Source organism: Aquabacter sp. (genome assembly GCF_965279295.1).
In the GTDB taxonomy this organism is placed as follows: Bacteria; Pseudomonadota; Alphaproteobacteria; order Rhizobiales; family Xanthobacteraceae; genus Aquabacter.
In genome coordinates this window covers 115,344-172,681 of sequence record NZ_CBDIHQ010000010.1, presented here as the reverse complement: position 1 = coordinate 172,681, position 57,338 = coordinate 115,344, and the positions used below count along the sequence as shown (strand labels likewise).

Genomic DNA, 57,338 nt, shown 5'->3' with positions numbered 1-57,338 from the left:
GCCATGGGGGATGCCGGCGGGCGGGGGGAGATGGCGTGCAATGTTCAGCACTTCGTGTCTCATCACTGCCGGCTCCTCGTTGAACTCTCAACGCAGACGCTAGCAGTGGTGAGCCGATCGGGAATGTCGTGCTGATCGCTTAAGGGGAAGCCCCTAAGGGGAAATACGTAGGACTCCGGCGCGGGCGGCGCGCACGGCATTCAGCAGCATGTCCTGCGAAAGCGGCTTCTCGATCAGGTCGAGGCCGGCGTCCATGGCGCGCATCGCGATCTTCGGATCGGGATGGCCCGTCACCAGAATGACGGGGGCAGTCACACTCAGCTCGCGCAGCCGGAGGAACACGTCGATGCCGTCCATCACCGGCATCTTGAAGTCGATGATGAGGCAGGCCGGCGGGTCGAGGGGCAGCGCCGCCAGAAGGTCCGGGCCATCCTGGTACGCCTGGACCACATAGCCCTCGCTCTCCAGCAGGAACCGAAGCGAGTTCAGGGCACCGGGGTCGTCGTCCACGATGATGATGGGCAAGGGCGGTCTCCACGCGAACCGCCTTCGGTCCACCCCTATCAAAGCACTGCGCGGCCGCCGCCGATTTGAGGCGGATCAATCCGCCGCGTTGATGGAACCTTGCGCCTTCAGGCGATCCCGGCACGCACCGCGCTGCGCACTAGATCGGAGAGGCTCGAGGCCTGGAGCTTGCTCATCACGTTTGCACGGTAGACCTCGACAGTGCGCGGCGAGATGTCGAGGGTGCGGGCGATCACCTTGTTGGCGTCTCCCGCCACCAGGCGCTCGAACACCTGCCGCTCGCGCTGGCTGAGGGTGGCGAGGCGGCGCGCGAACGCCTCCTGCGCCGCGCTGGTGCGTTCATTGTCCAGGGCCCGTGCGCCGGCGAGGCGCAGGGCGCTGATCAGCGCTTCATCGTCGAACGGCTTCTCGATGAAGTCCGCCGCCCCGAGTTTCATGGCCTCCACCGCCAGCGGCACGTCGCCATGGCCGGTCATGAGCACCACAGGAAGCCCGCGCCCGCTGGCCTTCACCCGGCGCAGCAATTCCATGCCGTCGATGACCGGCATGCGGATGTCGCTGAGGATGCAGCCCGAGGGCAGCGCGGGCAGGGCGGCGAGGAAGCTCTCGGCGCCGTCGTGCAGGCGGACGGAAAAGCCGGACGAGCCGAGGAGAAAGGCCAGCGATTCCCGCATGGCATCATCATCGTCCACCACGTGGATCAGTTCAGTGTCCGGCATTGCGCGGCTCGTCGCCCTCTCCTGCGGGAAGTGTCAGGCGGAAGCATGCCCCGCCGCCGGCACTGGGCTCAACCCACAGCTTGCCCCCATGGGCCTCGATGATGGTGCGGCTGATGGACAGCCCGACCCCCATTCCGGTCTCCTTTGTGGTCACAAACGGCTGGAACAGGCGGTCGGCGATCTCGACCGCGAGGCCCGGACCGGTGTCGGAAACAGCGATTTCCACCATGCTATCGGCGCTCGGCCGGGCCGAAATGGTGATTTCCCGGCGCTCGGACGCCTGCATGGCGTCCATGGCGTTGCGGATCAGGTTCACGAGGACCTGCTGCACCTGCACCCGGTCCGCAATGACCGTGGAGATGCGGGGATCGATGTCGAGGCGCGAGATGATGCCGGCTTCGCGCCCGCCGACCATCGCCAGGGCGCTGGCTTCATCGATCAACTGCGACACGCGCTCGATGCGCCGCTCGGTCTCCCCGCGCGACACGAAATTGCGCAGGCGGCGGATGATCTGTCCGGCCCGCACGGCCTGCTCGGAGGCCTTGTCCAACCCTTCCTTCACACGGGGCAGTGCCGCGATGTCTTCCTGGTCTAGCAGGCGGCGGCAGCCTTTCAGGTAGTTGTTGATGGCGGCCAGCGGCTGGTTCAGTTCGTGCGCCAGGGTCGAGGCCATCTCGCCCATGGCGGTGAGGCGCGAGACGTGGACCAGTTCGGACTGCAACACCTGAAGTCGCGCCTGGGTCTGCTGGCGTTCGGTGAGATCGGTGATGAAGCCGGTGAAGAACACCCGGTCGGCGGAGCGCATCTCGCCCACCGCCAGCTCCATTGGAAAGATCGAGCCGTCGCGCCGCTGCCCGTTGACGATGCGTCCCCTGCCGATGATGTTCTTCTGCCCGGTGCGATGATAATTCGCGAGGTATCCGTCATGGCGGCCGCGGTCCGGTTGCGACATGAGGATGCGGACGTTCTCGCCGATGGCCTCCTGCGCGGTATAGCCGAACAGGCGCTCGGCCGTAGCGCTGAACGAGCGCATGATCCCGGCGGCGTCGATCACCACCATAGCCTCCGGGACGGTGTCGAGGATCGAGCGCAGGTGCTCCTCACGGGTGCGCAGTTCCGCCTCGGCGCTTTTCTGGACGTCGATGCCGAACACCACGCCACGCATCCAGATCGCGCGCCCCTCGGCATCCGCGCGCACCTGGCCTTGGGAGCGCAGCCAGCCGATGGCGCCTCCGGGCTTCACGATACGAATTTCGATGGCATAGCGCCCGCCGCCGGCCAGGGCGTTGGTGACGGCGTTCTCCCGCGCCGCCCGATCGTCCGGATGCACGATGGCCTGGAGGCTGGGGAAATCCGTCACCGTGATCCCGTCGAGCCCGAACAGGCGGGCGCAGGTGGCGGACATGGTGACGCCGCCGGTTGCAAGATCCATCGACCAGATGCCGATGCCCGCATCGTCCAGCGTTTCGCGCAGATCGTGCTCGGCGCTAGGGGCGGTTCCATGGTCGAGGGGGTGCGGCATCGGGCGAAAGCGGGTTCCTGACACGCGGCGCATGCCGCAACCGTTCATGCCAAGCGCAAAGTTGCCCGTTTCGCAAGAGGCAGCGCCACAGATGCCGCCTCAAAAGGCGCTGGCAGACGATGTCGTAACCTGTAAAAGTCGCTTACGAAAATAATCTCGGGGGGAAATTTCTGTCGATGTCAAAAAAAACCGAAAGTGGCCCCGTGCCATCTCGTCGCGATCTTTTTTCCTCCGGCGCCGCTTTACTTGGCGCAAGCTTGCTGCCGAAGCTGGCCCAGGCTGAGAGTAGCACGCCGCCATCCCCGATAAAGGCACCGGATGCGCCTCCAGGCGGATACAATATTTTGTTCATCTTGGTTGACCAGGAACACTTCTTTGAAAGCTGGCCGTTCCCCGTTCCCGGCCGGGAGTGGATCAAGAAGAACGGCATCACCTTCAACAACCATCAGGGCGCGTCCTGCGTCTGCTCGCCCGCCCGTTCGACCCTCTACACGGGTATGCATATTCCGCACACGGGGATCTTCGACAACGCCAATTCCCTTTGGCAGGCAGACATGTCTACCGATGTAAAGACCATCGGCCACCGGATTGCGCAACTGGGATATCATGCCTCCTACCAGGGTAAATGGCATCTCAGCGTCAATCTGGACCAGGTGAGCGAGGCGATCGATGCTCCGTTTCTGGAATATCGAAAGATCATTCAGAGCTATGGTTTCGACGATTTCTTCGGCGTAGGTGACATCAATGACACCACTCTGGGCGGATACAATTACGACGACACCACTACGGCATTCGTGACCCGCTGGTTCCGGACCAAGGGCCAGGAACTCGCACAGCAGGGGAAGCCCTGGTACCTCGCCGTGAATTTCGTCAATCCCCACGACGTCATGTACATAAACTCGGATCTCCCGGGCCAGACCGTGCAGGGCAAGAACACCGCGATGCCCATCGCGCGCGCGCCCGGGAACGATCTGTACAAGGCGACCTGGGACAACGTGCCCCTGCCGAACACCCGCACCCAGGCCTGGAATGCCCCGGGCCGGCCGAAGGCGCAGCAGATCTACCAGGAGGTCATGGACACGCTTGTCGGCCAATGGCCGGACGAGGATCGCCGCTGGCGCCTGCTCCAGAACTATTATTTCAACTGCATCCGCGATTGCGACCTGCAAGTCTCGCGCGTGCTGGATTCGCTCAAGGCCAACGGCATGGACCAGAACACCATCATCGTGTTCACTGCCGACCATGGCGAATTGGGTGGCCACCACCAGATGCGCGGCAAGGGCAATTGCACCTACCGCCAGCAGAACCATCTGCCCTTGATGATCGTGCACCCGGCCTATCCCGGCGGCACGGAGTGCAACGCCGTGACCTCGCAGGTGGACCTGACGCCCACGCTCCTGGCGCTAAGCGGTGCCAGCCCCGAGACGCTGAAGAAGGTGGGTGAGGGTCTGGCTGGGCGGGATTTCTCACCGCTCATGACCAACCCCACGAAGGCTGCCACCGATACGCTGCGCCCGGCTTCGCTGTTCTGCTACGACATGCTGTCCTACCAGGATGCGAAATGGGCGGTGCATTTCGACGTCTATATGGACAACAAGAAAATTCCCCTCGCCGGCAAGCTGACCGAGCTTCAGAAGAACGACCCGAACTTCAATAACCGCTGCGATATCCGCAGCGCGTTCGATGGGCGCTATCGCTTTAGTCGCTATTTCGCACCGATCGCTTTCAATACGCCGACGACCTTCGAGGAATTGACGAAGAAGAACGATCTCGAGCTTTACGACCTTCAGAATGACCCGGACGAGACTAACAATCTCGCGATGGACACAAAGGCCAACGGCGACCTGATCATGTCCATGAACGCCAAGCTGAACGGCCGCATCGCTCAGGAAGTGGGTGTGGACGACGGCAGCTTCCTGCCGATCCGCAACGGCAAATGGTACTTCCCGCCGGCCAGCCAGCGCGGCTGATCTGTAGGATGGCCGGCTCGGAGCCGGCCATCGCTCCGTTCACGAACCTCAAGCCTTGATGTTCATGACCTTCATGGCGTTGAGACGCGCGACCTTTGCCCGGGTCTCATCGTCGAGGGGGGCATCGTCGAGGAATTTTCCCGCCACGGCGGAATCCTCATAGGGGTAATCGACCGAGAACAGCACCTGGTCGTGTCCGAGGGCCGACAGCGCGGCGATCAGGGGCACGTTGTCGAACTGGCCGGACGTGGTCACGAACATATTCCGCTTCAGATAGAAGGACGGCGCCTCCTTCAGCGGCCGCTTTCCCTCGATCAGCGCGGCGCGACTGTCGAAGCGCCACAGGTGGTAGGGCATGGTCTCGCCCATGTGCCCCAGGATGATCTTCAGCTTGGGAAATCGGTCGAACACGCCGGAAAACAGCAGGCGCAGGAAGTGGGAAGAGGTCTCGAAATTCCACTCCCATGTGGGTTTCAGCAGTTCCGGACATCCTTCCAGGACATAGGGCAGGACGAACGAATCCGTTGGATGGATATAAAGCGGCGCATCCAGCGCCTGGAGCCGCTCCCAGAAGGGGTCGTACTTGATATCGTCGAGATAGACGCCGTTGGTGTGGCCGTTCACCAGTGCACCGACAAAGCCAAGCTGGCTCACGCACCGCTCCAGTTCGGCGATGGCCGCCGGCACATCCTGCATCGGCAGGTGGGCGAAGCCGCGATACCGTGCCGGCTGCTTCTGGATTTCTCCCGCGAGGTCGTCGTTCGCCTCGCACGCGAGCTTTACCGCAAGGGCGGCATCCGGTTCGGCCTGGACGCCGGGACCTGAAATGGACAGCACGGCTATGTCCACACCGGCAGCATCCATTGCCGCAAGCCGCTGTTCACCGACATCATACATCGCCGCGGTCAGCTTATCCGCGCCTTCCGCTGATACGGCCGGCATCGCCGCGCGCATGTAGGTTTCCAGGCCGCGCGTTATAATGTGTTCTTCAAGCGCAATCTTGTGCATGGAGCCTCTCGAGATGCGGCCCGCGTGATGGAGGAGGCTCAGACCGCGTGAGAGGCCGGATGTTTCCGGCCGGCAATCAACCTACGCGGCAGGCACTCATAAGAGAAGAACTCTGCCGCATCCCGATAGGGCCGGCGAACCGTCCTGGGGGTGGGACCGACAAGCGTCTTCCGGCCATGCGTAAAGTCGCCTATGAACCTAGAGAGGCTGGGGGATCAATGGGATGCGGGCACTCGTCGGCCACAGCGGTTTTGTCGGCACGAATCTGAAACAGGCGACCACCTTCGACGCCCTGTTCAATTCGCGCACCATAGAGGGCATCCGCGGGCGCTCGTTCGACCTTGTGGTGTGTGCGGCAGCCCCTGCCACCATGTGGGCCGCAAACAATGATCCCGAAGGCGACCTGAAAATCATCGAGGGTCTGGTGGAAAATCTCGCCCAGGCCGAGATCGGCCGGCTGGTCCTCATCTCCACCATCGCGGTGCTGGACGACGCCGCGGCCGGCTATGACGAGACCAATGCCCGGTACGAGACCGTAAAGGCCTATGGCCGCAACCGGCGGCTGCTGGAAACAGCGGTACAGGCGCGGTTCGACAACGCTCATGTGATGCGCCTGCCGGCGCTGTTTGGCGAAGGCATCAAGAAGAATTTCGTTTTCGACCTCATCAACCCTGTCCCCTCCTTCCTCAAGCCGGACAAGCTGACGGCGCTTCTGCCCGCTATGCCGGGGCAGGCGGCCAGGTTGGCGGGCGAGTTCTTCGTCATGGACGCGGGGCTGGGCATGATGCGCTTCGAGCGTGAAGCGGCCCGTGCGGCGGGGGCAGGGGCAGTGCTGGAGGAGGCCTTCTCGGCAGCCGGCTTCATCGCCAGCGGCTTCACCAATAGCGAAAGCCAGTTTCAATATTATGGGCTGGACCGGCTGTGGGGCGACATCAAGCGTTGCATCGCCGCCGACCTCCCTGTTCTCAACGTGGCGTCCGCGCCCTTGCGCGCCGCCGACGTGCATATGGCACTGACCGGTAAGGCCTTCGTGAACGCCGGCCCGCCGCTCTATACCGAGGACATGCACTCGCTCCACGCGGCCGAATGGGGCCGGCCCGCGCCCTACCTTTATTCGGCTGAGGAGACGCTGGCATCTCTCAAGCTGTTCTACGACCGGGCGGTGGCATGATGCGGCTGGCCGTCTCCAACATCGCCTGGCCGGCGCAGCATACCGACCGCGCCTATGCCATATTGGCTGAAGCCGGGGTGCCCGGCCTCGAAGTCGCGCCGGGTCTTTTGTTCGCGGGCGAGCCGGACCCCATGGACCCGACACCCGCCGCGCTGGATGCGGCGCTCGACAAGACGACGCGGGCGGGGCTGACGCTGTGTTCCATGCAGTCGCTTCTTTTCGGTGTCGAGGGGGCGGCCCTGTTCGGCACGGAACACGAGCGCGCGGTCATTGCGGCGGCGCTCACGCGCGCCATCGTGCTGGCGGGCCGTCTCGGCATCCCCAACCTCGTGGTGGGCTCGCCGCGCAACCGCGTGGTCCCGCCCGGCATGGACCGCGATGCCGCCTTTGCGGATGCGGCGGAGACGTTCCGGCGTCTGGGGGAAACAGCCGCACAGCACGGCTGCGTGCTCGCCATGGAGCCCAACCCCGCCATCTACGGCACGAACTTTCTCAACACCCTGGCCGAGACCGACGCCTTCGTGAGACTGGTGGACCATCCCGCCGTCACGGTAAATTTCGACGTGGGCGCGCTGCATGTGAACGCGGAGTTTGACGATCTGCGCATGCTGCTGGATCTCTCCTTGCCGCGCGTGTCCCACGTCCACCTCAGCGAGCCGGCCCTCGCCGCCTTTCCGCGTGATGGGGAGAGTGCCGAAACGCTGTTCCGCACCTTGGATGCTGCGGGCTGGAACGGCTGGGTCTCCATCGAGATGCGGGCAGACCCGCAAGACCCGCTCGCGGTTCTCGCCAGCTCGATCGCCGGGACGAAAGCGGCGATGAATGCGGTGATCGGCAAAGAGGTCGGGGAGACAGGGAAATGACGTCGCATCTGCCCGTGCCGAGCCGCCCGCTGCGCGGCGATTTTCTTGTCTCCGTGGCGGTGGTCGGTCTTGCCTGGACCGAGGAGCAGATCGCATCCCTGCGCGCGCTGGCGCGGGAATTGGGGGAACGCTACCAGTTCTGGGAATTGGTGGTGGTGGCGCCCATCACCGAAGTGGTGGCGCCCGCTTTGCTCAAGGACCTTATGGGCATCGCCAATATCCGCGTGCTGCGGGTGGATGAGGTGGATAATTTTTACCGTCTGCGCCTTGCCGCTGCTTCCGAAGCCATCGGCGACGTGGTGCTGCTCACCTCCGGCGACGAACTGCCCCTGATGGATCTGCCGGCGCTGGCCGACAAGGTCTATGAAACCAACGAGGTCGTGGTCATGGCGCGCGAGCGGCAGGGCCTGCTCGTGGAAACGTTCCTGGGCGCACTCGGCTATCTCATCGGCTACCGAATCGACCCGCGCGACACGCTCACCGCCGGCTTCCCGCGCACCTGGCTCAGTCTGGTGCTGGCGAGGCCGGACGCCGACCTGCTGCTGCGGTTCGAGCGGCGCACCGGAGCCAACCAATTCCACCGCGAGCCGATGCCGGACCGCGCCCGCGTGCCGCGCGCTTTGCGTTCGATGGCGCGCCGCTTCCGCCTGCTGGCGGATCTGCTGGCGAGCGCCGCGCCGCGCGTGCTGCGTTCGGTCGCCGCGCTTTCGTTCGCGGTGGCGATCTTCGCTGCGGTCTACGGCGTCTATGCCATCGCGGTGTGGGTGCTGAAGGAGAATGTGGCCCCAGGCTGGCTCACCACCTCCATGCTTCAGGTGGTTATCGTCGGCTTCCTCGGCATCACGGTCTCGGCGATTTCCATCGGCATCGTGAAGTTGCTGGATCGGATCGAGGGAATCTTGCGCTATACCATCGTCGATGAGCTGAACAACGTAGACTTCTTCAGCGATGTCAAAGGCTTGAACGTCGAAACACACCGGGACGGCGCAGGGAAGGGGAACTGATGAGCGTTGCGATGGACCAGGAGATTGGCCGGCGCGGCTGGTCGGTCCCGACCTTCACGACCAATGTGCTCGGCCCCGTGCAGCGCCCCTATTGCCTGATCGTACCCGTCATCAACGAGGGCGAGCGCATCCGCAAGCAGCTGATCGAGACCCATGCCCTCGGCATGAGCGAAGCGCTTGACGTCATCATCGTCGATGGCGGGTCCACCGATGGCTCGCTGGAGGAAGGCTTCCTGCGCTCGGTGGAGGTGCGTGCGCTCCTCACCAAGACCGGGCCGGGCAAGCTCTCGGCGCAATTGCGCTGCGCTTATGCTTTCGCGCTGCTGGAAGGCTATTCCGGCATCATCACCATCGACGGCAACGGCAAGGATTCGATCGAGAGTCTGCCGAAATTCATCGCCGCTTTGGACGAGGGGATCGACTACGCCCAGGCCTCGCGTTTCATCAAGGGCGGGGAGGGGATCAATACGCCGCTGTCGCGCCTTGTCGCCATCCGCCTGCTGCACGCGCCCGCTTTGAGCCTCGCCGGCCGGCGCTGGTTCACCGACACCACGCAGGGATACCGGGCCTATTCGGCGCGCTATCTCCTGGATGAGCGCGTGCAGCCGTTCCGCGACATCTTCGTGCGCTACGAACTGCTCGCCTACCTCACCGCGCGCGCCGGCCAGCTCGGCTACCGCACCAAGGAGGTGCCGACCCGGCGGGCCTATCCCGCGGACGAGGCGATCCCCACCAAGATCGGCGGCGCACACGCGCACATGGATCTCATCAACGTGCTCTGGAAGACAATCCGGGGCGATTACAATCCACCGGGGCGCTAGAAATGGCGCGGCCTGACTATGATTTCGCGGTGATCGGTGGCGGCTTCTACGGCTGCTGCCTTGCGCTGCTGCTGCGGAGTATCAGCGACCGCGTGGTGGTGATCGAGGCGGGCGGCGGGCTGCTGGAACGCGCCTCGCGGGTCAATCAGGCGCGGGTCCACACCGGTTTCCACTATCCTCGCAGCTTCCTGACCGCTTTGCGTTCGATGGTGCTGCACCGGCGCTTCGCACTCGATTTTCCCAGCGCCGTGGTGGATGATTTCGAGATGCTCTACGCCATCGCGCGGCGCCGCTCGAAGGTGTCGGCCGGGCGTTTCCTGCGCATGTACGAGAATCTCGGCGCGCCCATCGTGCCCGCCGGCCGCGCCGAAGCCGCACTGTTTGCACCCGAACTGGTGGAAGCGGTGTTCAACGCCCGTGAATGGGCGTTCGACTATCGCGCCCTGCGCACGCAGCTTCTTGAGCAGATCGACCGCAACGCGCTGGAGATCCGCTTCGACACCTTCGTTGAGCGGCTGGAGCCGCGCGCGGACGAGGTAGGGGTCGAACTCTCGGGCGGCATGAGCTTCACCGCAGGCACGGTCTTCAACGTCACCTATGCCATGCTCAATTCTGTGCTCGCGGCGAGCGGGCTTTCGACGCTGAGCCTGAAGCAGGAGTTTGTGGAAATCGCCCTGGTGGAGCCGCCGCCGGAGCTGAGGGGCTTTGGCGCCACCGTCATGGACGGACCGTTTTTCTCGGTCATGCCCTATCCGTCCGAAAGCCTCTATTCGCTGACTCATGTGCGGTACACCCCGCATTTCTCTTGGCTCGATGCGAATGTGGATCGCTCGCCCTACCAGATGGCGCGGGAGCTGCCGCGCACCTCGCGCTGGCGCCACATGATGATGGATGCCCGCCGCTACATGCCTTGCTTGAGCGGGACCGAATGGCGCAAATCGCTGTTCGATGTGAAGACTGTTCTTCTGAAGAACGAGCGCAATGACGGGCGGCCGATCCTGTTCCACCGCGACCGGAACGCGCCCAACGTCATCTCCGTGCTGGGCGGCAAGATCGACAATATCTATGATCTGTTCGACGTGCTGCCGCTGGAGGATGAACGCTGGCGCGGCATCGACCTGTCCCGCCTGTTGCCCGGCGCAAGCACCGCGCTGATCGCGTGAGGGACGCTATGGGAGGGCGCCACTCAGCCTCTTTTCAACGGGAGCATGGCGCATGAGGCTTCCACGCGAACTGCGCTACCTCGCCGTCGTTGTGGCCGGATACGCGGTGGATTTCGGCGTCTCCTTCGCGACGTTCAAGCTGTTCAACATTTCGCTGGTGGTTGCGGCGTGCGTCGGCTTTTCGCTGGCGGTGGTGTTCAACTATCTCGCCCACGAATTCTGGACCTTTGCCGGCGAGCGGCGCACCGGATACGGCGCACGCTTCGCCAAATTCGTCGGGGTGGCCCTGTTCACCCTCGTGGTGCGCGCTGGCGTGATATGGCTGTTCACCGCCTGGGCGACCACGGACATGACCCGCGCCGGCCTGCTGGTGGGCGCCGCCGGCTTCTCCCTCGCGGTGAATTATGTCCTCACCCGCTTTGCGGTGTTCGGCGCAGCCGAGAGGACGAAATAGCCCGCCGCTTACGGTCGCGTCTGCGCGCGCGCCTCGGTCCTTCCCTTTATTGCCCGCTCTGAGATTTCACGCCGCTGCTGTGACGCAGGCGGCGTTTTTGCGCGTGGACTCTTTCGTTCGCGTACGACGCGAAGGCATCGTTTTGGGAAGTAGTCATTTTTCCAATTGTGTGTTTCGGCGCGTTTTGCGCTGACATAGCCTGCAGGCCTCATAGCTAGAGGGACGCGCGTGATTTGGTTTTCGCGTAGGTCCCCGCCGCGCATAACAAATACAACGAGGCTTCCATGCGCCTGGGTTATTTCACAATGCCGATGCACCCGATCGAACGCGATTGGGCGGTGACGCTGCAGGAAGATCGTCAAGCCATCATCCTTGCCGATAAGCTTGGTTTCTACGACGCGTTCGTCGGCGAACATCTCACCGACAAGCTGGAGAACGTCACCAGCAGCATGATCTTTCTCGCGAGCCTGATCTCCGATACCAAGAACATCAAGCTTGCGACCGGCACGTCCAATCTCTCGCAGATGCATCCGACGCTCATTGCCTCGCATGCCGCGATGCTGGATCATTTGGCGCTTGGCCGCTTCATTTTTGGCATCAGCGCAGGCGCGCTGCCCACCGACGCCGAGGCGCTCCAGACGCTGGATTTCGACCGCCAGAAGATGTTCGAGGACGCGATCGACGTCATCCTCGAAATCTGGCGCCGCGATCCCCCCTATGACATCGACCTTCCCGGCAATCGCTACAAGGTGTCCACGGGCAAGACCGGCAAGCTGGATCTTGGCGTTGGCTATCTCGCCAAGCCCTACCAGAAGCCGCGCCCGGAAATCGTCGGCACGGTGGTGGCGCCGTTCTCCAAGGGCGTGATCGCCATGGGCCAGCGCGATTTCCATCCGCTCTCGGCGAACTTCCTGCTGAGCAAGTGGGTTAAGACCCATTGGGCCGGCTACGTCCAGGGCAAGAAGGACGCCGGCATGGAGGCTTCGCCCTCCGAGTGGCGCGTGGCCCGCACCGTGTTCGTCTGCGACGACGACAAGGTTGCCGAGAGCTATGGCTGGACCGACTCCAACAGCCCGTACCGCGCCTATTACGACCAGATGCTGAAGAAGCTGGTGCGCGCCGGTCGCCAGGGCGTCTTCAAGGAAGAGCGGGAACAGGCGGACGAGACCATCACGCTCGACTATGTGCTGGATCGTTTGGTAATCCGCGGCACCGTGAACAGCGTCGTGGATCAGGTCCTGGCCATGCGCGAGGAAATCGGCGATTTCGGCGAGATCGTCTATGCCGGCATGGATTGGGTGGACCCGGCGCTTGCCAAGCGGTCCATGGAACTGATGGCCAACGAAGTGATGCCGCGCGTGAATGCGGCGACGCAGGAGCTGGCACTCGCCGGCTGACACACTCAGGTTTCGGTGTCCGCCGGCACGGCCGGCGGATTTGCTCGGTGCGCTATCGGCCGCTCCCGGAAATCGGGATGCGGCCGATAGCTTTTGGTGCCGGCATTCACACCGAAATATATGCGCCGCAACATGAACCCCGCATTGCGGGCAGTGCATCGGAGGCTTGCGGGCCGGGTGGCAAGGGGATTTGATCTCCCCGCGCGGTCCGATGCGGGGCGCGGCAGCCCGGAGTAAACACCTTGGATAAATTCCAGGCTTTCGTCATCTTCAATACGGTCGTTGACCATGGCGGCTTCTCGATCGCCGCGAAGAAGCTGGGCATGTCCGCTTCGGCGGTGACCAAGAATATAGGACGTCTTGAAGATGATCTCGGCGTCATGCTGTTCAACCGGACCACGCGCCAGATTGCCCTGACGGACTATGGCCGGGCCTTCCACAAGCACTGCGTCGAGATATTGACCGCGCTGGATGAAGCCGAGAGCAGCATCCGCCAACTCGGCACGGCTCCCAGCGGCAGGGTGCGGCTTGTGATGCCCTATTCCTTCGGACGTGTGACCTTCACGCCGGAACTGCCGCGTTTCGTCGAACGCTATCCAAGCATTTCGCTGGATATACACTTCAGCGACGAACCGGTCGACATGATAAAGGAGGGGTTTGATCTCGCCGTTCTTTCGCGGGAACTCGATGATTCACGGCTTGTCCGCCGTATTCTTCATGTCGGGCCGGTCATTGCCGTGGCTTCACCCACCTATATCGCGCGTTATGGTACACCCTCCGTGCCGCAAGACCTTGTCACACATCAATGTATCATCGGACCCTACGGGTCGGAGTGGACGTTCCGGCATCAGGATCAGCCGATTTCGGTGCGCATTGCCGGAAGTATTGCATTGCACAACGGTGATGCGGTGCGGGAAGCTGCGGTGGCAGGGCTGGGTATCGCGCAATCCACCTGGTGGTTATTCCGAAAAGAGCTTCAGCAAGGCACGCTGATACCTGTGCTTTCAGACTACGATCGAGAGGGCGTTCCCATCTCGGTTCTTTATCCCGCCAAGCGTCACATCTCCAGAAAGACGGCGGCAGTGCTCGATTTTCTTAAAGAGATTACTTCAATTTCCTTTCCCTATGGCACGTCGCGCTCCGCAGGCGCGTGAGGAATTCGGGCCGGATTTGCAGTTTGCGGAAAAAGTGAATTATCCGGAATGGACCCCTCCAGGCCGTCGCGAGGGTGTTCGGCGTTGGCAAATTTGGATAGATTTCGTTCGGTCGAATGAGCTGCTGAAGCTGAAGTTCAAAAGATAACGACCGGATTTGGGCGAGGAAATAATGGTGGACGAGCCTGAGGTTGTGTACGTCGTGTCCTGCGCGGGGCTCGCCCTTGCTGAATGCCGTCGGGCCTGACGTTATGGCATCCCCCACACATAATCTTCGCAGCGTGTCATCTGCACCCGGCCAGGCCGATGTTCCGGTGCAGTCTCGCACGGTCGATCTCAAGGTCAGCGGTCTCGGCAAGAAGTATGGCGAGTTCATCGCCATCGCCGATGTGTCGTTCTCTGTCGGGCATTCGCGCTCGCTTGCCCTGCTCGGCCCCAGCGGCTGCGGCAAGAGCACCATTCTGCGCTGCATCGCGGGCCTTGAAACGCCGGAGACCGGCCGCATCCAGATCGGCGACACGGTGGTGTTCGACGCGGCGGCGAAGATCAACCTTCAGCCTGAGTTGCGCGGGCTTGGCATCGTGTTCCAGTCCTATGCGGTGTGGCCGCACATGACCGTGGCCGAGAATGTCGGCTTTCCCCTCATGGTGCGGGGCCTGCCGCGCCATAAGATCGACCAGCGCGTCGGCGAAATACTAGACATCGTCGGCTTGGCCGACTGGCGCCATCGCTCGGCCACCGCCCTGAGCGGCGGCCAGCAGCAGCGCGTCGCGCTGGCCCGCGCCATCGTTCACGAGCCGGAGCTGGTGCTGTTCGACGAGCCGATGTCGAACCTCGACGCGCAGCGCCGCGAGGACATGCGCCTGGAGCTGAAGCTGCTCCAGGAAAAGGTCAAGTTCACCAGCATCTATGTCACGCATGACCAGTCCGAGGCGTTCTCGCTCGCGGACGAAATCATGATCATGGATCGGGGCGTGGTGCAGGTGTCGGGTGGTCCGGAAGACATCTTCCGCCGCCCCGCCACCCCGTTCGTCGCGCGCTTCTTCGGCTTCAATGTGCTGTCCGGCAAGGCGGTCGCCGTGATCCCGGTGCGTCCCGGCGTCAGCAACATCCAGGTGAACCTGCCGGGCGACATCCGCATATGGGGCGTCCACGAGGGCGAGCGGGCGCTCGGCATTGGCGACGACGTGGTGCTCTGCGTGCGCCGGGAGCATGTGCGCATCGACGAGCCGGCGGGCATCGAGGGCATGCAGAGCGTGCCGGGCCTTGTGAAGGCGCGGGCCTTCCTGGGTATGCAGCAGGAAACGCTGCTGCGGATGGGCGACATGGATCTCCGGGCGATTCACGCACCCACCGCGTCGCGCAGCGCCAACGTGACGGTGTCGTTCCTTGCCGCCGACTGCGCGGTCCTGCCGGATGACGGCCGCATAGGCCTGAGCAGCTAGGCCGCGCCGGCGCGCATTCAGTCAGTTGTAATCAAACATAAAAATGGGGAGTGAAATTATGAACCGTATCGCCACCGGCTTGAGCGTTCTCGCGCTCATGCTCACGCCGCTCATGTCTGGCGTTGCCGCCGCGCAGGACGCGCCTGTGTTCAAGACTGCCTCGGCGGAAGAGAAGGCGCGTCTCACGCCGCTCATCGCCCAGGCCGCCAAGGAAGGCCGTCTCGCCTATTGGGACACGGTCATGCAGCCGGAGACCAAGAACGCGCTGACCAAGGCCTTCGTCGCGCATTACGGCCTCCCGTCCTCCTTTGCCGTGGATTTCAGTGAAATCGCGCCGAGCAACATGATCACCCGCCTTGAGCAGGAGTTCAAATCCGGCCGCGCGACGGTGGATATCGCGGCCGTCGCCTCGCCCATCTGGGTGAGCGAGCAGGTGAAGGCCGGGAACATCATGAAGTATGAGTCCCCCGCCTACGCGCACTTCAAGACCGCGCTGGACGACGGCTTCGGCAAGAAGGACTACTTCCTCTTCAATGGCGCCTACACGTTCGTTCCCGTCTGGAATGGCGAGACCAACAAGTTCAGCGGCACCTCCTGGAACGACGTGCTGGCTGCGCTTCAGACCGGCCGCTTCAGCGTCGGCAACGGCGCGGCTTCCGACGCGACCATCATGACTTATATCGGCCTGCGTCAGGTGCTGGGTAAGCCCTATATGGAGCAGCTCGCGGCCAAGAAGCCGGCGTTCATTCCCAAGTCCGAAACCATCGCCTCGCGCGTGGTGACGGGTGAGGACACCATGGCCTTCATGGGCATGCCGACCCGCGTCTACCAGTTCAACCAGAAGGGCGCCTCGCTGAAGTTCCTGCTGCCGAAGGAGGGCATTGTCGTCCTGCCGCAGAACATCTTCATCATGAACGGCGCACCACACCCCGCCGCTGCGAAGCTGATGTTCGACTTCATCCTCTCCGACGAGGGGCAGAACATCATCGTCAGCCGCGAAGCGATGATCTCGGGCCGCGACGGCTTCAAGAGCCCGCTGCCGGAATTCGCCCCGGCGATCGACACCCTGAATGCCATCAAGATCAACTGGAACGACATGACCACCGAAGACATGCAGGCCGCCCGCAAGGAATGGATGACGCTGTTCAATCAGTGATCGGCGCCCGCCTTCAAAGTTAAGAAACAGGACCCTGCGCGGGTGAGGAGACGTGTATGTCTGTGGTCGCAAATGGTGACGACGGCCTCTTGAAGGAGGCGCTGCGCACGACCCCGCGCGGGGTCAGGATGCGGCGCCTTCTGGAGTGGGCAATCCCAGCGGGGGCCGTCGGGCTTGGCGTGGTCCTGGTCGCGGGGCCGATCGTCAGCACCTTCATGCGCAGCGCCACGGTCTCCGCGGGGCAGAAAGAGTGGTTCGGGCTCGCCAACTTCCTCGATCTCCTCACCAGCGCACGCGTCGCGCAAGCGCTCCTCAACACGCTGGCGACCGGCATCTGTGTGACGCTGTTCGCGGGTATCCTCGGCTGCGTGCTGGCCTTCCTGGTGGCACGCACCGACATGCCGGGACGGCGCACCTGGGCGCTGCTCAACCTGCTGCCGTTCTTCGCGTCTCCTTATGTTGGCGCGATGGCGTGGCAGTATCTTGCCGCCTCCCATAGCGGCATCATGCAGAATCTGGCCCGGCGACACCTGGGCCTCGACCTCTCCTTCATCAACATCAACAGCATTGCCGGCGTGATCTGGGTGCTGACGCTGTTCTATACGCCCTACATCTATCTCTTCGTCATCGGCCCGATGCGCGGCATGGACGGCGCGCTGGAGGATGCGGCGCGGGTGCATGGTGCCCGCTTCTGGCTGACGGCGCGCAAGATAACCCTGCCGCTGCTGATGCCGGCGCTGCTGTCCGGCAGTATGATTGTGTTCGTCACCAGCGCCGGGCTGTTCGACGTACCGCTGGTCCTCACCACGCCCAAGGCGATTCCCACCATTCCAAACCAGATTTTCGAGGCGGTGAATTATCCCTCGGATCTCGGGCGGGCGGCTGCGCTGGGCGTGTTCATGATCCTCGTGACCATGATGTTCTCGGTGCTCCAGAGCCGCTACACCGCGAAGCGCCGCTTCGATACGGTGACGGGCAAGGGGTATCGACCGCGCCTGGTGGTGCTCGGCCCCAAAGCCAAGGCGGCCGCCCTGTTCATTCAGGGAGCCTATGTGTTCTTGGGCGCCATCCTGCCTCTCGTCGTCGTGATGCTCGCGGCGCTGTCCAAGCTGTGGACCGGTACGTTCGATCCCTCGCGCGCCAGCCTCTCGAACTTCGAGCATGTGCTTTTCCATTACGAGCTGACGCGCGGCGCCATCGTCAACAGCCTGTTCCTGTCGTTCGCAGGCGCCTCGCTGGGCGTCGGCCTCGGCCTGCTGCAGGCCTACTACTTGAAGACCCACACCACGCCGTTCAGCCGCTTCATGACGGCGGTTCTGGCGTTGCCCATCGGCATGCCCGGCATCATCTTTGGCCTCGGCTTCCTGATCATGCTGATCGGCACGCCGCTCTACGCCACGCTGTGGATCCTGCTTATCGCCTATGTCGCGCATTATTTCCCGCTCGCGCTGCGGTCCATGAGCGCCATGTTCCTGTCGCTCGGCCCGGAGCTGGAGCACAGTGCCCGCGCCTCGGGCGCGAACTGGTTCCAGACCATGCGCTATGTGGTGCTGCCGCTGATGCGGCCGGCCATGACGGCGAGCTGGCTGATGCTGTTCATCATCCTGGTGCGCGAACTCGGCTCCACCATCCTGCTGTACGGGCAGGGCACCGAGACCATCAGCGTGGTGATGGTGATATTGAGCGAGCAGAACTTCCTCTATGTGGCGGCGCTCGCCATGGTGCAGGTGGTGTTCCTGCTCGCCGGCTTCATCGCCCTGAGCTGGAGCGGGAGTTCACTGCTGGACCATTAGCCGACAAGCCCCACGACTTCGCCGGGAATGCGCCGCCTCTCCGGGCGGCGTATTTTTTGTGCGTAGCCCGATGCGACGGGGCACAAAAAACCGCCCCGGCGGGTCGGCCGGGGCGGTTATGTCTGTGGCGATTGTCGCCGGATGTTCAGGACAGAGCAGGGAGGGTCGCGGCGCCGTCGGGCAGGGGGGTGCGGCTGACGTTCAGGATCATGGCGAGCATGGTGTAGTAGCCGATGATCCCCAGGGCATCGATCACGCCCTTCTCGCCGAACGCCTGCGTCATCTGCTGATAGACCGCGTCATCCGCCTGATGGGTCTCCTGCACCGTGGTGCAGAAATCGTAGGCGACGCGTTCGTCGTCCGCGAGCTTGGCGGGGACACGCCCAAAGGAAATGTCCTCCACCGCGCTCGGATCGAGCCCGCGTTCCAGCGCGATCGGCGCATGGACGTGGAATTCGAAATCCTGCGACCACTGCCGTGCCGTCACGAGAATGATCATCTCGCTGACGCGCGGCGGCAGGGCGGAATCAAAGCGCAGATATTCCCCGAGCTTCTGCGCACGGCGCATGAATTCGGGGCTGCGCAGCATCGGCACAAAGGGGCCGCGTACCCGTCCGCGCGGTCCCGAGACCAGTTCGGCCATAGCCTCGCGCTGTGCGGGCGAGAGGTCCTCGTCCGCGATCAGGGGCATGCGGGGCGGCAGGGTGCCGCCCGTCTCGTCATGCGCCATGGATAAAGCCGTTCATCATGTCGGCGAGGGCCTCGGCGTCGTCCAGCATGGGGAAATGCCCGCAGTCCTTCATCTCGGTGCCCGAGGCGCCGGCAACCTTGCCCATGAAGGTGGCGAGGCCGCGCGGGTGGGGGGTCTTGTCGCCGTAGACGATCATGGTGGACGTGGTGACCTTGGACATCATGCCGTGCACGTCATATTCGCGCAGCGACCACATCACGTCCATCATGGCCCAGGTGCCGGCCTTGAGCCGATCCATGTTCCAACGCTCCAGAACACCGTCTTTCAACTGTCGCAGGCGCGGCTTGACCTGTGCCTCGGTCTGCACGGGAACGGTGTACCCCCGCTCGGTGGCAAGCCAGCGCTCGTCCCACTCTTCCTTTGTGCGCACCGGCGACTCGCAGATGAACAGCTTCTCGATGCGCGCGGCATGGCGCACACCGAGGTCGAGCGCGATGGTGCCGCCGATGGAGGAGCCGAAGACGCTGGCGGTGGCGATGCCCAGCGCGTCCATGAATTCAACCACCGCGTCGGCATAGTCACCGACGGTGTAGTGGCGCTTGATCGGCTCGGAATCCCCGTGGCCCGGCTGATCCCAGGCGATGACCCGGTTGTTCTTGGCGAGGAACTCGATGGTCTCGTCATACTCGTAGCCGGAATTACCGTTCGAGTGCAGCAGGATTATCGTCTTGCCCGCGCCCGCTTCCAGATAATGGATGCGCCCGTGGGTCTTGGTCTGAACGAAGCCGTCCTTCATACGCGTTCTCCCTATTGCAGCGGCTCTGGTTTCAGGTTCCAGGCCGCAAGGCTTTGATGCGGGACGCCTAGGCGGTCCCTACGCTTCCGAAAATCGCCGTCGCCTGGCCCGAAAGGACGCCGCCGTTGCCGTGGGCGAGGGCGATGTTGGCGCCCTTCGCCTGCCGGTCTCCGGCGGTGCCGCGGAGCTGGACCACGGCCTCGATCATGGCGAACACGCCATACATGCCGGGATGGCAGCAGGAGAGGCCGCCGCCATTGGTGTTGACCTTCAGCGCGCCACCGGGCGCGATGGCGCCGCCCTCGACGAAGCGTCCGCCTTCGCCCTTCGGGCAGAAGCCGAGGTCTTCCAGGAACAGGATCGTGTTGATGGTGAAGGCGTCATAGAGCTGGATCACATCCACCTCGGCCGAGCCGATGCCGGCCATCGCGTAGGCGCGCTGGCCCGATTCGACCGCCGACGTCACGGTCAGGTCCGGCATGGAACTGATGAAGCGGTGGCTCGCGGCGACGCCGACACCCAGCACATGAACCGGCGGTTGCGGTCGGTCGGTCGCCTGCTCGCGCCGTTGCAGGATCAGTGCCCCGCCGCCATCAGTGACGAGGCAGCAGTCGAGTTGCGTCAGGGGATCGGAGAGCATGCGCGCGCTGAGCACGTCGGCAATGCTTAGCGGGCCGCGGGAGAAGGCCGCCGGATTGAGCCGCGCCCAGGCGCGGGCCGCCACCGCCACTTCCGCCAGATGCTCCCGCGTGGTGCCGAACTGGTGCATGTGCCGCTGGGCGGCAAGCGCATATTGCGAGACCGGCGTGCGGGGGTGGTAGGGCGCCTCCCAGATTGCCGGCTCGGAAATGTTCAGAAGCTTGCCGCCAGCGGACCTTTGGTTCGAGCCGTAGCAGATGCAGACGGTGTCGCAGAGGCCGGCATCCAACGCCTGAACGGCCGAGAGCAGATGCTCCATGAAGGAGGCGCCGCCGATATTGGTGCCGCCGATCACCTTGGGGCGCAGGCCGAGATATTCCGTCGCCGTCAGTGCCGGCATGAGATGCCCGAGGCTGGCGAAGAACAGCCCATCTATGTCGCGCACCGATAGCCCGGCGTCCGCCGCTGCCGCCGCGACCGCCAGCCCCATCTGGTCCATGGCGGAAAAGCCGGGATTGTCCCATGTCGCTGTGGTGCCGACGCCGACGACCGACGCCTTCGCTCTCAGAGGATGCGCCATGGTCAGGCCCTGGGTGTGAAGATGATCAGGGGCTCGCCGCCGGCATCCGAGATGCGCGCCGATACCCGCAGGCCGATGCGCACCTCGCCGGGGGGGATATCCTCCACCCGCGACATCATCCGCGCGCCCTCGTCGAGATCGATCAGGCTGATATTGTAGTCGCCGCCTTGTTCGGGCTTCCGGCGCACGGTCGTGGTTGAATAGACCGTGCCGTCTCCGCTCACCTCGCGCCATTCCGTCAATGGCGTGCCGGAATAGGGCGAGAGCACGCGCGGATAGAACACCGCCTTGTCGGTGACGGAGCAGAAGGGAAGGCGGAACACGCCCTCACGCAAGGACTGGCGGAAGAAGGTCTCGGGGGCTTGCACCGTCCCGGCTGACGTCCCGTTCGTCACGCGGCCGCCGTGGGCTTCGGGGTCGGGAGATAGCGGCCGAAGCTGCCCTTGCCGAACATCAGCGGTTCGCCGTCGTCCTGGATGAAGGCGCGCACCTCTCCCACCACGATATCGTGGTCGCCGCCATCATGGATGGTGCGCAGGTCGCAGATGAGATGGGCGAGGCAGCCGCCGAGAACCGGGAGGTCGCCCTCCTCATAATGCACGTCGATGCCCTTGAAGCGGTCCTGGCCCGGGCGGGAGAAGCGCAGCGCGATATCGGTCTGTTCGTGGCCGAGGATATTGACCACGAAGGAACCCCGGCTGCGGATGATGCCGCCTGTGGCGCTTGCGCGCTTCAGGCAGATGAGCAAGAGGCACGGGTCGAGCGAGACGGAGGTCAGCGAATTCACCGTCATTCCAAACGGCCCGTCCGCGCCATGGCTCGTGACCACGGCAACGCCCGTCACGAAATGGCTCATGGCCTGTCTGAAGCCCATGGGCTCCGCGGGCAGAAATTTGGGAACCTGAACGCCCATGACGACCGTCCTCCGAAGAAGCTTGTTTGCGACGAAGCGTGTTATTTTCGGAGGCCACCTTATCCCCCGGTACCTGAGACCGTGAGCCACATGCGGGAAAGTTACTTTTTCCCGACAGGCCAGTCGCCCGCCGCCGGCGACCCCGAGATGTTCCCTAACGTGCAGGAAATATCCCGCTTGCGTTGCCGTCCAAGCTGACCGAGGAAGTCATCCGCGCCAGGCGCGGTTACGTGCGCGGCGGAACGATAAGAAGCGTACAGGGACGAAAAACGTTGATTGACCGCGGTTCGCGCCGTGATGCCGGCGTGGTCGCGCTGGTGAGCACGGCCCATTTTGTTAGCCATTTTTATATGTTGCTGCTGCCTCCGCTGTTTCTGGCGGTCCAGGAAGATTACGGCATCAGCTTCACCGCGCTCGGCCTCGCGCTGGGCGCGTTCAATCTGGTTATGGTGCTGTTGCAGGTTCCGGTGGGCATGCTGGCTGATGCCTGGAGCGCGCGGGGCGTGCTGGTCCTGGGCCTTCTGCTCGGCAGCATCTCCGTGCTGGGGGCGGCAGTGTCGCCGAGCTTCATCTGGCTGGTGGTCGCCTTCGGCGTCGGCGGGCTGGCCAATACGGCCTACCACCCGGCGGCCTACGGCATTCTCGCCTATCGCATCGCGCCCCAGCGGCTGGGCTATGCATTCTCCGTACACACCTTTGCCGGCTTTCTTGGTGCGGCCTGTGCGCCCGCGACCCTGATCGTTCTCGGGAGCTGGTTCGGCTGGCGCGGCGCGCTGATGTGGGCATCAAGCCTTGGCGTCGTGGCTGCCCTGATTCTCGCGGCGGGCTGGCCGCTGCTGCGCGACCGCAGGGATGGGCCGAAGGCACCGGTGCGTGCCGGTGAGCCGTCCCGCATCTGGTCCGGTGCGGTGGTGCGCAACCTGTTCGTCTTCGCCTGTCTTGCGGCGGCGAATGTGGGCGTGCAAGGCTACACTGTCGTTGCGCTGGCTGGTGCATGGGGTGTGCCGGTGCTGGCCGGGGCGGCGGCGATCTCCAGCTATCTGTTCTTGGTGGCCGCCGGCGTGCTGGTGGGCGGCTGGATCGCCGAACGCTTCCCGCGCCATGATCTGGTGATGGCGGTGGGGCTGGGGGTTTCGGGGCTGGTTCTGGTCGGTGTGGCGCTGCTGCGGTTCGACCCATCCGCCTTGCTTCTGGTGTTCGCCGTCAGCGGTTTTACCAATGGCTTGGTTCTGCCGTCCCGCGACCTGATCGTGAAGGCGGCGACCCCGCCCGGCGCGTTCGGGCGGGTTTTCGCCATCGTCACCATGGGCTTCAGCCTTGGGAACATGGTGGCGCCGTTCGTGTTCGGCCTGCTGATGGACTACGGGGCGCCGCGCGGCGTGTTCCTGGCGGTGGCCGCCTTCACGCTCGGAGCGATCCTGCTCAGCATCATCGGCCGGCCGAACCAGGCGCCGCACGCGGCCGCTTCGCGCTAGAGGTGCCCTCAGTTCGGCTTCGCGCCGGGAAACCACTCCACATGGAAATCCCCGGTGCGTCCGTAATAGACCGCCCGCCGGCCGGCGATGGAGACGATGTAGGCGACGCAGCCGGCAGCTGCGATGCGCTCGCAGAATTCCTTATACTTGATGTGCCCGCCCTGGATCGCCCGCACCGCGCGCTCCACGCCATCGGCGGAGAACGCCTCGGCGGGCGTGCCGGCGATAATGTCGCCAGCCACCGCATGGGAGGCGCCAGCGGGGAGGAAATACACCTTATCCCCCCTCAGCAGGTCTGCATGGTACCGCTCGACGCCGGCATCCATGAGCCGCCCGACCACTTCGCCAAATGTGACGCGCTCGGCGTCCGAATCCCGAGTGCAGGCCTCCACGACATCTTTCACATGGGCGTCCATGTCTTCTCTCCGCATGAATAAGGGGTCAGTCGACCGGCACGCCCCGCAGGCCGTTGCGCCGGACGATGTCCTTCAGCGCGGCCTCCAGGGTGGAGCGGGTCGCGGGATCGAGGTGGCCGAAGAAGGCTGCGTCATTGGCATCCGCCTCGGCTGAGAGGTCGGGCACTAGGGTGCGCCCCTTCGGCGTCAGGGCAAGCGACTGGAACCGCCGGTCGCCTTCCGTTGCGGTCCGGGTCACGAGGTGCTTCGCCAGCAGCCGGTCGGCCAGCTTGGTGATGGCGCCCCGCGTCAGGCCGAGGCGTGCGGCGATGTCGCTGGGGGCGGAGGCATCGTGGTCGAAGAGGTCGCGCATGACCACCCATTCCGCGACCGTGGTGTCGCGCGCCAGTAGCCGCAGGGCGAAGGCGTGGGACACTTGGTTGGAAACAAAGCGCAGCCAATAGCCGAGATGGGCTTCCAGAGGGCTGGTGTCGGCGGGTTCGAGCATCACGACCTCATTGATTGATTAGGAAACTATATGCAAATGGTTTCCTTGCAAACTATATCATGCGGCGCCGCGTTCCTTGACGTCCGCCCTTTGTCGGCGCGAACGTCTCTGCGTATTCGCACGAGGTTTGAAGATGGAGATCGTCGTCCGCATCGTCGCTTATCTCGCGTCCGTGGGCGTGGTGGCGGGGCTGGTGTTTGCCGTGATCGCCTTCGGCGCACGGGCGAAGGCGTTGAGGATCGCCGGCTGGCGGACGGTGCAGGGCGAGGTAACGCGGGCGCCCCGCTTCCGCAGGTGGGGCGCCCTTGGAGGAGGCCTGCGCTATCGCTATGCGGCTGACGGCCGGGCCTATGAGGCGGGGCGCATCCGCCTGCTGGATTGGCCGGTATTCCTGTGGCCCGACGCCGTCCGTTTACAGGCGTGCCTGTCGACGGCGCAGCGGGTGGATGTGAAGGTCAACCCGGCCTTGTCAGAGGATGTGGCGCTCGACCTTGCGCCGCCGCCGCGCGCGTTCGGCTGGGCAGGCCTCGTTTTGTCGCTGTCCTGCCTGGTGTTTCTGGGGCTGCGGCGGTTGTTGTGAAAATCAGTAGCCGAAATAGCGCATGCCGGCTGCCATCGCCACGCCAGCCAAGACCGCGAAGAAATCGCTCTTCAGGAGCTTTGCCGCGATCAGTGCCGCCGTGAGGCCCGCCGCGACCGCAAGGTCGCCATGGGCTGCGGTGGGCGCAATGATGGCGATGAGCACCGCGCCCGGCAGGCATTCCAGGATTTTGCGGACACGCGGCGTCAGCGGGATGAAGCGCATCACCATGAAGCCGGCGGTGCGGTTGAAGATGGTGGCAAGCGCCATCACCGCGATGCCCAGCAGTGTTCCTGGATCGACGCTAGTCATCGGTGAAGCCGCCCGCGACCGCGCCCGCGAGCGCCCCCATGAAGATGAACCACCAGCCGGGAAGCAGGAACGAGGCGCTCACCGAGACGATGGCCGCCACTCCCCAACCCACCAGTTCGCGCCGGCCGTGCCAATTGGGCACCAGCATGGCGATGAAGAAGGAGGGCACCACGAGGTCGATGCCCACCGCCTTTGGGTCCGGCAGGCCGCCACCCACCACTTGACCGGCGGCGGAGGAGAGCACCCACATGGTCCAGGTGAAGGCGCCAGAGCCGACGAAGAAGCCGACGTCACGCCCACCTTGCGTGTAATATCGCATGGTCGCCGCCCAATTGTTGTCGGCGAGGAAAAACAGCGTGGGATAGGACTTCCAGGGCGGCAGTTCCCCAAGCCACGGGCGCATCGACGCCGCCATGAGCAGATGGCGCATGTTCACCGTGAAGGTGAGGATGGCGAGCGCGAACAGGCCGCCGGTGGTCCAGTTCGTGGTCCAGCCTTCAAGGGCGATCATCTGCGCGAGGCCGGCGAACACAAGGCCGCTGGAAAGCGCGACCTCGGGCATGGAGAAGCCCTTCTGCGCCGCCGCCGCCCCGAAGGCGAGGCCGAACAGGCACATGCCCGGCATCATGGGCACCATGACGCGCGCGCCTTCCAGGAAGCCAGCACGGGTGAAACGGGGGCGGGAGATGGAAATATCGTCCATGGCCTGGGGCGAATAAGGTCAGCCCTGCTTATGCAACACAGGCGTGCGCCCCGACCAACCCGATTTGCGCATAGCGTTCGGACGAGCTACGCCGCCAGAGCGGGGGAGAGGATGCTGGAAAGCCCCTCGTCCCACGGCGGAACCGAGCCGTAGAGCGCGGCGAGATGGTCGATGAAGACGCGCACCTTCTGCGGCAGGAACCGTCGCGAGGGATAGACCGCGAACACGCCGACCCGGCTTGAGGCATGGAATGCCGGCAACACCACCTTGAGCGCGCCGGTGCGCAGCTCCGGCCCCACATCCCAGGTGGAACGCAGCGCGATGCCGACACCCGCGAGTACGGCGGCGCGCACAACCTCGTTGGAATTGGTGCGGAGCGCGCTGTGCACCCGTTGCGTCACCGGGCCATCCGGTCCTTCAAGCCGCCAGGGGTCCTGGCTGTGGGTCGCGAGCAGGCGATGGCCTGCGAGGTCTGCGAAGGTCTGGGGCTCGCCAAGGGCGGCGAGATAATCCGGCGTCGCGCACAGCACCCGGTGCACCGGCGCCAGCCGCCGCGCCACCAGGCTCGAATCGGAAAGGTCGGCGATGCGCACGGCAATATCGAACCCTTCGCCGACGATATCGACGAAGGCGTCGGAGAGTTCGAGGTCGACGGTCAGGTCGGGATTGGCCGCCAGAAGCGGGCCAACATGCGGGGCGATATGCAGCCGACCGAACGAAGTCGGTGCCGCCACTCGCAGCAGGCCGCGCGCCTCCGAGGAGCGGCGCGAAAGCTGGCTTTCCGCCTCTTCGATGGAGGAAAGGATCGAGACCACCCGCTCATAAAAGCCCTGGCCGGCTTCGGTAAGGGTGACTTTCCGGGTGGTCCGCTGGAACAGCCGGGCGCCGAGGCGCTCCTCCAGCCGCTGCACCCGCTTCGAGACCACGGGCGGCGACAGGCCGAGTTCCCGTCCCGCCGCAGAGAGGCTGCCGGCGGTGACGATGCGGGAGAAGATTTCGAGATCCCCAAGGTTTCCGAGCATGGGGCGCGTCTCCCCCGTGGTGCGGCGGGCCGAGGAGCGGGGAGGATCGCGGCGGATTGTTTCCATAATCGGGATGATTTTTAGCCGAATGGGAAATAATCCGCGACCCTTTTCAAGGGTGGAATGATTATAGTCCGTCACAACGGAAACGACCCAAAACAGTTCAAGGACGCCGCAATGAGCCTCAGGCTTCCGGCACCCGATCAAGACGTGCTTGCCAAGCGCGCGCAGATCATCGCCGATCTTAACGCCATCGTCCCCGGTGAGGGCGTGATCTCCCATGAGCGGGAGATGAAGCCATACGAATCGGATGGTGTGACCGCCTACAAGCAAATGCCTCTCGTGGTGGTGCTGCCGGAGACGCTCGATCAGGTGCGGCGGGTCCTGAAATATTGCCATGACAACGGCATCCGCGTGGTGCCGCGCGGGGCGGGAACCTCGCTCTCGGGCGGTGCCCTGCCGCTTGAGGATGGCGTGCTGCTCGCCATGGGCAAGTTCAACAAAGTGCTGGAGATCGATTTTGCAAACCGCTGCGCCGTGGTGCAGCCGGGCGTGACCAATCTCGGCATCACCCGCGCGGTGGAGCACGAGGGCTTCTATTATGCGCCCGACCCCTCCTCGCAGATCGCCTGCACCATCGGCGGCAATGTGGGAGAGAATTCCGGCGGCGTGCATTGCCTGAAATACGGTCTCACCACGAACAACGTGCTTGGTGTGGAGATGGTGCTCATCAATGGCGATGTGGTGCGGCTCGGCGGCAAGCATCAAGATGCTGGCGGGCTCGACCTGCTCGCGGTCATCGTCGGCTCCGAGGGCCTGCTGGGTGTCGTCACCGAGGTGACGGTGCGCCTGCTCAAGAAGCCCGATGTCGCCCAGGCGGTGCTGGTGGGCTTTCCCACCTCCGAGGATGCGGGGGATTGCGTCGCCAAGATCATTGGCGCCGGCATCATCCCCGCCGGCATCGAGATGATGGACCGCGACGCCATCGCCGCCGCAGAGGCGTTCGTGCGCGTCGGCTATCCGCTCGACGTGGAGGCGCTGCTGATCGTCGAGTTGGACGGACCGGAAGCGGAATGCGTGCACCTCCTCCAGGAGGTGACGCGGATCGCGCAAGCCTGCCACGCCTCGACCTTGCGGGTTTCCACCAGCGAGGAGGAGCGGCTCGGCTTCTGGGCCGGGCGAAAAGCGGCATTCCCTGCGGTGGGGCGCCTTTCCCCTGATTATCTCTGCATGGACGGGACGATTCCCCGCAAGCAGCTTCCCCTCGTGCTGTCACGCATGCGCGAGATGTCGGCAAAATACGGCCTGCGCGTCGCCAATGTGTTCCATGCCGGCGATGGCAACCTGCACCCGCTCATTCTCTATGACGCCAACCAGCCGGGCGAGATGGACAAGGCGGAAGCCTTCGGCTCGGAAATCCTGCGCCTCTGCGTCGAGGTGGGCGGTGTGCTCACCGGCGAACACGGCGTGGGCGTCGAGAAGCGCGACCTCATGCCGGTGATGTTCAACGAGGTCGACCTCGACCAGCAGTTGCGGCTGAAATGCGCGTTCGACGACCAGGGCTTGCTCAATCCCGGCAAGGTCTTCCCGACGCTTCGTCGGTGCGCGGAGCTTGGGCGCATGCACGTCAGCGGCGGGCAATTGCCGTTCCCCGAACTTCCCCGGTTCTGAGCGTCATGAACCCCGAGCAGATCGCATTTGTGCGCGACCCAGCGAATACGCCCTTAATCGCGGTCATGCCCGGGCATGACGGCTTCGGATTCCAACCGGGCTCCAGACGCGCGCGCGTGCGCCGGGCCATGGGAGTTGCCGCGTGACCGATATTGTTCGCCCGCGCCATGAAATCGAGATCGCCGAGGCGGTCACGTCAGCCCTTGCTGAGGGGGCAACGCTGGATGTGATGGGCCGTGGCTCCAAGCGTGGCTTCGGCCGCGCCAGCCAGACCGACCGCACCCTCGACGTCTCCGCGCTCACCGGCGTCACCCTTTACGAGCCGGAAGAACTGGTGCTTTCCGCTCGAGTGGGAACGCCCATTGCGGAAATCGAGGCGCTTCTGGGCGAAAACAGCCAGATGCTCGCATTCGAGCCGATGGATTTCGGCCCGCTGTACGGCACCATGCCGGGCGCCGGGAGCATCGGCGGTGCTTTCGCCTGCAACCTCTCCGGTCCCCGCCGCCTCAGCCATGGCGCCACCCGTGACCATGCGCTGGGCATCCGGGCCGTGTCGGGGCGGGGCGAGGTGTTCAAGTCCGGCGGCCGGGTGGTGAAGAATGTCACCGGCTATGACCTGCCCCGCATGCTTGCGGGCTCTCACGGTACATTGGCGGTGCTGAGCGAGGTGACGCTCAAGGTGCTGCCGCGCCCGGCAAGCGAGGAAACCCTACTGGTCTTCGGCCTTGGCCCGGTTGCCGCCGCGCGGGCGATGAGTGCGGCCATGGGCTCGTCCTGCGAAGTATCGGGCGCGGCGATGCTGCCCGCCTCGGTGTCGCGGCGTCGCGATGAAGTTCCCGCCGATGCTTCGGTCGTCGCCTTCCGTCTGGAGGGCGTCGAGCCTTCGGTGCGGGCGCGGCGGGCCATGCTGATTACCGTGATGACCCCGTTTGGTGCCGTCGAGGTGCTGGAAGATCCGGCCTCCCGCGCGTTCTGGGCCATGGTGCGAGACGTTCAACCTTTTGCCGGAACGGGTGAACGGGCCGTGTGGCGGATCTCCACCGCGCCCATGGCGGGGCCACCACTGGCCGACAGCCTGAGCCAGGCACTGGACGCCGAGGCATACTGCGACTGGGCCGGCGGGCTCGTCTGGCTGCTGATGCCCGGCGAGGCGGCCCATGCGCAGGACGTCCGGGCCGCGCTTCGCCCCCATGGCGGCCACGCCACTCTGGTCCGGGCCACCGCCGCCGAGCGCGCCGGCGCAGTGTTCCAACCGCTCGACTTCGCCCTCGAAGCCCTGACCCAGCGCGTCAAGGCCAGCTTCGATCCCAAGTGCCTGCTCAACCCGGGGCGGATGTATGCGGGGATGTGAGATGAGAGAGCGCCGCACGCTCCCTCCCCACTTGCGGGAAAGGGCTGGGGAGGCGGGTGACACCTTCGCCGCCGCCGAGTCGGTTCCGGGAGAAAAGACCAATGAAAACTGAATTCTCCCTCGCCCAGCTTGCCGACCCGCGCATCGAGGCGGCGGATAAGATTCTGCGGGCGTGCGTCCACTGTGGGTTCTGTACCGCCACCTGTCCGACCTATGTGCTGCTGGGCGATGAACTCGACAGCCCGCGCGGGCGCATCTACCTCATCAAGGACATGCTGGAGAACGACCGCCCGGCGACGCCGGAGGTGGTCAAGCATGTGGACCGCTGCCTCTCCTGCCTGTCGTGCATGACCACCTGCCCGTCGGGGGTGAACTACATGCATCTGGTGGATCACGCCCGCGACCATATCGAGGAGACCTACCGGCGGCCGTTCTTCGACCGGATGAACCGGGCAATGCTGGCGGCGGTCCTGCCTTACCGCGACCGGTTCCGCCTCGCCATGCTCGGCGGGGTCATGGCCAAGCCCTTGATCCCACTGTTCCAGGCCATCAAGCCGCTGCGCCCGCTTGCGGCCATGCTGCGGCTCGCGCGGCTGCCGCATGGGCGGAGCGCGAGCGAGGGGCCGGGGGTGCATCCGGCAACCGGGCCGCGCCGGGCGCGCGTGGCTCTTCTGGCGGGCTGCGCGCAGCCCGCCTTGCGGCCGGAGATCGACGAGGCCGCCATGCGGCTCCTCAACCGGCTCGGCGTCGAGGTGGTGCGGGTAAAGGGCGAGGGCTGCTGCGGCTCGCTGCCCCATCACATGGGCCGGGAAGCCCAGGCGAACGCCCTCGCCAAGGCGAATATCGATGCCTGGACGGCGGAGATGGATGCCGAGGGGCTGGACGCCATCCTGGTCACGGTGTCCGGCTGCGGCACCTCGATCAAGGATTATGGCTACGTGTTCCGCCTGGACGGTGCCTATGCCGAAAAGGCGGAGCGCGTGTCCGCAATCGCCATGGACATCACCGAATTCCTGGCGAAGCACGGTGTCCCCAAGGTGGAGCGGTCGATGGGGCGCAAGGTCGCCTATCATTCCGCCTGTTCGCTGCAGCACGGCCAGAAGGTCAAGACGTCGCCGGTGACGCTGTTGCGGAATGCCGGGTTCGAGGTGGCGGAGCCGTTCGAGAGCCATTTGTGCTGTGGCTCGGCGGGCACCTACAACATGCTCCAGAGCGAGATCGCAACCCGGCTGCGCGACCGCAAGGTCGGGCATCTGGAGGCGCTGGCGCCCGACATCATCGCCGCCGGCAACATCGGCTGCATGACCCAGATCGGCAGCGCCAGCGGCGTGCCTGTGGTCCACACGGTGGAGCTTCTGGATTGGGCGACCGGCGGGCCGGCGCCCGCTGCGGTGGCGCAGACCGTGCGCGCTGCCTGAAGCGGCTCGCCCGATCGGATGGGATTTCGCGTCGCGCGGGCTGCGCCCAGTTGCAGTTCCGGCGGCGGCCCGCTATCTAGGCGCCCACTTGAAGAACCCGCGCGCCGAGACGCACGGGGAGGGTTGAGGGAATGTGCCAGACGGCCAGCATTATCGTCGCGCTTGAGCGCGCCTCCCCGTGCCGCAGGGGCCTGCGCGCGCGAAAATGATGGTGTATCCCGCGGGCATTTCCCGCGCGTCCGCCCTCTACCCCTTTCCTTTTTTGAAGAGAGACGCGAGCCATGGCTCGGCTGGTGATGAAGTTCGGCGGCACCTCGGTCGCCACAATCGATCGCATCCGCACCGTTGCGCGTCATGTGAAGCGCGAGGTGGATGCCGGCTATTCGGTGGCGGTGGTGGTTTCCGCCATGTCGGGCAAGACCAATGAACTGGTCGGCTGGGTGCGCGATGCCTCCAATCTTCACGATGCCCGCGAGTATGACGCGGTGGTCGCCTCCGGCGAACAGGTGACCTCGGGCCTGCTCGCCATCGCGCTCCAAAACATTGGCGTCACCGCTCGCTCCTGGCAAGGATGGCAGATTCCCATTTCCACGGACGATGCCCACGGCTCCGCCCGCATCCTCGAAATCGACGGCGCCGACCTGACCGAGCGCATGGACGAGGGCGAGGTGGCGGTTATCGCCGGCTTCCAGGGCATGCATCTGCCGACTGGGCGGATCACGACGCTGGGGCGGGGCGGTTCCGACACCAGTGCAGTTGCCATCGCCGCCGCCATAGGCGCAGATCGATGCGACATCTATACCGACGTGGACGGAGTCTACACGACAGATCCACGCATGGTGCCGCGCGCCCGGCGCCTGGCGAAGGTGGCATTCGAGGAAATGCTGGAAATGGCATCCCTGGGAGCCAAGGTGCTTCAGGTGCGCTCGGTCGAGCTTGCCATGGTGCATAAGGTCCGCACATTCGTGCGTTCCAGCTTCGAAGACCCCGATGCCCCGCACATGGCAGTGGCGGAAGCGGCGGGTACGCTGATCTGCGACGAGGAGGAAATCATGGCGACCCAGATGGAATCCCAGGTGGTTACGGGCATCGCCTTCGCCCGCGACGAGGCGCAGGTGTCGATCCGCCGGGTCGCCGACAAGCCAGGAATCGCGGCGGCGGTGTTCGTTCCGCTGGCCGAAGCGCACATCAATGTGGACATGATCGTCCAGAACGTGTCGGCTGACGGTTTCACCGACATCACCTTTACCGTGCCCTCGGCCGACTTCGACCGCGCCAAGGTCGCGCTCGAGCAGGCGCGGGCGAGCATCGGCTACGAAACGCTGGAAGGCGAGGCGGATGTGGTAAAGGTGTCGGTGATCGGCATCGGCATGCGCTCGCATGCCGGCGTTGCGGCGAAGGCGTTCCACGCCTTGGCAGGAAAGGGCATCAACATCCTCGCCATCACCACATCGGAGATCAAGATTTCGATCCTGATCGAAGCGGCTTATACCGAGCTTGCGGTGCGGACTCTCCATTCGCTATACGGACTCGACAGCTAGCTGTTGTCTTGTAGCGGTCCCTTGGCGCTGGGGGCGCCACCGGCAACCCATTCCGGGTCTGCGGTCTCTAGGTTATTTTTTAAGGATGCGGTCGATGCGTGGCGCGCTCGGCGGCCCCCGCGTGCTCCTGAGACGCCTCCGCGAGGTGATGGCGGAGCCGGTCAGCGCGCAGGACCGCCTTGATAAGATCGTGGTGCTTATCGCTGCCAATATGGTGGCGGAAGTCTGCTCGGTCTATGTGCTGCGGGTCGACCAGACTCTTGAGCTGTACGCTACGGAAGGTCTGAACCGAGACGCGGTCCATCAGACTGTTATGCGCGTGAACGAGGGCCTCGTCGGCCACGTTGCCCGCGAGGCCGAGCCGGTCGCCATCTCCGACGCGCAGAACCACCCGGAATTCTCCTACCGGCCGGAAACCGGCGAAGAAATCTACAATTCCTTCCTGGGCGTGCCGATCCTGCGCGCTGGCAACACGCTCGGCGTGCTGGTGGTGCAGAATCGCGCCCACCGCACCTATGCCGAGGAGGAGATCGAGGCGCTTCAGACCACGGCCATGGTGCTGGCGGAGATGATCGCCTCGGGTGAACTCACGGTTCTGGCCCGGCCCGGCGCCGAGCCTGCGGTGCGCCGGCCCGTCCATCTCACGGGCGTTCCGCTCGCCGACGGCCTCGGGCTTGGCCATGTGGTGCTACACGAGCCGCGCGTCATCGTCACCAACGTGATTGCCGATGACGTGCAGGGCGAAACCGCCCGGCTCGACGGCGCCATCGACAAGCTGCGGGCGTCCATCGACCGCCTGCTGGAGGAGGACGGCCTTTCCAAGGCCGGCGAGCACCGCGAGATTCTCGAAGCCTACCGCATGTTCGCGCATGATCGGGGGTGGATGCGCAAGATGCGCGAGGCGGTGCTCACCGGGCTGACCGCCGAGGCGGCGGTGGAGCGCGTCCAGTCCGATACCCGTGCGCGCATCATGCGCGCCTCCGATCCCTATCTGCGGGAACGCCTGCACGACCTGGACGATCTCGCCAACCGGCTGCTGCGCGAACTGACCGGGCGCGGGCGCGGTGCCGACCGGCAAGACCTCCCCGAGAATGCGGTGATCTTCGCCCGCAACATGAGCCCGGCGGCGCTGCTGGATTACGACCGCACCCGCGTGCGGGGCCTTGTGCTTGAGGAGGGTGGGGCGACCAGCCATGTCACCATCGTCGCACGGGCGCTCGGAATCGCGGCGGTGGGTCAGGTGGCGAATGCCGCCAGCCTTGTGGAGCCCGGCGACCCTGTCATTGTCGACGGGCAGGCCGGTGAAGTTCATCTGCGCCCGCCCGGCGATGTCGAGGCGGCTTATGCCGAGAAGGTGCGCTTCCGCGCCCGTCGGCAGGCGCAATATGCTGCCCTGCGTGACGAGCCCTCCATCACGCGTGACGGCATCGTCATCGATTTGAACCTGAATGCCGGCCTGCTGGTGGACCTGCCGCACATCGCAGAGACCGGCGCGGCGGGTATCGGCCTGTTCCGCACCGAACTCCAGTTCATGATCGCCTCGGCCTTCCCGCGCATTTCGGAGCAACTGAAGCTCTATCGCGCGGTCCTTGATGCGGCGGGAAACCGCCCGGTGACGTTCCGCACGCTGGATATCGGCGGCGACAAGGTGCTGCCTTACATGCGCACCGTCGAGGAGGAGAACCCTGCTCTCGGCTGGCGGGCGATCCGCCTCGGCCTGGACCGGCCCGGCCTGCTGCGCAGCCAGTTGCGCGCCCTGCTGCGGGCGGGCGCCGGGCGCGATCTGCGCATCATGTTTCCCATGGTCGCCGCAGCCTCCGAGTTCGATCAGGCGAAGGCGATCCTGGAGCGGGAACTGACCCATTTACGCAAGCACGGCCACGGCCTGCCGGAGCGGGTGTTCGTGGGTGCCATGGTGGAAGTGCCCTCGCTGCTGTTCCAGCTCGATGAAATTCTCTCGCGGGTGGATTTCCTTTCGGTTGGGTCAAACGACCTCGTGCAATTCCTGTTCGCAGCCGACCGGGGCAATGTGCGCGTGGCCGACCGGTTCGACCCGCTTTCCCCGCCCGCGCTGCGGGCGTTCCGCGCAGTCGCGGAGGCGGGTGAGCGGCACGGCAAGCCCGTGACACTGTGCGGCGAACTGGCATCGCGTCCGCTTGAGGCGGTGGCGCTTGCGGCGCTGGGTTACCGTTCGCTGTCTTTGTCGCCGGCCGCAATCGGGCCGGTGAAGGCGACCATACTGAAGCTTAACGTCGGGGCGGCCCGCGCGGTGCTCCTGCCCCTTCTCGCCGACACATCCGGGACGGTGGACGTGCGCAGCACCCTGCGTGCCTTCGCCGATCTCAGCGGATTGCCGCTTTGAGCGAAGATTTCCTCGCCAGACTGCCAATCGCCAAGCTTGACCAATTGGTCGCACGCCACGGCGAGGTCGAGGCAATGCTCGCCGCTGGAGCGGAGGGCGAGGAGTATGTTCGGCTCGGGCGTGAATTCTCCGAGCTGACCCCGGTGGTGGAGGAGGTTCGCGCGCTTCGCCTCGCCGCCCGCGATCTCGCTGACACGCGTGAGATGCTGAACGATCCCGAGACCGACGCCGAGATGCGCGCCCTCGCCCAGAGCGAACTGGAGCGCCTTGAGGGCGAACTCGAGCGCCTGACGGCCGCCGTGCGCATCGCCCTGCTACCCAAGGACGCCATGGATTCGCGCGGCGTGATCCTGGAAGTGCGCGCCGGCACCGGCGGCGACGAGGCGGCGCTTTTCGCAGGCGATCTGTTCCGCATGTATACCCGCTACGCCGCCGAAAAGGGCTGGTCGGTGGAGGTGCTCTCGGAAAGCGAGGGCAGCATGGGCGGTTACAAGGAAGTCATCGCCGCCCTCCACGGTGCGGGCGCCTTCGCGCGGCTGAAGTTCGAATCCGGCGTCCACCGTGTCCAGCGCGTGCCGGATACGGAGGGGTCGGGACGCATCCACACGTCCGCCGCCACTGTCGCCGTTCTACCCGAGGCGGAGGAGGTGGACGTGGACATCAACGAGAGCGATCTGCGGATCGACGTTTACCGTGCCCAGGGCGCCGGCGGGCAGCATGTGAACAAGACAGAGAGCGCGGTGCGCATCACCCATATTCCCACCGGCATCGTGGTGGCGGTGCAGGACGAACGGTCCCAGCATCGGAACAAGGCGAGGGCCATGGCGATGCTGCGCGCGCGCATGCTGGACGCGGAGCGCCAGCGCGCCGAGCAGAGCCGCGCCGCCGACCGACGCGGACAGGTGGGATCGGGCGATCGCTCCGAGCGCATCCGAACCTATAATTTCCCTCAGGGCCGTGTGACCGACCACCGCATTAACCTGACCCTCTATAAATTGGAGGAGGTGATCGCAGGCATGGCGCTGGACGAGATTCTCGACGCCCTCATCACTGAGCATCAGGCGGAGCTGATGGCCTCCGCCGAGGGGTAAGGCGGTGCGCGCGCCCACCCGCACGCACATGCGCCGGCTGATGGCCGAGGGCCTGAGGCAGGCGGGTATTCCCGGCGCCGATCTCGACGCGCGACTATTGCTCGGCTTCGCGCTGGGCGTTGATCCCGCCGCCCTGCTCTCCGACGAGCCTGTGTCGCTGGTCGAGGCCGGTCGAGCCGAGGACCTGCTGGCGCGCCGGATCGCGGGCGAGCCGGTGGCGCGCATCCTGGGCCAAAAGGAATTCTGGAGCCTGCCCTTCGGTCTCTCCAAGGAAACGCTCGTGCCCCGTCCGGATACCGAGACGGTGGTGGAGGAGGCGCTGTCGCTGATTCCGGACCGAAGCGTAGCGCTACGCGTCCTCGACCTCGGAACAGGCAGCGGGGCGATCCTTGCGGCCTTGCTCCAGGAGTTGCCCAATGCCACAGGGATTGGCGTGGACCGCTCAATGGGTGCGGCTTTGACGGCGCGCGACAATCTGGCACGTCTGGGTTTTGCTAGCCGCGGGCAGGTCCTTGCGGGCGATTGGGCGGAAGCGTTGGCGGGGCCGTTCGATCTCGTCGTGTCGAACCCGCCCTATATTCCCAGCGCAGACATTGCCGGCCTTGACGTTGAGGTGCGGGGACACGATCCCAAAACGGCTCTGGACGGGGGGCGCGAAGGCCTTGACGCCTATGCGACTATAGCCGCCGCGCTTCCCCGATTGCTGGTACCGGGCGGGGCCTGCGTCCTCGAACTGGGTGTCGGGCAGGAGGCGGCGGTGGCGCATCTGCTGCGTGATGCGGGGCTCAATGTCTCGCGTCCGGCCCGCCGCGACCTCGGAGGCATTGCGCGGGCGCTCGCTGCATGGCGTCGATAGGGCGTGGAGCCGCACGGAGCCACGAAAAAACCGCTTGGAAGGGTGGAGCGAACTCGATAGTGTCCTATCTCAGGAGTCGAACCGATGCATCGGTCCATGGACGAGATCCACGGGACTGAAGCGCACTCCCGAAATCTGAACAGATCATTCGGGTGTGACGAAAGGTGAGTTGGCGGTGCGCCTAGACCGCGCCGCGCCCTCCTTTGCGGGACGAACGCATTATCCTGTTTCTCGCGCGCATGTCCGGTGTGGCTGCGCGGAGGGCGGGTTGGCTGGCCGCGCAGATGCGCGTAGCGAGGCTCATGGTTCGAACGGATCCTGATTTTTCAAGGGTTTACTTCAACAGGCCAGGGGCGTTGCCCTCAGCCGTGAACGGCGGTTATCCGCCTTGTCTTTCCCCGGGAGGCGACGTTCGGCTTTGGCCGCAGCGCTCTGGTTCCGGCGGCAAACCGGCGACTTCAAGCCGAGCGAGTAGAGAACGATCCAGATGAGAAATGGTCAGCAGAAGCGCATGCGCGGCCGGCAGAACCCTCCCCGGCGTGGCTCCAATCCCCTGACGCGGGTCTACGAATCGAACGGTCCCGACGTGAAGGTGCGCGGTACGGCGCATCATGTTGCCGAAAAATATCAGCAGCTTGCGCGCGATGCCCAGTCCTCCGGGGACTATGTGGCGGCTGAAAACTACTACCAGCATGCCGAGCACTATCTGCGCCTTATCGCGACCCTTCAGGCTCAGTTCGCCCCGCAGCAAGGCTTCGGCCGCCCTGAGGACGAAGAGGGCGAGGAGGAGGGCGAGGACATGGGCGGCATGGAAGCACCGCAGGCCTATCAGCCGCGCGAGACCTTTCAGCCTCGCGACAATTATCAGCAGCGGGACAATTACCAGCCCCGCGAGCAGCGCCAAGGCCGCGATGATCGCCCCCAACGCGATGATCGCCAGCCCCGCGATGATCGCCCGCAGCGGGACGATCGTCAGCCTCGCGACAATCGTCAGAATGCCTACCAGCAGCGCGGCAACCGCGATGACCAGGGCGGCGAGAGCTACCAGGCGCCGCGCGAGAACCGAAGCCGTGGCCCCGAGGAAGATACCGGGTACGTACCTCGCCAGCCTCGCCAGGACGACCAGAACGGCGGCTATGCACCGCGTCCGCCGCGCCAAGACGACCAGAACGGGGGGCACGCACCCCGTCCGCCCCGTCCGCCCCGCCAGGAGCGAGCCGAGCGTCCGGAACGCGTAGAGCGGCCCGAGCGGGTCGAACGTCCGGAGCGTGTGGAACGCCCCGAGCGTGTCGAGCGGTTTGCGCGGGACGAGGATGCCCAGCCCCTGGGCCTGCCGTCCTTCATCACGGGTGGCGGGCGCGGCGAGCCGCGTGAAGCTCCTGTGCGTGAAGTCCCCACGCGGGACGTCGCGCAGGACGAGCAGCCGCGCGTTGAAGTGGCGGAAGCTGTTGTTGCCGCTGCGCCCGAGGTTCCGGAAGCCGGTGATGCAGCCGCCACGGGGACCCGTCGCCGTCGCAGCCGCTATCGCACGCGCGCCGAGCGGCCCGAGGGCGGCGATGAGGAGCAGGCGCCGGTGGAGCAGCCCAGCTTCGGGGAGTAATCTCCGGCGCAATCCGCCGCCAGAAACAAAAGGCCCCGCTCGCGCGGGGCCTTTTTTATTCGAGGGTGTATAATTTCAGCGGCAATACGCGGCTTGCATGACCGCTATTGAAGGGAGGGCTCGCCGTCGTCGCCCGGCATGCGGGCCAGCATCATCTGGGTGATGGCCACCAGCATGTCGGCCCGCTCCTTGAGGTCCTTGGCCTCCAGCAGCGCCTGCTTTTCCAGCGCGCCATACGGCGACATCACGCAGAGCGCGTTCACCAGCGTCTCGGTGCCGGCCTGCTGGATGCCTTCCCAGTCCGCTTCCAGCTTGTTGGCCTCTAGAAAGTCCGCCAACGCTCCGAGCAGCGCGGAGCGATCCACCTTGTCCTCGCCGATCCCTTCTTCGAAATCCCCGGAGAAAGGTGCCGCATCCACATGGAACTGGCGATAGGGGGTATCCGTCGCCACTTCCTCACCGATCCGCACCCGGGAAATGCCGGTGAGGGTGATGAGATAGCGGCCGTCTCCGCTCTCGGCGAACTGGGTGAGGCGACCAAGGCAGCCCATCTGGAACAGGCGCGGCCCGGCTTCGCCCTCCGGCTTGGATTCGTCGGGCTGCACCATGACGATCACACGCCCGCCCGCCAGCGCGTCATCCACCATTTCCAGGTAGCGCGGCTCGAAGATGTTGAGCGGCAGTTCGGCGCGCGGCAGCAGCAGCGCCCCCGACAGCGGGAAGACGGGGGCGACCGCGGGCAGGTCGCCGGGAGCGTTATATGAGCGATGCGCGGCCACGATGGTCCGGGTCTTTCAAAATGGAGAGTGCGAGGCCTGCCGGGCAATCACGCTCAGGAGAAGAGGATCGTCGAGAGCTTCCTGCGTCCGCCAACGGTGTGCGGATCGGTCGGCCCCCACGCCTCGAAGAATTGCACCAACTGCTTGCGGGCGCCGTCCTCGTCCCAGGTGCGGTCACGCTTGACGATCTCCAGCAGGTGCTGGAGCGCCTGATCACGCTGGTTCTTGGCGTTCAGCGCCAAGGCGAGATCGAAGCGCGCCTGATGATCGGCCGGATCGGCGGCCACGGCCGCCTCCAGAGGGGCCATGTCGCCGAGCGAGGCGGCCTGTTCCGCCAGATCCAGCGCGGCGCGCGCGGCGGAAATCGCCGGGTCGTTTTCCTTGCCGGCGGGGACCATATCCAGCGTTGCCTTGGCTTCCTCCAGCGCGCCGCCCAGCACCTGGGCGCGCACCAGTCCGCCGAACGCCTTCAGGTTCTCCGGCTCCGCGCCAAGCACATGGGCGAAAATCTCGGCCGCACCGGGGGCATCGCCCTCAGTCAGTGCCTGCTCGGCGGCGGCGAGGATTTCGGCGACGTCGGCATCCACCGCCCCGCCCAGCAGGCGCTCGATGAAAGCCTTCACCTGGCCTTCGGGCAGGGCGCCCGTGAAGCCGTCGACCGGCTGGCCGTTGACGAAGGCGTAGACGGCGGGGATGGACTGGATGCCGAGGCGGCCGGCGATCGCGGGATGCTCGTCAATGTTCATCTTGGCGAGCTTGACCTTGCCCTTGGCGGATTTGACCGCCTTTTCGATGATCGGGCCGAGCGTCTTGCACGGGCCGCACCAGGGCGCCCAGAAGTCCACGAGCACCGGACGGCGCCGCGATTCCTCGATCACATCGACCATGAAGGTCTGTGTGGTGGTGTCGATGACGAGATCGTCGGCGCCCGCCGTCGTGCCGTTCACGTCCCCTGCCTGATTGAGCAGCATATGTCCTCGTCCTTGAAGCTCGGAAAAGCGCGTGCCCGCGTTGCCCCATAGATGGTGCGCGCTCAGGCAAGCGCAATTGCCGGGAACGCTTCTAGAGCGCCGGAGGCTCGGAGGGAAGGCGGGGATGATGCGGGTTTGCCGCTGAATGCGCTGGTGGTTCGTCCAAACGCTCCGCAAGCCGGGGATTTCGGGGCGCAGGCTGTGGACCGCGCAACCCTTGGCCTTGCTCCGGCCCCTCTGCGCCCTCACGCTGCATTTGACCGCAACCGGCAAAGGCTGGCACACCGCCTCGCAATGAAGTTCACCCGCCTCCGGCTCCTGGGTTTCAAGACCTTTGTGGAGCCGACAGAGATTCTGATCGAGCCCGGCCTCACCGGCGTCGTGGGGCCGAACGGCTGCGGCAAGTCCAATCTGGTGGAAGCCATGCGCTGGGCCATGGGGGAAAGCTCCCACAAGGCGTTCCGCGCCCAGGACATGGACGACGTCATCTTTGCCGGCACCACCACCCGTCCGGCGCGCAATGCCGCCGAGGTGATGCTGCATCTCGACAATAGCGACCGCACCGCTCCCGCCGCCTTCAATGATAGCGACGCGCTGGAGGTGGTCCGCCGCATCGATCGGGGCGCAGGCTCCCACTACCGGATCAACGGCCGTGAGGTGCGCGCCCGAGACGTGCACCTTCTGTTTGCCGATGCTTCTACCGGCGCTCGCTCGCCTGCCCTGGTGCGGCAAGGTCAGATCGGCGAGATCGTCGGCGCGAAGCCGGCGGCGCGTCGACGCATTCTGGAGGAGGCGGCGGGCGTCGCCGGCCTGCATGCCCGACGCCATGAGGCGGAACTGCGCCTGAAGGCGGCCGAGGCTAACCTGCTGCGCCTGGAAGACGTGGTGGTGCAGATCGCCGCACAGATCGAGGGGCTGCGGCGCCAGTCGCGCCAAGCGGTGCGCTACCGGGCCATTTCCGACGACGTGCGCAGATATGAAGCCTCGCTGCTGTGGCTGCGCTGGCGCGAGACCGCCACCCAGCTTGCCGATGCCGAGCGCGCGGTGGAGGCCGGCACCCGCGAAGTGGCCGAGCGAACCCGCGCCCAGGCCGAGGCGGCCCGCCTTCAGGCGATAGCCGCGCATCACTTGCCCGGCCTACGCCAGGCCGAGGCCGAGGCGGCGGCCCGGTTACAGCGCCTCACCTTGGCCCGCACCGAACTGGACCGGGAGGAAAGCCGCCTTGCCGCCCGGCGACAGGAACTTGAGCGCCGCATGGTGCAACTGGTTCAGGATATGGCTCGTGAGGACGCGCTTTCCGCCGATGCTTCAGGCGTGCTGGACCGGCTGGAGGATGAGGCGGACGGCTTGCGCGCCGAGCAGGAACAGGCGGTCGCCGCCGCCACGGATACCATGCTTGCGGTCGCGGATGCGGAGCGGCGGGTGGTGTTCGCCGAACAAGCGCTGGAGGAGCGCACGCGCGCCTATGCCGATGTTGGTGCCCGGCGCTCCGCCCTCGAAGCGCAAGTGCGCGATGCGCGTGCGCGGCTCATGCGCAATGCCGCCGAGCGCGCCTCGGTGGAGGCGGAAGCCGCGCGGCTGGCCCAGGAAGCCGGCACAGCCGATCTGGAGCGCCGGCGCGAAGCGGCTGATATTGCCCGTGAGCGGCTTGAGGTCGCCGAAGAGGTCGCTGGCACCGCCGAAGCCGCCCATGCGGATGCCCGCCAAACGGTGGAGGCACTGCGACCCCGCCTCGGCGAGGCCGAGCGCGCCTTTGGGCGCCTCGACGCCGAGGCGCGCACTTTGGAAAAGCTGCTTCAGTCCGCCGATAGGCGGTTTCCACCTGTTGTCGACCTGCTGCGCGTTTCCAAGGGCTTCGAGACCGCGCTGGGTGCTGCGCTGGGCGATGATCTGGATCTGCCGGTGGATGACCGGGCGACCGCCCGATGGGCCGGCGCCGCGTTGGTCTCCACCGATCCCGCGCTGCCCGAGGGAGCCGCTTCGCTCGCCGACTTCGTGGATGGCGCGCCCGCGCTCGGCCGCCGCCTTGCCCAGGTGGGCATTGTCCCCAGAGGCGAGGGATCCCGGCTCCAGGCCCTGCTGAAACCGGGGCAGCGGCTGGTGTCCCGTGAAGGCGATATGTGGCGGTGGGACGGGCTCGTCGCCGCGGCTGACGCCCCCACCCCGGCCGCCCGCCGCCTCGCGGAACGCAATCGCCTTGCCGACCTCAATGCCGAGGTTGAGGAGGCGCGCCGCGTCTTGAACACGATCCGCGCCGATGCCGCCACGCTGGATTCCCGCCTGAAGGCGGCTGCGGCGCAGGAGGTGCAGACCCGCGAGGCGCGACGGACCGCCCAGCGCGTCGCCGAGCAGGCGCGCGAAGCCGAGGCCGCCGCCGAGCGCAAGGCCAGTCAGCACGCCGCCCGCCTCTCCGCGCTGGAGGAGGCGCGCGTGCGCATCGCCGCCAGCCGCGAGGAAGGCGAGGACAGGGTGGCCGAAGCGGAAGCCGGGCTCGCGGCTCTGGAAGCGCCGGCGCTGATCGATGCTGATCTGGCCACCGCCAGAGGGGAGGCCGCCCAGGCGCGCGCGACACTCGCGGAAGCCCGGGCCGCCGCCGCGGGCCATGAGCGCGAACGCGCGGCGCGGGCGAAGCGGCTTGAGGCGATCGCTGGAGAGGAACGGTCCTGGCGCGAGCGGGCGGGCGGCGCGGCTGCGCGCATCGCCGCGCTTGAAGCGCGGCGCGCGGAGGCGGCTGACGAACTGGCTGCCACCGAGGAGGCGCCCGCCGAACTGATCCTGAAGAGACGCTCACTGCTTTCCGAGTTGGAAACCGCCGAAGCCGCCCGCCGGGCCACAGCAGATAGGCTCGTGGAAGGCGAATCGGTGCTGGCGGCGACCGACCGCGCATCGCGCGATACGCTCGAGGCTATGGCCGCTGCCCGTGAGGAGAGCGCCCGCACAGAGGCGCGAGTAGAAGGCGCCCGCCAGCGCCGGGACGACGCGGCTCGCGAGATCGCGGAGGCTTTCGGCGGCTCTCCGGAGAGCGCCAGGGAGGCCGCAGGGCTACAGCCCGACGCTCCCGTGCCGCCGCTGGGCGACATCGAGGCTTCGCTCGACCGCGCGCGGCGCGAGCGTGAGCGGCTCGGGGCGGTGAATTTGCGGGCCGATCTGGAGCTTCAGGAGGCGGAAGCCCAATACGGGACACTCACCAACGAGCGGGATGACCTCACCGAAGCCATCAAGCGGCTGCGGGCGGGCATCCAGAGCCTCAACCGCGAGGCACGCGAACGCCTTCAGGCCTCGTTCGTGGTCGTGGACGCCCATTTCCGCAAGCTGTTCGACACGCTGTTCGGGGGTGGCGAGGCGCAACTCATTCTCACGGATGCGGACGATCCGCTGGAGGCAGGGCTGGACATCATCGCCAAACCGCCCGGCAAGAAGCCCCAGACCCTCTCCCTGCTCTCCGGCGGCGAGCAGGCACTCACCGCAATGGCGCTGATCTTCGCGGTGTTTCTCACCAATCCGGCGCCGATTTGCGTGCTGGATGAAGTGGACGCGCCGCTGGACGATGCCAACGTGGAGCGCTTCTGCACCATGCTGGACGAAATGACGCGCCTGACCGATACGCGTTTCCTGACCATCACGCACAATCCCATCACCATGGCGCGAATGAACCGATTGTTCGGTGTTACGATGGCGGAGCGGGGGGTCTCGCGGCTGGTCTCGGTGGATCTTCAGAGTGCCGAGCGGTTACGCGAGGTGAGCTGATACGCCGCGCCGCGCCGCACACGAACGAATTTTTCAGTTAAATCAATAAGTTATCTGCGGCGGACGTGTCCTTGACACTCAATTTTGCCGCAACTATGGTGCCGCGCGGTTTCGGAGGCCGTGCTCGTCTCGTTTCCCTCCACCGAAACCGGAGTTCGTGCCATGCCGAAACGTTCGGAATCGGACCATCGGGATGCGGGCGAAATCCCGCTGGAACAAGGCCCGGAGGCTAGCGATCCTGCGCTCGCCGATCGGCTTCAGCGTCTCAATGCCGCGCTTGACAAGGCGCAGCCGAGAGACCAATCGCAGCCGAAGGGAGGGCGTGATAATGCGTCCACCTCTTCGAGTATGGCCCTCGCCCTCCGGCTTGGGTCCGAGTTCGTGGCCGGGGTACTCGTCGGGGCGGCCGTCGGCTGGGGCATCGATCAGATGTTCGGCTTGGCGCCCTGGGGAATTTTGGTGTTCACCCTCGTTGGTTTCGGGGCGGGCGTCGTCAATATGATGCGCGCCGCCGGCGAAACCGGACGCAAGGTTGAAAAGAAATAAGGGGCCTCGCGAGTTGAGGGTCCGCCCGTTTGGGGTTTCCCCGCGCCGCGTTCGGTGTGGGGAGGCCTTAGTTTTCATGACGAGGCGCGGCAAGTGCCGCACGACACAGGGGCGCGCGTCGGATGACCATTGATCCGATCCACCAGTTCGAAGTGCAACGCTATGTCGAGCTGTTGCACATCAGCGGGGTGTCGTTTTCGTTCACCAACGCTTCGGCGTTCATGATCGGCATCGTCGCCGCGATCTTTTTCTTCCTGACCTACGCCACGCGCGGCCGCACTTTGGTGCCGGGACGCATGCAGTCGGTGGCGGAGATGTCCTACGAATTCATTGCCAAGATGGTGCGCGACTCCGCCGGCACCGAAGGCATGATCTTCTTTCCGCTGGTGTTCTCGCTGTTTATGTTCGTGTTCGTCGCGAACGTGATCGGCCTGGTGCCTTACACCTTTACGATCACCGCCCACATCGTTGTCACCGCCGCCCTGGCGCTGCTGGTGATCGGCACGGTGATTGTCTATGGCTTCTACAAGCACGGCACCCACTTCCTTCATCTCTTCGTGCCGTCGGGCGTTCCGTCCTTCCTTCTGCCCTTCGTGGTGCTGATTGAGGTCGTGTCGTTCCTCTCCCGTCCGATCAGCCTGTCGCTGCGCTTGTTCGCGAATATGCTGGCCGGTCATATCGCGCTGAAGGTGTTCGCCTTCTTCGTGGTGGGTCTGGCATCGGCGGGCGTCGCCGGCATGTTCGGCGCGGTGCTTCCGTTCTTCATGATCGTGGCACTGACCGCGCTGGAACTCCTGGTCGCGGTGCTGCAGGCCTATGTGTTCGCGGTGCTGACCTCGATCTATCTCAACGATGCGGTGCACCCGGGACACTGAGCCCGACACCCTCGACCCCTTAAACGCGTTTCTCAAGGAGCAGAACAATGGACGCGAATGCTGCAAAGTTCCTCGGCGCTGGTCTCGCGTGCCTTGGCATGGGCCTGGCCGCCATCGGCGTGGGCAACATCTTCGGCAACTTCCTCGCTGGCGCTCTGCGCAACCCGTCGGCTGCCGACGGCCAGTTTGCTCGCGCCTTCATCGGCGCGGCGCTCGCGGAAGGCCTCGGCATCTTCGCGCTCGTCGTCGCCCTGGTTCTGCTGTTCGTGGCGTGAACCAAACGGGCGCCGGCATTTGCAGGAGCCCTATCGGGAATGACGTTCGAATGAGCGGGACGCGCACTATGACCAAGCATTGGAAGCTGAACCTGTCCGTCGCGCTGACGGGCTGCGTCCTCCTCGGAGGGGCGGCCCTGGCGGCTGGCGCTGAAGCCGAAGGCGGTCATGGCGGCGGCGGGGGATTCCCGCCGTTCAATCCGACCACCTGGTTCTCGCAGCTGATGTGGCTGGCGGTGAGTTTCGGGGCGCTTTATTTCCTGATGAGCCGGGTGACGCTTCCGCGCATCGGCCGCATTCTAGAAGAACGTCACGACCGCATTGCCCGCGATCTGGCGGAAGCCAGCCAGCGCCGCGCCGAGAGCGAGGCCGCGCTGGCGGCCTATGAAAAGGCGTTGGTCGAGGCCCGCAACAAGGCGAATTCCATCGCAGGGGAAGCCCGCAATCGGCTCAATGCCGAAAGCGAAGCCAACCGCGAAAGCCTGGAGGCGACCCTCGCCACCAAGCTGGAAGAGGCCGAAGTGCGCATCGGTGCCACCAAGACAGAGGCACTTTCCCATGTTCGCGGTATTGCCGTGGACACGGCCAAGTCGATCGTGACGGCGCTGGTCGGCGTCACTCTTGAGCAGCGCGAAGTGGAGAGCGCGGTGGATGCCGCCCTCGCCAGCAAGTCTGCGGCCTGACGATAAACAGCGCCCGCGCGCCGCGCGGGGTCGAACGAGACGGGTGATCGAGGATCCGCCATGAATGAAATGGAATTGGCCGAACTCTGGGTCGCCATCGCCTTTTTCCTGTTTGTCGGCATCCTGCTTTATTACGGCGTCCACCGGACCCTGACTTCGGCGCTTGATGCACGCGGTGCGCGCATTGCTGCCGAGCTGGACGAGGCCCGCCGCCTGAAGGAAGAAGCCCAGAAGCTTGTTGCGGAATACAAGCGCAAGCAGCGCGAGGCCGAGACTGAAGCGGAATCCATCGTGACCGCTGCCCGCGCCGAGGCCGAGCGCCTTGCCGCCGAAACCCGCGCCAAGCTTGAAGACTTCATCGCCCGCCGCACCCAGATGGCGGAAGACAAGATCGCGCAGGCCGAAACCCAGGCCCTGGCCGATGTCCGCGCCTTCGCGGCGGATGCCGCAGTGAAGGCCGCCGAGGGGCTGCTCGCGAATGTCGCCAACGAGGCTGGCACTGCGGAGCGTCTGATGAGCGCGGCAATCTCCGACGTGACCATCAAGCTCAACTGAGACCGCCACGCGCGGTATGATCATTTTCCGGGCCATCTTGAAACGGCCCGAGAGCTGCGTCATGTCTTGCGGATGACGCGCGTTCCCAGCCATCGCCCACGCACCGGTTTCGTGATGCTCGCCGCGCTTTTGTGCGCGCTCGGGCCGGGCGGCGCTGTGGCTCAGGACATTCTGCGGCCGCCGGGAAACGTTCCCCGTCCGCCGGCGAACGTGCCGCAGGGCGGCGGATTCAACCTGTTCGGCGGGTGGCACATATTCCCGCAGCAGCAGGCGCCGGTCCAGCCGCCCGCGCCCAAGCGCCCGCCCCCGGAGCCGGAAGGGGCGGTGTTCGATTCCGCGGCCGATGCCGTTCAGGGCAAGAAGCAGCCGCCGACGAAGTTCGTGCTGGTGCTGGGCGACCAACTGGCGGGGCAACTCGCGCAGGGCCTGGCCGATCTTTACGTGGGAGACCGCTCCAATCCCGCCATTATCGACCGCAGTGAGGATGACGAGGGGTTTCTGCCCCCCGAGCAGCACGGCGGCCCGGAAATCCTGGCTCGGTTGCCGGAGGCTATCGCCGCCGCCAAGCCCAACGCCACCATCGTCGCGCTTGGCTCCAATGACCTGCGGCCAATCAAGGACGGCGATCAATTCGTCGAGCCGATGACCGACCGTTGGGTGGAGCTTTACGGCAAGCGGATCGATGACGTGCTGGCCGCTCTGCGCACCCGCGTCGGCGGGCTCATCGTGGTGGGACCCGCACCGGTGCAGAACCCCGCCACCTCCACCATGTATGAGCGGCTCAACGACATTTTGCGCACCCACGCGGCGCGGGCAGGGGCGGGGTTTGTCAGTGTGTGGGACGGTTTCCTGGACGAGGATGGAAAATACGCGGCGTCCGGAGCCGCTGTGGACGGCCAGCGACGCCGGCTGCGCCAGGCGGATGGCGTGCACTTCACGCGCGCCGGCGGCCGGAAACTCGCCTTCTTCGCCCAGAAGGACGTGACCCGGCTCCTGGCTGAACCCAGCCCTGAGACACCTTCATCGGGCCCGGCAGCTGACGGCTCGCGCCCAGCGTTCTCGCTCAGCGACGGCCCGCGCGGGGCAAATGCCCTTGCCGGGGCGACCGCCGTTCCAGCCTCTCTTCCATTGGGGGAGGCGGCCCGTGCCTTGGTGGAGGGCGCCCCCATTCCAGCAACGCCCGGCCGCGCCGATGATCATGCATGGCCACCCGGACAGCCCGTCCCACCGGCATCTCCCGCCCCGTGATCGCCTCCTGTCCCGGATCGGGACGGCGCGTGCAATAGGCGGGATCGCATGCAGAACGAACCCAGCGCGAATCGCTATCAAGCTGAGGATCGTGTTTTGTTCTACGCGCCCGAGCCTGTGTCCCGCTTCGGGACAGTTCGCCGGATCGTTGGGCACACAGTAGGAACGGAGGTGGCACGAATCGGTATCGTGCAGATGGTCCGCTTGTGTTCCCGCCCGCTTCTGCCCTTGCGGCACTGCGCCCGCATTCCCATCCTATTCATGTCATTGCGCGTCATGGCGCGCGGGAAAGCCTGCGACATCGGTCACAGGGAAGATGGGTTCGCGGCATATGCCGCGTGGAGGAGATGATGAATTACGTTCGGACGGCGATCCTGCTTGCGGGTCTCACCGCCCTGTTCATGGTGGTTGGCTTCGCCATCGGCGGGCGGGGCGGCATGATGATCGCCTTCGTCGTGGCCGCCGGAATGAACCTTTTCAGCTATTGGAACGCCGATAAGCTGGTGCTGCGCATGTATGGCGCGCGGGAGGTGGACGACCGAACGGCGCCCGATTTCGTGCAGATGGTCCGCGAGCTGGCTACCCGGGCACAACTGCCCATGCCCAAGGTCTATCTCATCGATAATCCGCAGCCGAACGCCTTCGCCACCGGCCGCAACCCGCAGAACGCGGCCGTAGCGGCCACGACCGGCCTCATGCAGATGCTCAATCGTGACGAGATCGCCGGGGTGATGGCCCACGAACTGGCCCATGTGAAGCACCACGACACCCTCACTATGACGATTACCGCCACCATCGCCGGCGCCATTTCGATGCTCGCAAACTTCGGCCTGTTTTTCGGCGGTAGCGGAAACCGGGAGAACAACGGCTCGCCGTTCGGCGCCATCGGTACGATCCTGATGGTGTTCCTGGCCCCGCTCGCCGCAATGGTGGTGCAGATGGCGATTTCCCGCTCGCGCGAATATGTGGCGGACCGGAGCGGCGGGGAAATCTGCGGCCAACCCCTGGCCCTCGCGTCGGCATTGGCGAAGATTTCAGGCGCCGCCCATCAGGTGCCCAACTATGAGGCGGAAGCCAACCCCGCCACGGCGCATATGTTCATCATCAACCCGTTGTCGGGCCAGCGGATGGACAATCTCTTCTCCACCCATCCCGCCACCGAAAACCGCATCGCTGCATTGCAGGAACTCGCCCGTCAGATGGGGCCGGGACGCGGAAATGTCTCGCCGCGTCCCGCAGCAAAAGGACCGTGGGGCGGCGCGCGTTCGATTGGAGAGCGGCGCGGCCCATGGGGCTGAGGATGGGTGAATTGACCTCGTTTGGCGCCAAATGACCCCTGCGCTCCGGCAAAGGTTGCCTTCTCACGCGCGAAAGCTTAGGTGCCTGGGATGACAACCCCCTCCCGTACCCGTCCCACCGGCGCTCGCCCGGTCCAGCCCGGCCTCACCGCGCGGCTTCTTGCCGCCGATGCCCTTGATCGTGTGCTGCGCGCGGGCACGCCGCTGGAAGATGCCCTTCAGGATTCGCCCGGCCTTGAGCCGCGTGATCGGGCGCTTGCTTTCCACATTCTGGCCGCCAGCCTGCGGCGCCTCGGCACGCTCCGCGCGGTGCTTGGCACGCTTCTGACGAAGGGCCTGCCGCGTTCGGCGCCGAAGGTCGAGGCGGTGCTGCTCACGGGTGCGGCGCAGATCCTGTTCATGGACGTACCGGACCACGCAGCGGTCGGCCTTTCCGTCGAGATCGCGCGCGGCGACAATTCCACAGCCGGCTTTTCCGGCCTGATTAACGCGGTCTTGCGGCGGCTCACCCGCGAGGGGCCAGGTCTTCTCGCTGCTGTCGACACCATCGCGGTTGATACGCCGGAATGGCTTCGCGCGCGCTGGACAGCCACTTATGGGGAGGAGCAGGCACGCGCCATCTCCGCCATCCATGCGTTCGAGCCTGCCCTCGACATCACGGTGAAATCCGACCCCGAAGGCTGGGCGGAAAAACTCTCCGGCGAAGTGCTGCCCACCGGCAGCATCCGCGTGCTGGAAGCCGGCCCGGTTCGCGCCTTGCCAGGCTACGAAGACGGGGAATGGTGGATTCAGGACGCCGCCGCTGCGCTGCCTGCGCGCCTGCTCGGGGACGTGCGCGGCATGAAGGTGGCCGACCTCTGCGCCGCGCCGGGCGGCAAGACCGCGCAGCTCGTGGTGGCCGGCGCCCATGTCACGGCCATCGACCGCTCCACCGAGCGCCTGCGCCGTCTGTCCGAAAATCTGGCGCGTCTGAAGCTCAAGGCAGAGGTGGTGCAGGCGGACGCCGGAGCCTATTCCGGCGGGCCGTTCGATGCAGTGCTGCTCGACGCGCCGTGCACCGCCACGGGTACCCTGCGGCGGCATCCCGACATCGCCTGGAGCAAGCGTCCCGATGATGTGGGCGCGCTTGCGGTGCTGCAATCGCGGCTTATCGGCCACGCCTTCGATCTGGTGCGGCCCGGCGGACTTCTGGTCTTTTCCACCTGCTCGCTGGAGCGGGAGGAGGGGGAATTGCAGGTGGAAGCCCTTCTGGCCACCCGCCCGGACGCGGAACGCGTGCCGATTTCGGGAAAAGATGGCGCTGCGGTTGCGGCGTTCACGACTCCTCAAGGTGATTTGCGCACTCTGCCTTCGGACTGGGTGCGGGGAGAGCCGGAGCGTTCCGGCCTCGACGGCTTCTTTGCCGCCCGTATGCGCAAACGCGGATGAGGACCGTCTCGTCGGAATGACCCGAGGAGCCATTGCAGAACGCCTGCGCCTCGCGGCCTTCCTCGCGGGGCGATCCTGGCGTTCACTCGTCTCGCGCACCCCAGCTGCGCCGCTGACGCTCGGAAACGTTGCTGTACCGGTGCCCGAGCGGCTGCTGATCGCGCCGCAGGATCTGCGCACCGGCGATGCCACCCGCGCCAGCGAGATCTATGCCGGCCGCTTCGCGTTCGCCGGCAAGATCGCCATGCTTGAGGGCAAGACTCCCTTCGAGCTTGAGCCGCCCTCCGAGGAATGGGCGGAGATTCTCCATGGCTTCGGCTGGCTGCGCCATCTGCGCGCCGCCGGCACGACCATCGCCCGCGCCAATGCCCGTGCGCTGGTGGGCGACTGGATGCGCAACCCCGGCGTGGCGCGAAACGTCGCGGTCCGACCGGATGTCGCCTCGCGTCGCATCATCTCCTGGCTGACCCAGGCGCCGTTCGTGCTTCAGGACGCCGACCACGATTTCTACAAGCGGTTCATGCGCTCCCTGGCCAAGCAGGTGCGCCAGCTTCGCCGCGCGGCGGGGGATGCGCCCGATGGCTATTCCCGCCTTATCGCGCTGATCGCGCTGGTGTTCGCAGGGCTGTGCATGTCGGACCAGACCCGCCTGCTGCGCGCCGCGCAGAAGCGGCTGGTGGAGGAACTGGACCGGCAGATTTTGCCTGACGGAGGACCGCTGACCCGCAGCCCCGGCATGCTGATCCTGCTGCTGCTGGACCTGTTGCCGCTGCGCCATGCCTTCGCAGCACGCAATCAGCCGGCGCCGCCAGCCTTGATGAATGCCATCGACCGCATGATGCCGATGTTGCGCTTTTTCCGTCACGGCGATGGCGCGTTCGCGCTGTTCCACGGCATGAGCCACACGGCGGCCGACCAGCTTGCCACCATCCTCGCCTATGACGACGCGCGCGGCGCACCGGTGGCAAATGCGCCCCATTCCGGCTTTCAGCGGTTGGAGGCCAAGGGCACGGTCGTGATCGCGGACACCGGCGCGCCGCCTCCGCTCGCCGCCAGCAGCGATGCCCACGCAAGCTGCCTGTCGTTCGAGATGTCGTCGGGCCGCCACCGTATCGTGGTGAATTGCGGCATGACCGAAGTGAACCGCGACCGCTGGCGGGGCGCAGCCCGCGCCACGGCGGCGCATTCCACCGTGGTCATCGGCGATACCTCTTCGTGCCGCTTTCTTCAGGGTGGGCGGTTCGCGCGCGCCATGGGGGCGCCAATCGTTTCCGGGCCGCGCAATGTTCCGGTCCAGCGCGGCGGGCGCGATGGCGCCATCCTGGTGCGGGCGCGTCACGATGGCTATGCCGAGCCCTTCGGCGTGCTGCACCAGCGGTCCTGGCGTCTTTCGGCCGACGGTAGCCGGCTGGATGGAGAAGACCAATTCAGCGCGTCGATCAGCAAGGATGCGACCGGCAAGGGTGCCGCCGATAAGGCGCCTCTGCCGGCTGTGTCCTTCACCGGGCGCTTCCATCTCCACCCGTCCATCGAAGTGGAACGGCTGGACGACCCCTCAACCATCCTTCTCACGGTGCCCGGCGGAGAAGCCTGGGCATTCGTCGCGCCGAACCAGACGGTGCAGGTGGAGGAAAGCGTCTATCTCGCTGCTCCGGACGGCCCGCGCCGCAGCCTCCAGCTGGCGGTTACCGGCTCACTAGCGGAGAGTTCGCGCTTGTTGTGGACGCTGGTGCGCACCAAGGAAGGCGACGAGCCGCGTGGCGGCCATGCACGGGGTGCACGGCGCGGCGGGTGACGGCCGGCGCGCGCCATGTTAGGGCGAGCCAGCCGCGATCCGGAGTTGTCTCAATGCCTGTCGATGTCCGTCCCGTCACCCGTGCCCTCATTTCGGTGTCCGACAAGACCGGCCTCATTCCCTTCGCCACGGCACTCGCCAAGGGTGGCGTGCAACTCCTCTCCACTGGCGGAACCGCAAAAGCGCTGGCCGATGCGGGGCTGGAAGTGATGGACGTTGCCGAACTCACCGGCTTCCCCGAGATGATGGACGGACGGGTGAAGACCCTGCACCCCAAGGTGCATGGCGGCATCCTGGCGATCCGCGCCGACGCCGGACACCAGGCGTCCATGGCCGAACACGACATCGTTCCCATCGATCTGGTGGTGGTGAACCTCTATCCCTTCGAGGCGACCATCTCCCGCGGCGCGGATTTCGAGACCTCGATCGAGAATATCGACATCGGCGGACCCTCCATGATCCGGGGCGCAGCGAAGAACCATAACGACGTCGCGGTGGTGGTGGATGCTGCCGACTATGAGGCGGTGCTCGGAGAAATCTCCCTGCATGGCGGCACGACGCTGGCGCTGCGCCGCCGGCTCGCCCAGACCGCCTATGCCCGCACAGCCGCCTATGACGCGGCGATCTCCAACTGGTTTGCCAGTGAACTGAAGCTGACCGCGCCGGCCTATCGCGCCACCGGCGGCAAACTGCTGGAGGAGTTGCGCTACGGCGAGAACCCGCACCAGACCGCAGCCTTCTACGCCACCGCCGAGCAGCGCGCCGGCGTCGCCACCGCTCGGCAGGTGCAGGGCAAGCAACTGTCCTTCAACAATATCAACGACACCGATGCGGCCTTCGAGTGCGTGGCGGAGTTTCGCCCCGAGCGCACGGCGGCGGTGGTGATCGTCAAGCATGCCAATCCGTGCGGCGTCGCCGAGGGGACATCGCTTTCCGACGCCTATCGCAAGGCGCTGGCGTGCGACCCGGTTTCGGCGTTCGGCGGCATTATCGCCGTGAACCGCCTGCTGGACGCCGAGGCGGCGCGGGCCATGACCGAGATCTTCACCGAAGTGATCATTGCGCCCGATGCCACCGAGGAGGCGATCGCCATGATCGCTGCCAAGAAGAACCTGCGCCTGCTGCTCACCGGCGGCCTGCCCGACCCGAGGGCGCCCGGCCTCAACATCCGCACCGTGGCCGGCGGCCTGCTGGTCCAGGGCCGCGACACGGCGGTGGTAGATGAGATGGCGCTGAAGGTCGTCACCAAGCGCGCGCCCAGCGAGGCGGAACTCGCCGACCTGCGGTTCGCCTTCCGAGTGGCCAAGCATGTGAAGTCAAACACCATCGTCTATGCCAAGAACCTTGCGACGGTCGGCGTCGGCGCTGGCCAGATGAGTCGGGTGGATTCGGCGCGCATCGCCGCCCGCAAGGCGCATGATGCCGCCGAGGCTGCCGGCCTGTCGGAGCCCATGACCAAGGGATCCGTCGTCGCTTCAGACGCCTTCTTCCCGTTCGCAGACGGGCTTCTCGCAGCGGGGGAAGCGGGTGCGACGGCTGTGATCCAGCCCGGCGGCTCCATGCGCGATCCCGAAGTCATTGAGGCAGCGGATGCGGCGGGGCTGGCGATGGTGTTCACCGGCGTGCGACACTTCAAGCACTGAGGCGAGGGCGGAGCGAAAGGTCCTCTCCTGCGAGGTTGAGGGCTTTTCGCGCACGACATTGTTGCGTCGCATCAATGCGACATCGAACGGCTAAGAGCATACGGACGGCGAAGACTTCCAGCGGCAGACCCCAGCGAGGCAGTCCCCATGACCACCCGCAATCTCGACGCGCTGTTCCATCCCTCCGCCATCGCCCTCATCGGCGCCAGCAACCGGCCAGGTTCGGTCGGGTCCGTGATCGCTCGCAACCTGTTCGAGGCTGGGTTCGAGGGGCCGATCCTCACCGTCAATCCCAAGGAGCGAGCGATCCGCTCCTCGCTCAACTACGCGAGCGTCGCCGATCTGCCGGTGCCGGTGGACCTCGCCGTGATCGCGACGCCGCCCGACGCCATTCCACAGGTGATCTCGGACCTGGGCGCCAAGGGCTGCCGTGCGGCCGTGGTCATCACCGCCGGCTTCGGCGAAGGGGATAAGGTCGAGGGCAAGGAGTTGCGCCAGAAGATGCTGGACGCTGCCCGTCCGCACCTTTTGCGCATCGTCGGGCCCAACTGCATCGGCTTCATGTCCACCGGGCCGCGCATCAATGCCAGCTTCGCGCATCTGATGCCCAAGGCGGGGGACGTGGCCTTCGTCACCCAGTCAGGCGCCATGGCGGCGGCGGTGCTCGACTGGGCGCATGCGCGGGGCTTCGGCTTCTCCCACATCATTTCGCTTGGCGACATGGCCGATGTGGATTTCGGCGACCTGCTGGATTACCTCGCCCTCGACAACAAGACCCGCGCCATCCTGCTCTATGTGGAGAGCATCACCGACGCGCGGAAATTCATGTCCGCCGGCCGGATCGCCGCCCGATCCAAGCCGGTGATCGTCATCAAGGCCGGCCGGAGCGCGGCGGGGGCGAAGGCGGCGCTGTCCCATACCGGGGCGTTGGCCGGGGCGGATATCGTCTATGACGCGGCGTTCCGGCGCGCCGGCATGCTGCGCGTGTACGAATTGCGCGAACTGTTCGAGGCGGTCACGACGCTCTCCTCCGGTCTGAGGCTGAAGGGCGAGCGGCTGTCCATCCTCACCAATGGCGGCGGGGCGGGGGTTCTGGCGACGGATGCGCTGGAAGGCACGGCTTTGAGCCTCGCGACCCTGGATCCCGCCACCATCGAACAGCTTGATAAGGTGCTTCCCAACACCTGGTCGGGCGCTAATCCCGTGGACATCATCGGCGATGCCCCTGGAAAACGCTATGCGGATGCTCTCTCCGTCCTGTTGTCGGATCGCAGCTCCGATGCCGTCCTTGTGCTGAACTGCCCTACGGCCGTGGCGGATTCCACCGAGGCGGCGGATGCCGTCATCGATGTGCTCGCGCGCCATCGCGGCACCCCGGTTCTCACCTGCTGGCTCGGCGAGACCGCAGTTGCCGAGGCGCGGCGCCATTTCGCCGCCAAGCGGGTGCCGACCTATGAGACGCCCGATGAGGCGGTTCGGGCATTCGCGCACCTCGCCTCCTATCGCCGCAACCAGGCGCTGCTGATGGAGACCCCGCCCGCCCGCGCCTTCGACGATCCAGATCGGGGGCGGGCGCGTGAGGTCGTGCGGCAGGCGCTGGCGGCGGGCCGCTCCATTCTGACCGAGTTCGAGGCCAAGGAGGTCCTTGCTGCCTACGACATCCCGGTGGTCGCCACCCGGATGGCACGCTCGCCGGAGGAGGCCGCCGCGCTGGCCGAGGAAATCGGCTTTCCCGTCGTGCTCAAAATCCTGTCTCACGACATCACCCACAAATCCGACGTGGGCGGCGTGCGGCTCGATTTGCAGAATCCGGAGGCTGTGGCGGAGGCGGCCACCATGATGCTGGCGACAGTCGCCCAGCGACGACCCGGCGCGCGCATCGAGGGCTTCACCGTGCAGCAGATGATCCAGCGCCCGGAGGCTCAGGAGCTGATCGTCGGCATCTCCAACGATGCCACCTTTGGGCCGGTGATCCTGTTCGGGGAGGGCGGCGTTGCGGTGGAAGTAATCGCCGACCGCGCGGTTGCCCTGCCGCCGCTCAATCGCCGGCTGGCGCGCGAAATGATCGAGTGCACCCACATTTCCCGCCTGCTCGCCGGTTATCGTGATCGCGCGCCCGCCGACATGGCGGCGATCGAGGCGACGCTGGTGAAGATTTCCGATCTCCTGGGCGACCTGCCGGAAATCGCCGAACTGGATATCAACCCGCTGTTGGCGGATTCCCAGGGCGTGATCGCGCTGGACGCGCGCATCGTCGCCCATGAGGCTGCGGAAACCGGCACCCGGCGGTTCGCCATCCGCCCCTATCCCACGCGGCTCATCGGCACCATTGCCTTGAGCGACGCGCAGGTGCTTCAGCTTCGTCCGATCCGCCCGGAGGACGAGCCCGGCCTCGTGGACATGGTCCGCCGCTCCGATCCGCAGGACGTGCGCATGCGGTTTCTCGGCTCTATCAAGGATTTCCCGCACCTCATGGCGGCCCGTCTCTCGCAGATCGACTATCACCGCGAGATGGCGCTGGTGGCGGCGAACGATGCCGGCGAGATTCTGGGCGTGGTGCGGATCATCGCCGACCCGGACAATGAGGAGGCGGAATACGCCATCATGGTCCGATCGGACCAGAAGGGGCGGGGGCTCGGCTACGGGTTGATGAGCGAAATCCTGAAATACACCCGTCAGCAGGGGCTCAAAAGGGTATTCGGCGACGTGCTGCGCGAAAACCAGCCGATGTTGCGCGTGGCGGAGGATTTGGGCTTCACCGTCCGGGCGGGCGCCGACGATCCAACCCTGACACGGGTCGATCTGACGTTGTGAAGGGCAGGCTGC

The 57,338-nt window shown here is 65.6% G+C and carries 51 protein-coding genes (1 of these 51 only partly in view); 34 read left to right on the top strand and 17 right to left on the bottom strand.

Features of this window, described 5'->3' with window-relative positions; translation table 11 throughout:
• The 4 genes from ADADO0_RS04285 to ADADO0_RS04270 all read right to left on the bottom strand — a co-directional run.
• A protein-coding gene (locus ADADO0_RS04285; RefSeq protein WP_511303852.1) for a helix-turn-helix domain-containing protein crosses the window boundary here: on the bottom strand, positions 1-63 show its beginning. It extends 624 nt beyond the left edge of the window; the window shows 63 of its 687 coding nt (coding positions 1-63); its start codon is at positions 61-63; the stop codon falls past the left edge of the window.
• A 90-nt stretch (positions 64-153) separates the two neighbouring features.
• Positions 154-525, bottom strand: coding sequence for a response regulator transcription factor (locus ADADO0_RS04280; protein WP_511303851.1), 372 nt, complete (start codon positions 523-525; stop codon positions 154-156).
• Between the two features lie 107 nt (positions 526-632).
• Complete coding sequence (gene fixJ / locus ADADO0_RS04275) at positions 633-1,244, bottom strand: response regulator FixJ (protein WP_511303850.1); 612 nt, start codon at positions 1,242-1,244, stop codon at positions 633-635.
• Complete coding sequence (locus tag ADADO0_RS04270; RefSeq protein ID WP_511303849.1) at positions 1,231-2,766, bottom strand: sensor histidine kinase; 1,536 nt, start codon at positions 2,764-2,766, stop codon at positions 1,231-1,233. The genes fixJ and ADADO0_RS04270 overlap by 14 nt, the downstream gene beginning before the upstream one ends.
• Before the next feature lie 344 nt (positions 2,767-3,110).
• Between ADADO0_RS04270 and ADADO0_RS04265 the strand changes: the two genes are divergently transcribed.
• A complete protein-coding gene (locus ADADO0_RS04265; protein ID WP_511303848.1) occupies positions 3,111-4,736 on the top strand; it encodes a sulfatase family protein in 1,626 nt (541 codons plus the stop codon).
• A 48-nt stretch (positions 4,737-4,784) separates the two neighbouring features.
• On the opposite strand, the gene ADADO0_RS04260 is transcribed toward ADADO0_RS04265, so the two are convergent.
• Entirely contained in the window at positions 4,785-5,744 is a 960-nt protein-coding gene (locus tag ADADO0_RS04260) for an amidohydrolase family protein (RefSeq protein WP_511303847.1), read from the bottom strand.
• A 223-nt stretch (positions 5,745-5,967) separates the two neighbouring features.
• On the opposite strand from ADADO0_RS04260, the gene ADADO0_RS04255 reads away from it, so the two are divergent.
• The 11 genes from ADADO0_RS04255 to ADADO0_RS04205 all read left to right on the top strand — a co-directional run bounded on the left by ADADO0_RS04255 (position 5,968) and on the right by ADADO0_RS04205 (position 18,165).
• Positions 5,968-6,915, top strand: coding sequence for a sugar nucleotide-binding protein (locus ADADO0_RS04255; protein WP_511303846.1), 948 nt, complete (start codon positions 5,968-5,970; stop codon positions 6,913-6,915).
• Entirely contained in the window at positions 6,912-7,778 is an 867-nt protein-coding gene (locus ADADO0_RS04250; RefSeq protein ID WP_511303845.1) for a sugar phosphate isomerase/epimerase family protein, read from the top strand. Before ADADO0_RS04255 ends, ADADO0_RS04250 begins: the two co-directional genes overlap by 4 nt.
• Positions 7,775-8,782: a hypothetical protein gene (locus tag ADADO0_RS04245; RefSeq protein ID WP_511303844.1), complete on the top strand. Its 1,008-nt coding sequence runs from the start codon at positions 7,775-7,777 to the stop codon at positions 8,780-8,782. Before ADADO0_RS04250 ends, ADADO0_RS04245 begins: the two co-directional genes overlap by 4 nt.
• Positions 8,782-9,603 carry a glycosyltransferase family 2 protein gene (locus ADADO0_RS04240; protein ID WP_511303843.1) on the top strand — a complete coding sequence of 274 codons (822 nt, stop codon included), beginning with the start codon at positions 8,782-8,784 and terminating at the stop codon, positions 9,601-9,603. The genes ADADO0_RS04245 and ADADO0_RS04240 overlap by 1 nt, the downstream gene beginning before the upstream one ends.
• A gap of 2 nt (positions 9,604-9,605) precedes the next feature.
• Positions 9,606-10,766: an NAD(P)/FAD-dependent oxidoreductase gene (locus ADADO0_RS04235; RefSeq protein ID WP_511303842.1), complete on the top strand. Its 1,161-nt coding sequence runs from the start codon at positions 9,606-9,608 to the stop codon at positions 10,764-10,766.
• Positions 10,767-10,818: 52 nt separating this feature from the next.
• Positions 10,819-11,220, top strand: coding sequence for a GtrA family protein (locus ADADO0_RS04230; protein ID WP_511303841.1), 402 nt, complete (start codon positions 10,819-10,821; stop codon positions 11,218-11,220).
• 284 nt (positions 11,221-11,504) lie between these two features.
• Entirely contained in the window at positions 11,505-12,617 is a 1,113-nt protein-coding gene (locus ADADO0_RS04225; RefSeq protein ID WP_511303840.1) for an LLM class flavin-dependent oxidoreductase, read from the top strand.
• Between the two features lie 242 nt (positions 12,618-12,859).
• Positions 12,860-13,771 carry a LysR family transcriptional regulator gene (locus tag ADADO0_RS04220; RefSeq protein WP_511303839.1) on the top strand — a complete coding sequence of 304 codons (912 nt, stop codon included), beginning with the start codon at positions 12,860-12,862 and terminating at the stop codon, positions 13,769-13,771.
• 281 nt (positions 13,772-14,052) lie between these two features.
• Positions 14,053-15,216, top strand: coding sequence for an ABC transporter ATP-binding protein (locus tag ADADO0_RS04215; protein ID WP_511303838.1), 1,164 nt, complete (start codon positions 14,053-14,055; stop codon positions 15,214-15,216).
• A 58-nt stretch (positions 15,217-15,274) separates the two neighbouring features.
• Positions 15,275-16,372, top strand: a complete 1,098-nt coding sequence (locus ADADO0_RS04210; RefSeq protein WP_511303837.1) for an ABC transporter substrate-binding protein — start codon at positions 15,275-15,277, stop codon at positions 16,370-16,372.
• 56 nt (positions 16,373-16,428) lie between these two features.
• On the top strand, positions 16,429-18,165 hold the full coding sequence (locus tag ADADO0_RS04205; protein ID WP_511303836.1) for an ABC transporter permease: 1,737 nt from the start codon (positions 16,429-16,431) through the stop codon (positions 18,163-18,165).
• Between the two features lie 145 nt (positions 18,166-18,310).
• Here the strand turns inward: ADADO0_RS04205 and ADADO0_RS04200 are convergent, their stop codons facing one another.
• The 5 genes from ADADO0_RS04200 to ADADO0_RS04180 all read right to left on the bottom strand — a co-directional run bounded on the left by ADADO0_RS04200 (position 18,311) and on the right by ADADO0_RS04180 (position 21,784).
• Entirely contained in the window at positions 18,311-18,895 is a 585-nt protein-coding gene (locus ADADO0_RS04200; RefSeq protein ID WP_511303835.1) for a carboxymuconolactone decarboxylase family protein, read from the bottom strand.
• Complete coding sequence (locus ADADO0_RS04195) at positions 18,885-19,652, bottom strand: alpha/beta fold hydrolase (protein WP_511303834.1); 768 nt, start codon at positions 19,650-19,652, stop codon at positions 18,885-18,887. The genes ADADO0_RS04200 and ADADO0_RS04195 overlap by 11 nt, the downstream gene beginning before the upstream one ends.
• A gap of 67 nt (positions 19,653-19,719) precedes the next feature.
• Positions 19,720-20,871, bottom strand: a complete 1,152-nt coding sequence (locus tag ADADO0_RS04190; RefSeq protein WP_511303833.1) for an acetyl-CoA acetyltransferase — start codon at positions 20,869-20,871, stop codon at positions 19,720-19,722.
• 2 nt (positions 20,872-20,873) lie between these two features.
• Positions 20,874-21,266 (bottom strand): Zn-ribbon domain-containing OB-fold protein, encoded by a 393-nt coding sequence (locus ADADO0_RS04185; RefSeq protein ID WP_511303832.1) that lies wholly within the window; start codon positions 21,264-21,266, stop codon positions 20,874-20,876.
• Positions 21,263-21,784 (bottom strand): flavin reductase family protein, encoded by a 522-nt coding sequence (locus tag ADADO0_RS04180; protein WP_511303831.1) that lies wholly within the window; start codon positions 21,782-21,784, stop codon positions 21,263-21,265. Before ADADO0_RS04180 ends, ADADO0_RS04185 begins: the two co-directional genes overlap by 4 nt.
• A gap of 272 nt (positions 21,785-22,056) precedes the next feature.
• Between ADADO0_RS04180 and ADADO0_RS04175 the strand changes: the two genes are divergently transcribed.
• Entirely contained in the window at positions 22,057-23,259 is a 1,203-nt protein-coding gene (locus ADADO0_RS04175) for an MFS transporter (protein ID WP_511303830.1), read from the top strand.
• A gap of 8 nt (positions 23,260-23,267) precedes the next feature.
• Here ADADO0_RS04175 and ADADO0_RS04170 read toward each other — a convergent pair whose 3' ends face one another.
• Positions 23,268-23,675, bottom strand: a complete 408-nt coding sequence (locus ADADO0_RS04170) for a DUF1398 domain-containing protein (protein ID WP_511303829.1) — start codon at positions 23,673-23,675, stop codon at positions 23,268-23,270.
• A 25-nt stretch (positions 23,676-23,700) separates the two neighbouring features.
• Positions 23,701-24,162 (bottom strand): MarR family winged helix-turn-helix transcriptional regulator, encoded by a 462-nt coding sequence (locus ADADO0_RS04165; RefSeq protein ID WP_511303828.1) that lies wholly within the window; start codon positions 24,160-24,162, stop codon positions 23,701-23,703.
• A 133-nt stretch (positions 24,163-24,295) separates the two neighbouring features.
• Here ADADO0_RS04165 and ADADO0_RS04160 point away from each other — a divergent pair, with 133 nt between their 5' ends.
• Positions 24,296-24,742 carry a hypothetical protein gene (locus ADADO0_RS04160; RefSeq protein WP_511303827.1) on the top strand — a complete coding sequence of 149 codons (447 nt, stop codon included), beginning with the start codon at positions 24,296-24,298 and terminating at the stop codon, positions 24,740-24,742.
• A 3-nt stretch (positions 24,743-24,745) separates the two neighbouring features.
• Here ADADO0_RS04160 and ADADO0_RS04155 read toward each other — a convergent pair whose 3' ends face one another.
• The 3 genes from ADADO0_RS04155 to ADADO0_RS04145 form a co-directional block, all read right to left on the bottom strand.
• On the bottom strand, positions 24,746-25,054 hold the full coding sequence (locus ADADO0_RS04155) for a branched-chain amino acid transport AzlD family protein (protein WP_511303826.1): 309 nt from the start codon (positions 25,052-25,054) through the stop codon (positions 24,746-24,748).
• On the bottom strand, positions 25,047-25,757 hold the full coding sequence (locus tag ADADO0_RS04150; protein WP_511303825.1) for an AzlC family ABC transporter permease: 711 nt from the start codon (positions 25,755-25,757) through the stop codon (positions 25,047-25,049). Before ADADO0_RS04150 ends, ADADO0_RS04155 begins: the two co-directional genes overlap by 8 nt.
• A gap of 86 nt (positions 25,758-25,843) precedes the next feature.
• Positions 25,844-26,779, bottom strand: a complete 936-nt coding sequence (locus ADADO0_RS04145) for a LysR family transcriptional regulator (protein ID WP_511303824.1) — start codon at positions 26,777-26,779, stop codon at positions 25,844-25,846.
• A 177-nt stretch (positions 26,780-26,956) separates the two neighbouring features.
• Here ADADO0_RS04145 and ADADO0_RS04140 point away from each other — a divergent pair, with 177 nt between their 5' ends.
• The 8 genes from ADADO0_RS04140 to ADADO0_RS04105 all read left to right on the top strand — a co-directional run bounded on the left by ADADO0_RS04140 (position 26,957) and on the right by ADADO0_RS04105 (position 38,669).
• Positions 26,957-28,450 carry an FAD-linked oxidase C-terminal domain-containing protein gene (locus tag ADADO0_RS04140; protein ID WP_511303823.1) on the top strand — a complete coding sequence of 498 codons (1,494 nt, stop codon included), beginning with the start codon at positions 26,957-26,959 and terminating at the stop codon, positions 28,448-28,450.
• Between the two features lie 142 nt (positions 28,451-28,592).
• Positions 28,593-29,801, top strand: coding sequence for a glycolate oxidase subunit GlcE (gene glcE / locus ADADO0_RS04135; RefSeq protein ID WP_511303822.1), 1,209 nt, complete (start codon positions 28,593-28,595; stop codon positions 29,799-29,801).
• Positions 29,802-29,902: 101 nt separating this feature from the next.
• Complete coding sequence (gene glcF / locus ADADO0_RS04130) at positions 29,903-31,219, top strand: glycolate oxidase subunit GlcF (RefSeq protein ID WP_511303821.1); 1,317 nt, start codon at positions 29,903-29,905, stop codon at positions 31,217-31,219.
• Between the two features lie 281 nt (positions 31,220-31,500).
• Positions 31,501-32,760, top strand: coding sequence for an aspartate kinase (locus ADADO0_RS04125; protein ID WP_511303820.1), 1,260 nt, complete (start codon positions 31,501-31,503; stop codon positions 32,758-32,760).
• Between the two features lie 94 nt (positions 32,761-32,854).
• Entirely contained in the window at positions 32,855-35,122 is a 2,268-nt protein-coding gene (gene ptsP / locus ADADO0_RS04120) for a phosphoenolpyruvate--protein phosphotransferase (protein ID WP_511303819.1), read from the top strand.
• Positions 35,119-36,213, top strand: a complete 1,095-nt coding sequence (gene prfA, locus ADADO0_RS04115) for a peptide chain release factor 1 (RefSeq protein ID WP_511303818.1) — start codon at positions 35,119-35,121, stop codon at positions 36,211-36,213. The genes ptsP and prfA overlap by 4 nt, the downstream gene beginning before the upstream one ends.
• A 28-nt stretch (positions 36,214-36,241) precedes the next feature.
• The gene (prmC, locus tag ADADO0_RS04110) at positions 36,242-37,069 is read left to right on the top strand and encodes a peptide chain release factor N(5)-glutamine methyltransferase (protein ID WP_511303885.1); all 828 of its coding nucleotides are present in this window, start codon (positions 36,242-36,244) and stop codon (positions 37,067-37,069) included.
• 487 nt (positions 37,070-37,556) lie between these two features.
• Entirely contained in the window at positions 37,557-38,669 is a 1,113-nt protein-coding gene (locus tag ADADO0_RS04105; protein WP_511303817.1) for a DUF4167 domain-containing protein, read from the top strand.
• Positions 38,670-38,773: 104 nt separating this feature from the next.
• Here the strand turns inward: ADADO0_RS04105 and ADADO0_RS04100 are convergent, their stop codons facing one another.
• Positions 38,774-39,448, bottom strand: a complete 675-nt coding sequence (locus ADADO0_RS04100) for an LON peptidase substrate-binding domain-containing protein (RefSeq protein ID WP_511303816.1) — start codon at positions 39,446-39,448, stop codon at positions 38,774-38,776.
• Positions 39,449-39,501: 53 nt separating this feature from the next.
• Positions 39,502-40,419: a thioredoxin gene (trxA, locus tag ADADO0_RS04095; protein ID WP_511303815.1), complete on the bottom strand. Its 918-nt coding sequence runs from the start codon at positions 40,417-40,419 to the stop codon at positions 39,502-39,504.
• A 294-nt stretch (positions 40,420-40,713) separates the two neighbouring features.
• On the opposite strand from trxA, the gene smc reads away from it, so the two are divergent.
• The 12 genes from smc to ADADO0_RS04035 all read left to right on the top strand — a co-directional run bounded on the left by smc (position 40,714) and on the right by ADADO0_RS04035 (position 57,326).
• A complete protein-coding gene (gene smc, locus ADADO0_RS04090) occupies positions 40,714-44,166 on the top strand; it encodes a chromosome segregation protein SMC (RefSeq protein WP_511303814.1) in 3,453 nt (1,150 codons plus the stop codon).
• Between the two features lie 120 nt (positions 44,167-44,286).
• Positions 44,287-44,712, top strand: coding sequence for an AtpZ/AtpI family protein (locus ADADO0_RS04085; RefSeq protein WP_511303813.1), 426 nt, complete (start codon positions 44,287-44,289; stop codon positions 44,710-44,712).
• Positions 44,713-44,834: 122 nt separating this feature from the next.
• The gene (locus tag ADADO0_RS04080) at positions 44,835-45,587 is read left to right on the top strand and encodes a F0F1 ATP synthase subunit A (protein WP_511303812.1); all 753 of its coding nucleotides are present in this window, start codon (positions 44,835-44,837) and stop codon (positions 45,585-45,587) included.
• 47 nt (positions 45,588-45,634) lie between these two features.
• On the top strand, positions 45,635-45,862 hold the full coding sequence (locus ADADO0_RS04075) for a F0F1 ATP synthase subunit C (RefSeq protein WP_511303811.1): 228 nt from the start codon (positions 45,635-45,637) through the stop codon (positions 45,860-45,862).
• 68 nt (positions 45,863-45,930) lie between these two features.
• Entirely contained in the window at positions 45,931-46,545 is a 615-nt protein-coding gene (locus ADADO0_RS04070) for a F0F1 ATP synthase subunit B (RefSeq protein ID WP_511303810.1), read from the top strand.
• 60 nt (positions 46,546-46,605) lie between these two features.
• Positions 46,606-47,100, top strand: a complete 495-nt coding sequence (locus ADADO0_RS04065; RefSeq protein ID WP_511303809.1) for a F0F1 ATP synthase subunit B family protein — start codon at positions 46,606-46,608, stop codon at positions 47,098-47,100.
• Positions 47,101-47,172: 72 nt separating this feature from the next.
• Positions 47,173-48,348: a DUF459 domain-containing protein gene (locus tag ADADO0_RS04060; protein ID WP_511303808.1), complete on the top strand. Its 1,176-nt coding sequence runs from the start codon at positions 47,173-47,175 to the stop codon at positions 48,346-48,348.
• 350 nt (positions 48,349-48,698) lie between these two features.
• Positions 48,699-49,646: a zinc metalloprotease HtpX gene (gene htpX, locus ADADO0_RS04055; protein ID WP_511303807.1), complete on the top strand. Its 948-nt coding sequence runs from the start codon at positions 48,699-48,701 to the stop codon at positions 49,644-49,646.
• A 90-nt stretch (positions 49,647-49,736) separates the two neighbouring features.
• Complete coding sequence (locus ADADO0_RS04050; protein WP_511303806.1) at positions 49,737-51,074, top strand: RsmB/NOP family class I SAM-dependent RNA methyltransferase; 1,338 nt, start codon at positions 49,737-49,739, stop codon at positions 51,072-51,074.
• A 16-nt stretch (positions 51,075-51,090) separates the two neighbouring features.
• Positions 51,091-52,869 (top strand): heparinase II/III family protein, encoded by a 1,779-nt coding sequence (locus tag ADADO0_RS04045; protein WP_511303805.1) that lies wholly within the window; start codon positions 51,091-51,093, stop codon positions 52,867-52,869.
• A gap of 53 nt (positions 52,870-52,922) precedes the next feature.
• On the top strand, positions 52,923-54,512 hold the full coding sequence (purH, locus tag ADADO0_RS04040) for a bifunctional phosphoribosylaminoimidazolecarboxamide formyltransferase/IMP cyclohydrolase (protein WP_511303804.1): 1,590 nt from the start codon (positions 52,923-52,925) through the stop codon (positions 54,510-54,512).
• 147 nt (positions 54,513-54,659) lie between these two features.
• On the top strand, positions 54,660-57,326 hold the full coding sequence (locus ADADO0_RS04035; RefSeq protein ID WP_511303803.1) for a bifunctional acetate--CoA ligase family protein/GNAT family N-acetyltransferase: 2,667 nt from the start codon (positions 54,660-54,662) through the stop codon (positions 57,324-57,326).
• The last annotated feature ends 12 nt before the right edge of the window (positions 57,327-57,338 follow it).

What these genes read in the sequence shown, in the direction of transcription:
- ADADO0_RS04160 (WP_511303827.1), top strand. Translation starts at nt 24,296, where the DNA reads ATGGAGATCGTCGTCCGCATCGTCGCTTATCTCGCGTCCGTGGGCGTG.
- ADADO0_RS04210 (WP_511303837.1), top strand. Translation starts at nt 15,275, where the DNA reads ATGAACCGTATCGCCACCGGCTTGAGCGTTCTCGCGCTCATGCTCACG.
- ADADO0_RS04140 (WP_511303823.1), top strand. Translation starts at nt 26,957, where the DNA reads ATGAGCCTCAGGCTTCCGGCACCCGATCAAGACGTGCTTGCCAAGCGC.
- prmC (WP_511303885.1), top strand. Translation starts at nt 36,242, where the DNA reads ATGCGCCGGCTGATGGCCGAGGGCCTGAGGCAGGCGGGTATTCCCGGC.
- ADADO0_RS04180 (WP_511303831.1), bottom strand. Translation starts at nt 21,784, where the DNA reads ATGGGCGTTCAGGTTCCCAAATTTCTGCCCGCGGAGCCCATGGGCTTC.
- ADADO0_RS04260 (WP_511303847.1), bottom strand. Translation starts at nt 5,744, where the DNA reads ATGCACAAGATTGCGCTTGAAGAACACATTATAACGCGCGGCCTGGAA.
- ADADO0_RS04205 (WP_511303836.1), top strand. Translation starts at nt 16,429, where the DNA reads ATGTCTGTGGTCGCAAATGGTGACGACGGCCTCTTGAAGGAGGCGCTG.
- ADADO0_RS04225 (WP_511303840.1), top strand. Translation starts at nt 11,505, where the DNA reads ATGCGCCTGGGTTATTTCACAATGCCGATGCACCCGATCGAACGCGAT.
- trxA (WP_511303815.1), bottom strand. Translation starts at nt 40,419, where the DNA reads ATGCTGCTCAATCAGGCAGGGGACGTGAACGGCACGACGGCGGGCGCC.
- ADADO0_RS04050 (WP_511303806.1), top strand. Translation starts at nt 49,737, where the DNA reads ATGACAACCCCCTCCCGTACCCGTCCCACCGGCGCTCGCCCGGTCCAG.
- ADADO0_RS04170 (WP_511303829.1), bottom strand. Translation starts at nt 23,675, where the DNA reads ATGGACGCCCATGTGAAAGATGTCGTGGAGGCCTGCACTCGGGATTCG.
- ADADO0_RS04200 (WP_511303835.1), bottom strand. Translation starts at nt 18,895, where the DNA reads ATGGCGCATGACGAGACGGGCGGCACCCTGCCGCCCCGCATGCCCCTG.
- ADADO0_RS04035 (WP_511303803.1), top strand. Translation starts at nt 54,660, where the DNA reads ATGACCACCCGCAATCTCGACGCGCTGTTCCATCCCTCCGCCATCGCC.
- ADADO0_RS04230 (WP_511303841.1), top strand. Translation starts at nt 10,819, where the DNA reads ATGAGGCTTCCACGCGAACTGCGCTACCTCGCCGTCGTTGTGGCCGGA.
- ADADO0_RS04190 (WP_511303833.1), bottom strand. Translation starts at nt 20,871, where the DNA reads ATGGCGCATCCTCTGAGAGCGAAGGCGTCGGTCGTCGGCGTCGGCACC.
- ADADO0_RS04105 (WP_511303817.1), top strand. Translation starts at nt 37,557, where the DNA reads ATGAGAAATGGTCAGCAGAAGCGCATGCGCGGCCGGCAGAACCCTCCC.
- ADADO0_RS04045 (WP_511303805.1), top strand. Translation starts at nt 51,091, where the DNA reads ATGACCCGAGGAGCCATTGCAGAACGCCTGCGCCTCGCGGCCTTCCTC.
- htpX (WP_511303807.1), top strand. Translation starts at nt 48,699, where the DNA reads ATGAATTACGTTCGGACGGCGATCCTGCTTGCGGGTCTCACCGCCCTG.
- ADADO0_RS04075 (WP_511303811.1), top strand. Translation starts at nt 45,635, where the DNA reads ATGGACGCGAATGCTGCAAAGTTCCTCGGCGCTGGTCTCGCGTGCCTT.
- ADADO0_RS04060 (WP_511303808.1), top strand. Translation starts at nt 47,173, where the DNA reads ATGACGCGCGTTCCCAGCCATCGCCCACGCACCGGTTTCGTGATGCTC.
- glcF (WP_511303821.1), top strand. Translation starts at nt 29,903, where the DNA reads ATGAAAACTGAATTCTCCCTCGCCCAGCTTGCCGACCCGCGCATCGAG.
- ADADO0_RS04065 (WP_511303809.1), top strand. Translation starts at nt 46,606, where the DNA reads ATGAATGAAATGGAATTGGCCGAACTCTGGGTCGCCATCGCCTTTTTC.
- ADADO0_RS04235 (WP_511303842.1), top strand. Translation starts at nt 9,606, where the DNA reads ATGGCGCGGCCTGACTATGATTTCGCGGTGATCGGTGGCGGCTTCTAC.
- ADADO0_RS04195 (WP_511303834.1), bottom strand. Translation starts at nt 19,652, where the DNA reads ATGAAGGACGGCTTCGTTCAGACCAAGACCCACGGGCGCATCCATTAT.
- ADADO0_RS04070 (WP_511303810.1), top strand. Translation starts at nt 45,931, where the DNA reads ATGACCAAGCATTGGAAGCTGAACCTGTCCGTCGCGCTGACGGGCTGC.
- ADADO0_RS04250 (WP_511303845.1), top strand. Translation starts at nt 6,912, where the DNA reads ATGATGCGGCTGGCCGTCTCCAACATCGCCTGGCCGGCGCAGCATACC.
- ADADO0_RS04080 (WP_511303812.1), top strand. Translation starts at nt 44,835, where the DNA reads ATGACCATTGATCCGATCCACCAGTTCGAAGTGCAACGCTATGTCGAG.
- ADADO0_RS04255 (WP_511303846.1), top strand. Translation starts at nt 5,968, where the DNA reads ATGCGGGCACTCGTCGGCCACAGCGGTTTTGTCGGCACGAATCTGAAA.
- smc (WP_511303814.1), top strand. Translation starts at nt 40,714, where the DNA reads ATGAAGTTCACCCGCCTCCGGCTCCTGGGTTTCAAGACCTTTGTGGAG.
- ADADO0_RS04145 (WP_511303824.1), bottom strand. Translation starts at nt 26,779, where the DNA reads ATGCTCGGAAACCTTGGGGATCTCGAAATCTTCTCCCGCATCGTCACC.
- ADADO0_RS04125 (WP_511303820.1), top strand. Translation starts at nt 31,501, where the DNA reads ATGGCTCGGCTGGTGATGAAGTTCGGCGGCACCTCGGTCGCCACAATC.
- ADADO0_RS04165 (WP_511303828.1), bottom strand. Translation starts at nt 24,162, where the DNA reads ATGCTCGAACCCGCCGACACCAGCCCTCTGGAAGCCCATCTCGGCTAT.
- ADADO0_RS04150 (WP_511303825.1), bottom strand. Translation starts at nt 25,757, where the DNA reads ATGGACGATATTTCCATCTCCCGCCCCCGTTTCACCCGTGCTGGCTTC.
- ADADO0_RS04240 (WP_511303843.1), top strand. Translation starts at nt 8,782, where the DNA reads ATGAGCGTTGCGATGGACCAGGAGATTGGCCGGCGCGGCTGGTCGGTC.
- ptsP (WP_511303819.1), top strand. Translation starts at nt 32,855, where the DNA reads ATGCGTGGCGCGCTCGGCGGCCCCCGCGTGCTCCTGAGACGCCTCCGC.
- fixJ (WP_511303850.1), bottom strand. Translation starts at nt 1,244, where the DNA reads ATGCCGGACACTGAACTGATCCACGTGGTGGACGATGATGATGCCATG.
- purH (WP_511303804.1), top strand. Translation starts at nt 52,923, where the DNA reads ATGCCTGTCGATGTCCGTCCCGTCACCCGTGCCCTCATTTCGGTGTCC.
- ADADO0_RS04270 (WP_511303849.1), bottom strand. Translation starts at nt 2,766, where the DNA reads ATGCCGCACCCCCTCGACCATGGAACCGCCCCTAGCGCCGAGCACGAT.
- ADADO0_RS04245 (WP_511303844.1), top strand. Translation starts at nt 7,775, where the DNA reads ATGACGTCGCATCTGCCCGTGCCGAGCCGCCCGCTGCGCGGCGATTTT.
- ADADO0_RS04155 (WP_511303826.1), bottom strand. Translation starts at nt 25,054, where the DNA reads ATGACTAGCGTCGATCCAGGAACACTGCTGGGCATCGCGGTGATGGCG.